At 40.7% G+C, this 57671-nt stretch carries 54 protein-coding genes and 3 pseudogenes (1 of these 57 running past the window's edge); 11 read left to right on the top strand and 46 right to left on the bottom strand.

What is annotated here, in order from left to right:
* From NOL38_RS04930 to NOL38_RS04850, 17 genes and pseudogenes are all read right to left on the bottom strand, one after another.
* On the bottom strand, window positions 1-58 hold the start of the coding sequence (locus NOL38_RS04930; protein ID WP_002935353.1) for a CBS domain-containing protein. It extends 599 nt beyond the left edge of the window; the window shows 58 of its 657 coding nt (coding positions 1-58); it begins with the start codon at window positions 56-58; its stop codon lies off the left edge, out of view.
* Between the two features lie 128 nt (window positions 59-186).
* Window positions 187-552, bottom strand: a complete 366-nt coding sequence (locus NOL38_RS04925) for a VOC family protein (RefSeq protein WP_277941542.1) — start codon at window positions 550-552, stop codon at window positions 187-189.
* Between the two features lie 57 nt (window positions 553-609).
* On the bottom strand, window positions 610-894 hold the full coding sequence (locus tag NOL38_RS04920; RefSeq protein WP_277941541.1) for a LapA family protein: 285 nt from the start codon (window positions 892-894) through the stop codon (window positions 610-612).
* A gap of 400 nt (window positions 895-1294) precedes the next feature.
* On the bottom strand, window positions 1295-2005 hold the full coding sequence (locus tag NOL38_RS04915; RefSeq protein WP_002937288.1) for an ABC transporter ATP-binding protein: 711 nt from the start codon (window positions 2003-2005) through the stop codon (window positions 1295-1297).
* Window positions 2005-2769, bottom strand: coding sequence for an ABC transporter ATP-binding protein (locus NOL38_RS04910; protein ID WP_277941540.1), 765 nt, complete (start codon window positions 2767-2769; stop codon window positions 2005-2007). Before NOL38_RS04910 ends, NOL38_RS04915 begins: the two co-directional genes overlap by 1 nt.
* Complete coding sequence (locus tag NOL38_RS04905) at window positions 2769-3716, bottom strand: branched-chain amino acid ABC transporter permease (protein ID WP_002937293.1); 948 nt, start codon at window positions 3714-3716, stop codon at window positions 2769-2771. The genes NOL38_RS04910 and NOL38_RS04905 overlap by 1 nt, the downstream gene beginning before the upstream one ends.
* 2 nt (window positions 3717-3718) lie before the next feature.
* Complete coding sequence (locus tag NOL38_RS04900; protein WP_277941539.1) at window positions 3719-4606, bottom strand: branched-chain amino acid ABC transporter permease; 888 nt, start codon at window positions 4604-4606, stop codon at window positions 3719-3721.
* 200 nt (window positions 4607-4806) lie between these two features.
* The gene (locus NOL38_RS04895) at window positions 4807-5976 is read right to left on the bottom strand and encodes an ABC transporter substrate-binding protein (RefSeq protein ID WP_277941538.1); all 1170 of its coding nucleotides are present in this window, start codon (window positions 5974-5976) and stop codon (window positions 4807-4809) included.
* Between the two features lie 137 nt (window positions 5977-6113).
* The gene (locus NOL38_RS04890) at window positions 6114-6380 is read right to left on the bottom strand and encodes a DUF2129 domain-containing protein (protein WP_277941537.1); all 267 of its coding nucleotides are present in this window, start codon (window positions 6378-6380) and stop codon (window positions 6114-6116) included.
* Window positions 6381-6506: 126 nt separating this feature from the next.
* Window positions 6507-7106 (bottom strand): annotated as a pseudogene (locus tag NOL38_RS04885) (ATP-dependent Clp protease proteolytic subunit); the annotation flags it as partial.
* Between the two features lie 107 nt (window positions 7107-7213).
* A complete protein-coding gene (gene upp / locus NOL38_RS04880) occupies window positions 7214-7843 on the bottom strand; it encodes a uracil phosphoribosyltransferase (protein ID WP_012027487.1) in 630 nt (209 codons plus the stop codon).
* Between the two features lie 79 nt (window positions 7844-7922).
* On the bottom strand, window positions 7923-9539 hold the full coding sequence (locus tag NOL38_RS04875) for a glycoside hydrolase family 13 protein (protein ID WP_277941536.1): 1617 nt from the start codon (window positions 9537-9539) through the stop codon (window positions 7923-7925).
* Between the two features lie 72 nt (window positions 9540-9611).
* Window positions 9612-11060: a sucrose phosphorylase gene (gene gtfA / locus NOL38_RS04870; protein WP_277941535.1), complete on the bottom strand. Its 1449-nt coding sequence runs from the start codon at window positions 11058-11060 to the stop codon at window positions 9612-9614.
* 69 nt (window positions 11061-11129) lie between these two features.
* Window positions 11130-11960 carry a carbohydrate ABC transporter permease gene (locus tag NOL38_RS04865; protein ID WP_009910491.1) on the bottom strand — a complete coding sequence of 277 codons (831 nt, stop codon included), beginning with the start codon at window positions 11958-11960 and terminating at the stop codon, window positions 11130-11132.
* Window positions 11961-11970: 10 nt separating this feature from the next.
* A complete protein-coding gene (locus tag NOL38_RS04860; protein ID WP_277941534.1) occupies window positions 11971-12843 on the bottom strand; it encodes a carbohydrate ABC transporter permease in 873 nt (290 codons plus the stop codon).
* 134 nt (window positions 12844-12977) lie between these two features.
* Window positions 12978-14216, bottom strand: a pseudogene (locus tag NOL38_RS04855) (extracellular solute-binding protein).
* A 13-nt stretch (window positions 14217-14229) separates the two neighbouring features.
* Window positions 14230-16404 carry an alpha-galactosidase gene (locus tag NOL38_RS04850; protein WP_024410939.1) on the bottom strand — a complete coding sequence of 725 codons (2175 nt, stop codon included), beginning with the start codon at window positions 16402-16404 and terminating at the stop codon, window positions 14230-14232.
* Between the two features lie 104 nt (window positions 16405-16508).
* On the opposite strand from NOL38_RS04850, the gene NOL38_RS04845 reads away from it, so the two are divergent.
* Window positions 16509-17348, top strand: a complete 840-nt coding sequence (locus tag NOL38_RS04845; protein WP_277941533.1) for an AraC family transcriptional regulator — start codon at window positions 16509-16511, stop codon at window positions 17346-17348.
* A 31-nt stretch (window positions 17349-17379) separates the two neighbouring features.
* Here the strand turns inward: NOL38_RS04845 and NOL38_RS04840 are convergent, their stop codons facing one another.
* Both NOL38_RS04840 and NOL38_RS04835 read right to left on the bottom strand, forming a co-directional pair.
* Window positions 17380-18540 (bottom strand): MalY/PatB family protein, encoded by a 1161-nt coding sequence (locus NOL38_RS04840; RefSeq protein ID WP_277941532.1) that lies wholly within the window; start codon window positions 18538-18540, stop codon window positions 17380-17382.
* A gap of 3 nt (window positions 18541-18543) precedes the next feature.
* The gene (locus tag NOL38_RS04835; RefSeq protein ID WP_277941531.1) at window positions 18544-19635 is read right to left on the bottom strand and encodes a cystathionine gamma-synthase; all 1092 of its coding nucleotides are present in this window, start codon (window positions 19633-19635) and stop codon (window positions 18544-18546) included.
* A 476-nt stretch (window positions 19636-20111) separates the two neighbouring features.
* On the opposite strand from NOL38_RS04835, the gene NOL38_RS04830 reads away from it, so the two are divergent.
* From NOL38_RS04830 to NOL38_RS04815, 4 genes are all read left to right on the top strand, one after another.
* Window positions 20112-20366, top strand: a complete 255-nt coding sequence (locus tag NOL38_RS04830) for a hypothetical protein (RefSeq protein WP_277941530.1) — start codon at window positions 20112-20114, stop codon at window positions 20364-20366.
* Window positions 20367-20375: 9 nt separating this feature from the next.
* Window positions 20376-20627, top strand: coding sequence for a hypothetical protein (locus NOL38_RS04825; protein WP_277941529.1), 252 nt, complete (start codon window positions 20376-20378; stop codon window positions 20625-20627).
* A gap of 400 nt (window positions 20628-21027) precedes the next feature.
* On the top strand, window positions 21028-21777 hold the full coding sequence (locus NOL38_RS04820) for a tRNA1(Val) (adenine(37)-N6)-methyltransferase (RefSeq protein WP_024401771.1): 750 nt from the start codon (window positions 21028-21030) through the stop codon (window positions 21775-21777).
* Window positions 21767-22039: a GIY-YIG nuclease family protein gene (locus NOL38_RS04815; protein WP_024401770.1), complete on the top strand. Its 273-nt coding sequence runs from the start codon at window positions 21767-21769 to the stop codon at window positions 22037-22039. Before NOL38_RS04820 ends, NOL38_RS04815 begins: the two co-directional genes overlap by 11 nt.
* A gap of 15 nt (window positions 22040-22054) precedes the next feature.
* On the opposite strand, the gene NOL38_RS04810 is transcribed toward NOL38_RS04815, so the two are convergent.
* The 5 genes from NOL38_RS04810 to NOL38_RS04790 all read right to left on the bottom strand — a co-directional run bounded on the left by NOL38_RS04810 (window position 22055) and on the right by NOL38_RS04790 (window position 26701).
* Window positions 22055-22666: an FMN-dependent NADH-azoreductase gene (locus NOL38_RS04810; RefSeq protein ID WP_024401769.1), complete on the bottom strand. Its 612-nt coding sequence runs from the start codon at window positions 22664-22666 to the stop codon at window positions 22055-22057.
* 122 nt (window positions 22667-22788) lie between these two features.
* Window positions 22789-23196, bottom strand: coding sequence for a GNAT family N-acetyltransferase (locus tag NOL38_RS04805; RefSeq protein ID WP_044673871.1), 408 nt, complete (start codon window positions 23194-23196; stop codon window positions 22789-22791).
* Between the two features lie 129 nt (window positions 23197-23325).
* A complete protein-coding gene (cshA, locus tag NOL38_RS04800) occupies window positions 23326-24885 on the bottom strand; it encodes a degradosome RNA helicase CshA (protein ID WP_277941528.1) in 1560 nt (519 codons plus the stop codon).
* A 761-nt stretch (window positions 24886-25646) separates the two neighbouring features.
* Window positions 25647-26240, bottom strand: a complete 594-nt coding sequence (locus tag NOL38_RS04795) for a YitT family protein (RefSeq protein WP_277941527.1) — start codon at window positions 26238-26240, stop codon at window positions 25647-25649.
* A gap of 77 nt (window positions 26241-26317) precedes the next feature.
* Window positions 26318-26701 carry a PH domain-containing protein gene (locus tag NOL38_RS04790; protein ID WP_002936200.1) on the bottom strand — a complete coding sequence of 128 codons (384 nt, stop codon included), beginning with the start codon at window positions 26699-26701 and terminating at the stop codon, window positions 26318-26320.
* Between the two features lie 226 nt (window positions 26702-26927).
* Between NOL38_RS04790 and NOL38_RS04785 the strand changes: the two genes are divergently transcribed.
* Window positions 26928-27680 (top strand): hypothetical protein, encoded by a 753-nt coding sequence (locus NOL38_RS04785; RefSeq protein ID WP_105154230.1) that lies wholly within the window; start codon window positions 26928-26930, stop codon window positions 27678-27680.
* A gap of 110 nt (window positions 27681-27790) precedes the next feature.
* Here the strand turns inward: NOL38_RS04785 and NOL38_RS04780 are convergent, their stop codons facing one another.
* Window positions 27791-29386, bottom strand: a complete 1596-nt coding sequence (locus NOL38_RS04780; protein WP_277941526.1) for an ATP-binding cassette domain-containing protein — start codon at window positions 29384-29386, stop codon at window positions 27791-27793.
* 458 nt (window positions 29387-29844) lie between these two features.
* Window positions 29845-31389 (bottom strand): peptide chain release factor 3, encoded by a 1545-nt coding sequence (locus tag NOL38_RS04775; protein WP_014637690.1) that lies wholly within the window; start codon window positions 31387-31389, stop codon window positions 29845-29847.
* Window positions 31390-31626: 237 nt separating this feature from the next.
* Between NOL38_RS04775 and NOL38_RS04770 the strand changes: the two genes are divergently transcribed.
* The gene (locus NOL38_RS04770) at window positions 31627-33963 is read left to right on the top strand and encodes a cation-translocating P-type ATPase (RefSeq protein ID WP_277941525.1); all 2337 of its coding nucleotides are present in this window, start codon (window positions 31627-31629) and stop codon (window positions 33961-33963) included.
* 30 nt (window positions 33964-33993) lie between these two features.
* On the opposite strand, the gene NOL38_RS04765 is transcribed toward NOL38_RS04770, so the two are convergent.
* From NOL38_RS04765 to vicR, 12 genes are all read right to left on the bottom strand, one after another.
* Entirely contained in the window at window positions 33994-34692 is a 699-nt protein-coding gene (locus tag NOL38_RS04765) for a YwaF family protein (RefSeq protein ID WP_277941524.1), read from the bottom strand.
* Between the two features lie 90 nt (window positions 34693-34782).
* Window positions 34783-36144, bottom strand: coding sequence for a UDP-N-acetylmuramoyl-tripeptide--D-alanyl-D-alanine ligase (locus NOL38_RS04760; RefSeq protein ID WP_277941523.1), 1362 nt, complete (start codon window positions 36142-36144; stop codon window positions 34783-34785).
* A 199-nt stretch (window positions 36145-36343) separates the two neighbouring features.
* A complete protein-coding gene (locus NOL38_RS04755; RefSeq protein WP_024384899.1) occupies window positions 36344-37012 on the bottom strand; it encodes an ABC transporter ATP-binding protein in 669 nt (222 codons plus the stop codon).
* 9 nt (window positions 37013-37021) lie between these two features.
* A complete protein-coding gene (locus tag NOL38_RS04750) occupies window positions 37022-38098 on the bottom strand; it encodes an ABC transporter permease (RefSeq protein WP_277941522.1) in 1077 nt (358 codons plus the stop codon).
* Between the two features lies 1 nt (window position 38099).
* On the bottom strand, window positions 38100-38480 hold the full coding sequence (locus tag NOL38_RS04745) for an OsmC family protein (protein ID WP_172004882.1): 381 nt from the start codon (window positions 38478-38480) through the stop codon (window positions 38100-38102).
* Window positions 38481-38567: 87 nt separating this feature from the next.
* On the bottom strand, window positions 38568-39614 hold the full coding sequence (locus tag NOL38_RS04740; protein ID WP_099872406.1) for a D-alanine--D-alanine ligase: 1047 nt from the start codon (window positions 39612-39614) through the stop codon (window positions 38568-38570).
* A gap of 82 nt (window positions 39615-39696) precedes the next feature.
* Window positions 39697-40293 carry a recombination mediator RecR gene (gene recR, locus NOL38_RS04735; RefSeq protein ID WP_105110074.1) on the bottom strand — a complete coding sequence of 199 codons (597 nt, stop codon included), beginning with the start codon at window positions 40291-40293 and terminating at the stop codon, window positions 39697-39699.
* Between the two features lie 8 nt (window positions 40294-40301).
* Window positions 40302-42374, bottom strand: a complete 2073-nt coding sequence (gene pbp2b, locus NOL38_RS04730; RefSeq protein ID WP_277941521.1) for a penicillin-binding protein PBP2B — start codon at window positions 42372-42374, stop codon at window positions 40302-40304.
* Between the two features lie 91 nt (window positions 42375-42465).
* The gene (gene vga(F), locus NOL38_RS04725; protein WP_014637680.1) at window positions 42466-43851 is read right to left on the bottom strand and encodes an ABC-F type ribosomal protection protein Vga(F); all 1386 of its coding nucleotides are present in this window, start codon (window positions 43849-43851) and stop codon (window positions 42466-42468) included.
* Between the two features lie 256 nt (window positions 43852-44107).
* On the bottom strand, window positions 44108-44911 hold the full coding sequence (gene walJ / locus NOL38_RS04720) for an exodeoxyribonuclease WalJ (protein WP_044681030.1): 804 nt from the start codon (window positions 44909-44911) through the stop codon (window positions 44108-44110).
* A 6-nt stretch (window positions 44912-44917) separates the two neighbouring features.
* Window positions 44918-46267: a cell wall metabolism sensor histidine kinase VicK gene (gene vicK, locus NOL38_RS04715; protein WP_029180103.1), complete on the bottom strand. Its 1350-nt coding sequence runs from the start codon at window positions 46265-46267 to the stop codon at window positions 44918-44920.
* Complete coding sequence (vicR, locus tag NOL38_RS04710; RefSeq protein WP_002935840.1) at window positions 46260-46964, bottom strand: cell wall metabolism response regulator VicR; 705 nt, start codon at window positions 46962-46964, stop codon at window positions 46260-46262. Before vicR ends, vicK begins: the two co-directional genes overlap by 8 nt.
* Window positions 46965-47157: 193 nt before the next feature.
* On the opposite strand from vicR, the gene NOL38_RS04705 reads away from it, so the two are divergent.
* Genes NOL38_RS04705 through NOL38_RS04690 form a run of 4 tightly spaced genes read left to right on the top strand, consistent with a single transcriptional unit; the run spans window position 47158 to window position 50156 of the window.
* The gene (locus NOL38_RS04705; RefSeq protein WP_002935839.1) at window positions 47158-47919 is read left to right on the top strand and encodes an amino acid ABC transporter ATP-binding protein; all 762 of its coding nucleotides are present in this window, start codon (window positions 47158-47160) and stop codon (window positions 47917-47919) included.
* A 10-nt stretch (window positions 47920-47929) separates the two neighbouring features.
* Window positions 47930-48769, top strand: a complete 840-nt coding sequence (locus NOL38_RS04700; RefSeq protein ID WP_277941520.1) for a transporter substrate-binding domain-containing protein — start codon at window positions 47930-47932, stop codon at window positions 48767-48769.
* Window positions 48770-48783: 14 nt separating this feature from the next.
* A complete protein-coding gene (locus NOL38_RS04695; RefSeq protein WP_004298848.1) occupies window positions 48784-49482 on the top strand; it encodes an amino acid ABC transporter permease in 699 nt (232 codons plus the stop codon).
* A 14-nt stretch (window positions 49483-49496) separates the two neighbouring features.
* A complete protein-coding gene (locus NOL38_RS04690; protein WP_024376687.1) occupies window positions 49497-50156 on the top strand; it encodes an amino acid ABC transporter permease in 660 nt (219 codons plus the stop codon).
* A gap of 45 nt (window positions 50157-50201) precedes the next feature.
* Here the strand turns inward: NOL38_RS04690 and NOL38_RS04685 are convergent, their stop codons facing one another.
* From NOL38_RS04685 to NOL38_RS04650, 8 genes and pseudogenes are all read right to left on the bottom strand, one after another.
* Entirely contained in the window at window positions 50202-51065 is an 864-nt protein-coding gene (locus tag NOL38_RS04685; protein WP_277941519.1) for a hypothetical protein, read from the bottom strand.
* 64 nt (window positions 51066-51129) lie between these two features.
* On the bottom strand, window positions 51130-53079 hold the full coding sequence (thrS, locus tag NOL38_RS04680) for a threonine--tRNA ligase (protein WP_277941518.1): 1950 nt from the start codon (window positions 53077-53079) through the stop codon (window positions 51130-51132).
* A gap of 150 nt (window positions 53080-53229) precedes the next feature.
* Window positions 53230-53589: pseudogene (locus NOL38_RS04675) on the bottom strand (nucleoside triphosphate pyrophosphohydrolase family protein).
* 5 nt (window positions 53590-53594) lie between these two features.
* Window positions 53595-53987 carry a hypothetical protein gene (locus NOL38_RS04670; RefSeq protein ID WP_105256133.1) on the bottom strand — a complete coding sequence of 131 codons (393 nt, stop codon included), beginning with the start codon at window positions 53985-53987 and terminating at the stop codon, window positions 53595-53597.
* A 321-nt stretch (window positions 53988-54308) separates the two neighbouring features.
* On the bottom strand, window positions 54309-54620 hold the full coding sequence (locus NOL38_RS04665) for a hypothetical protein (RefSeq protein WP_238143248.1): 312 nt from the start codon (window positions 54618-54620) through the stop codon (window positions 54309-54311).
* Between the two features lie 14 nt (window positions 54621-54634).
* A complete protein-coding gene (locus tag NOL38_RS04660) occupies window positions 54635-55948 on the bottom strand; it encodes a glycosyltransferase family 4 protein (RefSeq protein WP_277941517.1) in 1314 nt (437 codons plus the stop codon).
* Complete coding sequence (locus tag NOL38_RS04655) at window positions 55949-56947, bottom strand: LTA glycolipid anchor biosynthesis glycosyltransferase, IagA/BgsA family (protein WP_277941516.1); 999 nt, start codon at window positions 56945-56947, stop codon at window positions 55949-55951.
* A gap of 103 nt (window positions 56948-57050) precedes the next feature.
* Window positions 57051-57671: LPXTG cell wall anchor domain-containing protein (locus NOL38_RS04650; protein ID WP_277941515.1), on the bottom strand; the 621-nt coding region annotated here is incomplete at its 5' end.

Here is a 57671-nt window from a genome sequence, read left to right as displayed (position 1 = left end):
TGGTTGTATCTGGCGAAATATAAACAACTTTACGGGTCATAAAATCTTTAACAGACATAGGACTTCCTCCTTTGATAAATCATACTTTATTATACCACAAAACCGAAAACGATTTCAATATTTAATGAAAAGAAATGAAAATCAGCGATAGAAAACCGCTGATTGATACACATATAAATACTTCTATTACCCTTTTACAGCAAAGTAATGACCACTTGGGCTAGCAAAGTTAAAGTTTGGGAAAGGTTCCGCATTGACTGGACTGCAAGTATCCGTCAAACCAGCGATGCGTTCTTGAAGACCTTCGATATCGTCTGTTTCAAATAAGATACTTGGCTTCATATCGATCACTTCTGGTGATACTTGGCGAATAAACTCATTTGCATAAACTGTGATAGTCGTTGTAGCTTCAGGATGAGGCTTCATATCAAAAGTCTCATAGCCCATCATCTCAGCTTCATTTAAAATCATAAAACCAGCTGCAGACCAAAAATCCTTTTCAGCAACAACATCATCCACATAAAACATCAATCCAAATTCTTTGGTAAACATGATTTCTCCTTTTCATTTCAATGTGGTCTATCAATAATTCCACATATTTAACTCAATCTATTTTATCTTATCAGAATGTTCTTCCTTTTGCAGAACTGGGAGCTCTGACAACTCTCTTTTCAAATTCTTAATCTCACTTTTCAGTGACAAATTCTTAGTCAATCCAAGTAAGTATTGAATGAACATACCAATCAATAGCGAGCCAATTATCACCAAAATCAAGGGCATTCTAAATTGTCCAAATAAATAATTGACAACAACTAACTGACGATTTGTCAATGAAAGAACAACCGTCAAAAGTATGATGAGCACTAAACCAATTAGCGATAACTTCTGTTTCATTCCATCTCCTTTTCTACTATGACAGTCTAGCATATGTAGGTATGAATGGCAAGGAAGTCAACTCACCACGATGGAGAATAGAAATATTATACCAAAAAGATTGTCAACCGCAACTTCGAATTTCCCGATTAAAAAAGCCTAACCTAAAAATAACGAAAAACGCCTGCCGGCGTTTCTCATCTCCAACTTAAAACGTGGGGTAACCCACTTATAAAGAAAACCGCTTACCAGCGGTTCTCATTTCCAACCTAAAACAACCCGTCAGGGTGGGGACAAACCAGCAACATAAGTTGCGAGTTTTACTATTTCCAACCTAAAAAGGTCCCCCGGACCTTGATATAAAGAAAAACGCCTGCCGGCGTTTCTCATCTCCAACTTAAAACGTGGGGTAACCCACGTTTTAACCACCCAGATATGCTTTTTTGACTTCTTCTGAGGCGAGGAGTTCTTTTCCTGTTCCTGAGAGGACAACTTTTCCTGTTTCTAGAACATAGCCACGATCTGCAATCGCGAGAGCTTTGTTGGCATTTTGTTCAATCAAGAGAACGGTTGTTCCTTGTTTTTGGATATCTTGGATAATATCAAAAATTTCTTGAATGAAGATTGGAGCCAACCCCATTGATGGCTCATCAAGGAGCAAAAGTTTTGGTTGGCTCATCAATGCACGTCCCATTGCAAGCATTTGTTGCTCACCACCTGAAAGGGTGGCAGCATCTTGGTTCTTACGTTCTTCCAAACGTGGAAAGCGTGCGAAGATTTTTTTCAAGTTGGCTTGATTTTCTTCACGATTGTTGCGAAGGAAGGCACCCATTTCCAAGTTTTCCATAACGGTCAAGCCCGCAAAGACATGTCGACCTTCTGGAACTTGTGACAAACCGTCTGCAACGATTTTACGAGCAGGAACTTTTTGAATCTCATTTCCAAGGAAAGAGATCGTTCCAGCTGATGGACGAACAAGTCCTGAAATAGTACGAAGGATAGAGGTTTTACCAGCACCATTAGCGCCGATAAGTGTTACAACTTCACCTTCATTAACCTCAAAGCTAACATCTTTAACAGCTTCGATAACACCGTAGTTAACGGAAAGATTTTTTACTTCTAACATTGCCATTAAGCTTCACCTCCAAGGTAGGCTTCAATTACACGCTTGTTATTACGAATTTCTTCTGGTGTACCATGGGCAATCAAACGACCGTATTCCAATACATAAATACGTTCCGTTACTTCCATAACCAAGCTCATATCGTGCTCAATCAAGATGATAGTGATACCAAATTCTTCCTTAATTTTACGGATGAGTTGGGTCAATTCTGCCGTTTCCTGTGGGTTCATACCAGCCGCTGGCTCATCTAAGAAAAGAATTTTTGGCTCGGTCGCAAGGGCACGAACGATTTCCAAACGACGTTGTTGACCGTAAGGAAGGTTCTTAGCCAGCGTATCCGCATCGCCATCCAAATCAAAGATTTTCAAGAGCTCAATGGCTTTGTTTTTTAATTCTTCTTCATTTTTGTAGAAAGCAGGAAGGCGAAGGAAACTTGCCAAGACTTCTGCCTTACCATGGTTACCAAGACCAATCAAGACATTCTCCAAAACTGTCATATTTTTAAACAAACGGATGTTTTGGAAGGTACGACCAAGACCAAGGGAGGCAATTTTTGATGGTGCTTTACCGTTCAAAATAGTCCCTGCAAGAGAAATTGTCCCCTCGCTTGGCTCATAAACACCTGTTAAGAGGTTGAAAAGAGTCGTTTTACCAGCACCATTTGGACCGATAAGACCAACCAATTCCCCTTCATGAAGTTCCATGGTCACGTCACCAACGGCAGTCAGGCCACCGAAGTTCTTGGTTAAATCTTTTACTTCAAGTAATGCCATTACTTAACCTCCTTCTTCTTGAGTAGAGCCGCTACGCTGAATTCCTTAGTTCCCAAAAGACCTCCAGGACGGAAAATCATCAAGAGAATAAGAGCTAATGAATAGATAATCATTGAAATATCAGAGTAACTCTTGAGGAATACGTTCAAAATACCAAGTACAATGGCTGCTACAAAGGTACCTGTGATAGAGCCCAAACCACCCAATACAATGATAATCAAAACGTTAACGGAGGTCATAAAGGCAAAGTCTTTCGGAACAATTGTCCCAACGTATCCTGCATGGAGACCACCTGCAATGGCTGCCGTCATTGCACCAAATACAAATGCTGAAACCTTAACAAATGTTGGATTTACACCTACAGATTCTGCCGCAATTTCATCCTCACGAACAGAAATTGTAGCACGTCCCATCGGACTGCGCAAAAAGTTAACTGTCACCAAGGTTGTGATGATTACAAAAATATAAACTAAAGGCCAGCTTGTAAAGAGTGGAATAGACATAATGCCTGCTGCACCATTCGTTACACTACCACCATTGATAATTAAAATACGAATAATCTCTGCAACACCGAGAGTCGCAATTGCAAGGTAGTCACCTTTCAAACGAAGGGTTGGAATACCAACTAAAAGAGCCACTGCACCTGAGATTAACATCCCAACAATCAAAGCGATAGCAAATCCACCATAAGTTGGCATCATTTTCCCAAGAATACCTACTGCATAAGCACCAATAGCCATAAAACCAGCATGACCAAGTGAAAATTGACCTGAGAAACCGACAATCAAGTTTAAACCAACTGCCAAGATAATTTGAATACCGATTTGCTGAACAATCTGGATGTAGTAAAAATTCAGAATCCCTGCTGATACAAGACCTTGAATAAGTCCAAAACCAGCCAATAAGATAGCCAACCAAATCGCATTAACTTTTAAATTTTGCTTCATGGTTACACCTTCTCTTTCACATTTTTACCAAGAATACCACTTGGACGAACAAGGAGGATGATGATCAATACAGCATAAACAATCGCATCACGGAAAGTATCCAAACCGATTACATATGTAAATGTTTCAATAATACCGATAACAAATCCACCAAGTGCTGCACCTGGAATAATACCGATACCGCCCAATACTGCCGCTACAAAGGCTTTCAAACCTGGAGTCATCCCCATCAAAGGCTCAATCTGGTTGTAGTAGAGACCTAGGAGAACACCCGCAGCACCCGCAAGAGCTGACCCAAGAGCAAAAGTAAAGCTGATTGTACGGTTTACATTGATCCCCATAAGCTGAGCTGCATCGCTATCTACAGAGACCGCACGCATGGCTTTCCCCATTTTTGTACGTTTGACAATTAATTGAAGAGCGACCATTAACACAAGCGATACACCAAGAATAATCAACTGGATATTGGTAACAGAAACTGGACCAAGGTTAAAAGTCACAGCCTCGATGGCTTGTGGAAAGGCTTTTACGTCTGCTGTAAAGAATTTAATCATAGTGTATTCCAAGAAGAAGGATACACCGATAGCCGTAATCAAAGCTGCTATACGCGTTGAATTACGCAAAGGACGATAGGCTAAAAACTCTATAACGACACCGAGAATAGCCGTCCCTACCATCGCTAAAATGAGAGCAACAAAGAAACGCATTCCACCATCTGCAATAAAAGTTAAATTATTTAATAGGAAGTACCCCATAAAAGCACCCATCATATACAAATCACCATGGGCGAAGTTAATGAGTTTGATAATTCCGTACACCATGGTATAACCAAGGGCCAAAAGGGCATAAACAGAACCAAGAATCAAACCATTGACAAGTTGTTGAAGCATAGGTTCACCAATCTTTCTAAATATTTTTCGAGCTCAATAGCATTGTTACATTATACAAAATTTTCTGAAAATAAGCAAGTTAGATAGAGAGTTTAATCATTAAAATTACAGAAATTTTAACCAAATTTTATATCCGCATGTATACTATTCTATACATTCTGACAAGTGAAAAAGAGGGAATCCCCTCTTTTCATCCACTATTAGTCAATAGAGATAGTATCTACAGATGATTCTTCTCCGTTTGTTAAACCAACAACATAAACTGATTTAACGACATTGTGCTCTTTGTCAACAGACATTGTACCAGTCACACCTTCAAAGTCTTTCAGAGCTGCAAGGTTATCTTTCACTGCTGCTGAATCAGCTGCACCTTTTGCTGCTTCTGCTGCCATGTAAACTGAGTCGTAAGCTAGAGCTGAGAACATTGATGGCTCTTCATTGTATTCTTTCACATAGGCATCATAGAATGCTTTTGCTTTTTCACTTGCTGATGTTACAAATGCAGAAAGGTAGTAAACATTTGATGCTGCTGATGCAGTTGCCAATTCAGTAAATTGTGGTGAGTCAAAACCATCTGAACCAAGAATTGGTTGATTCAAGCCAAGTCCACGAGCTTGCTTCACAATTGTACCTGTTTCATTGTAGTAACCAGGCATGATGATAGCATCAAATTCCTTATCTTTCAATTTTGTCAAAGCAGCTTGGAAATCTTTATCGCCAGATGCAAATGTGATTTCAGAAACGATTTCTCCTGTGTATGCTTTCTTGAACGCCTCTGCTACACCCTTACCATAATCAGAAGAGTTGTCAAAGTAAAGAACAACTTTCTTAGCTGACAAGTTCTCAGTAGCGTATTTAGCCATAATTTGACCTTGATACCCATCTGTAAAGGTTGTACGGAAGAAGTATTCTTGGACCTCACCTTTATCGTTCACAACCAAGTTTGTTTGAGTTCCTGAAGGAGTAATCATAGGGACACCAGCAGATGTCAATGCTGGAATAGATGCCGCTGAAGCACCTGATGTAGCTGGGCCAATCACAACGTTTGCCCCTTCACTTGCCAAGCTTGTTGCAACAGTAGCTGCCTCTGCTGTTTCAGACTTGTTGTCTTTTGTGATAACTTCGATTTTTTTGCCGTCAATGCCACCCGCAGCATTGATTTCTTTCACGGCAAGGTTGGCACCTTTTTCCTCTGTTTGACCATAAGATGAAACAGCGCCTGACAACTCCAAGTTGTAGCCGATTTTAAATGTATCACCTACAGAAGAACCTGCGGCTGAAGTATTGGTTGTCGAAACATTACCACATGCAGCGAGTAGAGCTGCAGAGGCAAATGTAGCAAGCGCTACTGCAAATTTTCTTGTTTTCATGAAAACTCCTTAAATCTTTCTTAAATTTTGCGATGTATCTAATATACTGAATTATCAGAAAATTGTCAACAAAAAAAGAAAAAAATTTTTAAAAAAGAAAAGTGAGAAAAAACAGGCCAGTTAGCCTGTTCATATCTTTACAGTGTTGTCTCTTCTTCTCGCCACAAATTACCCACAAAATTTTGGTCAATTTCTTTTATGTAAGAAGGAACTACTTTTTTGACAAACTTTTCCTTCTTCAATTTTGCAACTATCTCTTCTTGCTGTTCTTGATTTATATATACAGATACATAACGCAATCGTTTGGAATGGTAAATTATATCACCATATTGACTGAGTTTCCGTGCATCACGATTGTAGTGTAAATAGACAGTTAAGCAGGTACGATTTTTCTTCTCAAACATGTCTTCTCCTCTAAAAATTCTCTTTCTATATTATACCGTTTTCAATGATAAATGAAAAGCTCCAACTACCTGTAAAAGAGTTGGAGCTAATAGGAATAGTCAGTACTATTACATATTTGTCACTGCTTATTTCACTTTCGTATTGTCCATAATTTGGTCAATAAATCCGTAAGCTAATGTTTCTTCTGCTGTCATCCAGTAATCGCGTTCTGCATCCTTGTGGATTTGTTTCACTGTTTTTCCTGAATTGTCAGCCAAGATTTTTTCTAATTTGTTACGGGTTTTAAGCAAGTGTTCTGCTGCAATAGCCATGTCTGTTTGCTGAGTGCCACCACCTGTTCCGCCCATTGGCTGGTGAATCATGTACTCTGCATTTGGCAACATGAAACGTTTGCCCTTGGCACCGCTTGATGCAATGATGGTTCCCATGCTCGCAGCTGTTCCCATAACGATGGTTTGAACATCAGCTTTAATGAAATTCATCGTGTCTACAATGGCAAGACCTGCTGACACCGATCCTCCTGGCGTGTTAACATAGAGGTAAATATCCTTTGTAGGGTCTTGGGCATCAAGGAAAAGCAATTGTGCAATGATAGAGTTTGCCATGTTGTCCTCAACTGGTCCTGTCAACATGATAATGCGGTCTTTTAAAAGGCGTGAGTAAATATCATAAGAACGCTCACCACGGCTAGTTTGTTCAATAACTACTGGAATCATAAAATTACTCCTTTTCGAGGTTTTCTGTACCCATTATATATGAATAGTCAAAATTGGTCAAATAAAAAACACGATTTAAGGAAATGAAAAAGAAACCAGCAGAGCTGATTTCTTAATTATTTTGTACCAAACAAGCGGTCACCTGCATCTCCCAAACCTGGTACGATGTAGCCTTTTTCATTGAGTTTTTCATCCAAAGCTGCTGTGTAAATATCAATATCTGGATGTGCATCTTGAAGAGCTTTTACACCTTCTGGAGCTGAAACAAGAGCAACAAATTTGATATTTGAAGCACCACGTTTTTTCAATGAATCAACTGCAAGAATAGCTGATCCACCTGTAGCAAGCATTGGGTCAACTACAAAAATATGACGTTGATCAATATCTTCTGGTAATTTCACAAGATACTCAACGGGTTGAAGGGTTTCTTCATCGCGGTACATACCGATGTGACCAACTTTAGCTGCTGGGACCAAGCTTAGCAAACCATCAACCATACCAACACCTGCACGAAGAATTGGTACGATAGCTAATTTTTTACCTGCAATTTGTTTCTGAACTGTTTTAGTGATTGGCGTTTCAATCTCCACATCTTCAAGTGGCAAGTCACGCAAAACTTCGTAACCCATCAGCATCGCGATTTCATTAACCAACTCACGAAAATCCTTTGTTGAAGTAGATGTACGACGAAGGATAGACAACTTATGCTGAATGAGTGGGTGTGAAATGACTTGGAATTTCCCCATGATGATAAAACCTCTCTTTTTTGTTTTTTCTATTTTACCAAAAAAATTGAAAAAATGCTTGAGAATATGGCAAATTTATTTATTTTTTGAAAACGATAGCTTCGTAAGGTCGCAACATCCCTTTATTAATCGCCTCTTTGTTTTCATAATTGTTCATGAAAATAGAATATTCTTCCACAGCTATAGTATAAGCCTGCTCCTGGCTTGAAAAGTTTACTAATATGATGAAATCGTCCTGTTCATCATATTTACGGTAGGCCATTACCGAGCTATTTCCTGTCTCCATCACTTCATATTTTCCTTCAGACATACAAGGATACTCTTTCCGAAGAGCAATTAATTTCTGATAGGTATAGAAAAGCGATTGTTTGTCTGCAAGTGCTTTTTCAACGTTGATGTCTTTGACAGTATCTCCCAAAGCCAGCCAGGCTTGACCTGTACTGAAGCCTGCTCCTTCTGCCTCTGTCCATTGCATTGGACGACGAGCATTATCTCGACCTTTGGCATTTATAGAAGTAATCAATTCCTCCTTGGTGAAGCCATTTTCAATCCGTTCCGCATACATGCGACGTGTTTCGATATCGTCCGCTTGGCTAATATCTGTAATCGGTGTATTAATCATACCAATTTCCTCACCTTGGTAGATATAAGGTGTCCCTGACATAAAATGAAGATAAATAGCTAACATTTTACCACTTAGTTCACGAAATGCAGGTCTATCATCACCGAAGCGAGAAATGGCACGAGGTAAATCGTGGTTATTCCAGAAAAGCGAGTTCCAGCCTTTACCAACTAGTTCAGTTTGCCATTTGGAGAGAACCTTATGCAAACGGGCTGGGTCAAGCGGTGCCAAATCCCACTTTTCTTCCCCTTCCTGCTGATCAAGTCCGACATGTTCAAATTGGAAAATCATCGAAAATTCTTTTCTGTCAGGATGTGAATATAACTGAGCATTTTCTGGATTGGCACTCCAGGTTTCCCCAACAGTCACTAAGTCGTATGCACCAAAGGTTTTCTCATTTAATTCCTGAATAAGAGGATGGAGAGTCGGTCCATCGGCTGTAATTAATTTTTCCGGTTCTTTTCCAATCAAATCAATTACATCTAGCCTGAAACCGCCGACACCTTTTTCAATCCAAAAATTAATCATGTCACAGATTTCTTGTTTCAGAGCAGGATTTTTCCAGTTCAAATCCGGTTGCTTAACAGAGAATTGATGAAGGTAGTATTTGTTCAGATGTGGAACGTATTCCCAAGCAGAGCCTGAGAAGGTCGAGCGTAATTCATTCGGCTCATCAGCCCAAACATAATAATCATAATAGGGATTATCTGGTCCTTTGAGGGCTTCTTGAAACCAGAAATGTTCATCCGAGGTATGATTGAGCACTAAATCCATGATTATTTTGATATTGCGCTTATGGCCTTCTGCAATCAATTCTTCCATATCTTCCATGGTCCCAAATTCTGGAGCAATTCCTTGGTAATCACTGATGTCGTAACCATTGTCATCCATGGGGGACTGATAAACAGGACTGAGCCAAATAGCATCAATTCCAAGCTCATGGAGATAATCTAATCGGCTGATAATCCCTCGAATATCCCCTACTCCATCTCCATTTGAATCTTGAAAACTACGAGGATAAATTTGGTAAATAACGGACTTCTTCCACCAATCTGTCTTTTGTATTCCTGACATTTGATCGATCCTTTCTGCACAATCTTATTTAGGCAAGAAAAAGGGTAGTCCCCCTATTTCTATATAATCACATTATAACTCAATTATGGTCATTTTACACTCTTCTATTTCAACAATTTCAAAGGATTTTTCTTTTAGATTTGCTGTTAGACGGGCAGACACCCCTGCATCTTGATTATTCCAGAAAATTTCCATACTTGTTTCATCCAACATCTTAACAGAGAACTCTCCGTCGAAAGCTGGACTTGTATTGCGGAATTTAAGGAGTTTGAACAAGGATTGTACAACTGGCCGTTGCACTTCCTGCTCAATTTCTTCCAAATCATAGTAATGGCGATTGATATTGCGGCCTTCCTTGCTTGATTCCAAAAGCTCAATATCATTTTCGCCTGCTAGTAAACCAACGTAGTAAATCTGTGGAATACCTGGTGCAAAACATTGAAGAACACGCGCCAACAGATAAGCTTGATCGTTATTGCCAAGGGCAGAATAATAAGTACAGTTAATCTGATAAATATCCAAATTATTATAGGCTTCTGTACTATAAATTTTCTTGACATTTGCACCTTGTGCATACAAGGCTTCACGCGTTTCCTCTGTCTCCTCATCCGTCAGCAAATCCTTAACGTCTACAACACCGATTCCATCATGTGTATCTAGGGTTGTAAATTGCTTGCGAGGGCAAATCTCCATCCAGTGAACCAGGCGATTGACATGACCAGAATACAAAGCGTGGAGAACCAGCATTGGCAAGGCAAAGTCATAAACATAATAATCTTGTTCCGCAATTTTTTGCTGAATTGTATAATGTTCATGGATTTCAGGCAAGATTTCCACATCTTTTGGTGCCAATAACTGACGTGGAAAATGGAGCATTTCCCAAATATCAGGCTCCACAAAGAAACAGTTAGTTCCTATTTTTTTATTGGCATAAGCAAAGGCATCCAAACGAATGATCGAAGCACCATGCTCAGCCAACTGTTCCAAATTTTCTTGGATAAAACGACGGGTTGTCTCCGTTGTCACATCTAAGTCAATCTGCTGTTCATCAAAAGTACACCACACCTTCTCTTCACTACCATCAGCAAATTTGGCAATTCGATAAGGTGCGCGAGGTTTACGCTTATAGATCAAATCAACATCTTCTTGCGTTGGCTCACCATTTGGCCAAAAGTTTTTATAACGAATAAACAAATCCGCATAAGCTGATTCATCTTTCTTTTCAAGAAAATCAAGGAAATACGGTGACTTGGCTGAAATATGATTGATCATAAAATCGAACATCAGATAGTAGTCCTTACTCAATACTTCAATATCTGACCAATCTCCAAATGCAGGGTCCACCTTTGTATAATCCATTGGTGCAAACCCACGATCCCCAGATGATGGGAAAAACGGCAGAATATGGATACCTCCCACAACATCCTTTAATGGTCCCTCAAGAACTTTTTTCAAATCCTTGAGATTCTTACCCAAACTGTCTGAGTAAGTAATCAACATAGCTTGGTTTTTAATTTTCATCGACATTCTCCTTTGTAAGCCTTTTCTTTTTCATTTTTTAGAAAAGGTTGAACAAGTCAACCTTTGTAATTATTTGACAGAACCACTTGTCATACCTGAAATAATATGTTTTTGGAAGACAAGGTATACCAATAAGATTGGGATAATCCCCACAACATAGGATGCAAATGATGGGCCATAGTCACTAAAATACATACCTTGGTAATTGTATTGGAAAAGAGGTAAAGTCCACATGCTTTGATCACGGTTCAATACTAGCAAAGGCAATAGGAAATCGTTCCAGACCCAGAGGGCATTGATAATCAAAACGGTTGCATGCATAGGTTTCATGAGTGGGAAAATGATTTTCCAGTACATAGTAAATTTATCACAGCCATCAATAGCTGCCGCCTCATCCATTTCTTCAGGAACAATGGTCTTAATATAGCCGACATAGAGGAAGAGGGCCTGAGGAACTGCATAGGTCAAATATAGAATAATCAAACCGACAATATTGTTCAAACCAAGACTTGACATTAATTTGGTCATTGGGAGCATAATCACTTGGAAAGGTACAAAAATCCCAATAATCAAGAAAAAGTAGATAAAGTTAAACACTGTCTGGCGTTTCATTTGACGGGCTACGGCGAAAGCTGCCATTGGAATAACAAGTAGAATCAAGCCAACAGCTACAATTGTAATCAAAGCAGAATTGCCAAAATATTGTACAATCCCATCATTAAACAAGCGTTCGTAGTTATTTAAGGTGAAATTTTCAGGAAGACCAAAGAAGTTGCTCGTGATTTCCTTGGTTGGTTTGAATGAGCTGATAATGGTCACGAGTAGCGGAATAAACATGAAGAGAATACCGCTGAAGAGCACGAGATAAACCCACCAATTTTTCTGTTTTTGAGTATTCATGTCTGTCCTCCTAAATTTCAAATTTCTTCGAAATTCTCATCTGAATTAATGAGATGACAATAATGAAGATGAAGAGTACTACAGCCAAAGCATTGGCATAAGAGAATTTGTTGTCTACAAAGGCATAGTTGTAAACGAGTAAACCCAAGGATTCTGTTTTGCCATCTGGGCCACCACTTGTCAGGGCAAAGATAAGGTCGAATGCTGTCAAACCTGACTTCATTGCCAAGATGAAAACCATACTGATAGATGGTAATAAGAATGGAAGTTCAATATTGAAGAATTGTTGAGAGCGTGTTGCACCATCAATTGCAGCTGCTTCTTTCACATCTTCTGGAATACTTTGTAACCCAGACAAGAAGATGATGACTGGCATCGCCAATCCCTGCCAGAGAGCCACAAAAAGTACAGCTGGAATAACAGTATTTTCTTGTACCAATAAGTTTTCCATCAACCAACCGATATGAAGGATTTCTCCAATCTGTGTAAAACCATAGTTGAACAATTGAACAAAAATCAATCCTAAAGTGACGGTGGATAGCACTGCTGGGAAGAAATACCAAGTTCTAAAGAAACCAACAGCTTTAATCTTACGATTGAGGAGACTAGCCAACCAAATCCCTATAACAATTTCTCCGATGACCAAACCAATGGTGAAGATAATGGTAAAAGTCATGGAAGTGTAAAAATCAGGATTTTTTAAAATATCTAAGTAATTCTGAATACCGATTAGTTTGAAATCAGATGTCAATCCATTCCAATCCGTCAAGCTATAATAGATACCTGTAAATAGAGGATAGAAGAAAAAGATTAACTGTAAGCCAATTGGTATGGCAACAAATAGATAGGGCCAATATTTAGCAATAAATCCTTTTTGATTCATCATGGTACTCCTTTTTGATAAAGTTATAGTTGCTTAGTCTCAGTTCAAGGAATCCCATAGGGTTACTAAAACTGACACTAGGCAACTATAAGGAGGCTAGGCTACAACTAGCCTCTGCTTATAGTTTTCCTGGATTATTTTTTCATTGGGTCAAAGAATGCATTCAGTTTTTTCACTAATTCTGCTGAGTTTGGATTTTTAACCATTTCAACAGTGATGTTCCAGAACTCCTCTTCTGATTCCCATTCAGATTGCAACCAAACTACATGTTTGTCAGTGAAGGCATATTGTGTCACTCCAGCAGTTTCTTCAAACTTGCCTTCTGTTTCTACGCCTTCTACAGAAGTTGGTGAACCATCTACATCATAGTATTTCTGGATAACTTCTGGACGAGAAAGGTATTCTAGGAATTTTTTAGACTCTTCTGGGTGCTCTGTATCTGCTGAAATAGATAGAGCAAGGTCAGCCGCACCGATGGTATAGTCGCCACCTTCTTTATCACCAGGGAATGTAAACATACCATATTCAAATTCTGGTTCTTGTTGGTTTACAGCTGTAGCTGCCCAAGTACCTTGTGGAAGCATGAGAGCATCTCCTGCTGCAAAGGCTGCCACCGCATCTGCATAAAGCGCACCTGTTGCACCTTTTTGACCATTATCTGTCAACAGTTGCAAGCGTTCTAAGACAGCTTTTGTTGTCGCATCATCTTGAATCGCTCCCTTTGCACTACGAATCAGAATATCTTCTGCACCATCAAATCCACCCGCAACAGTTACCCAAGCTAACTGATGGTAGCCGTTCAATGACCAAGCATCGTTCAATGAAAGGGCAAATGGTGCTGCACTGCCATCAGCCTTGATTTTGTCTACCAAAGCTACAAATTCTGTATAGGTAGTTGGAACTTCGAGCCCCAATTCTTTGAACTTATCCTTATTATAGTAAATACCATAGGCATTTGCTGTCAAAGGAAGGGTGTAATTTTTTTCATTAACAAGATATGGCGTTACAGCACCATCTTTTAGATGACTGAGACCTGCATCATCTCCAATTTCTAGGAAACGACCATCCGCTGCGTATGCTTTGAAGTCCGCATTTTGTGGTTAAATGTTAATCACATCTGGCGCTTCATTGTTGGCCATACGGGTTTTCAGAACAGTTCCTGCATCTGGTACATTTGAAAATTTAACATCAATCGTAGGATTTTCTTTTTCAAATTCATCAATAATTTCCTGAAGAGTAGCCTGCATTTCAGGTTTTTGTGAGAAATATTCAATCTCAACCTTATCACTACCACCACTTGCGTTCCCACAAGCTACCAAGAAACTGGCAAAGGCACAAACTGATGCACATTTTAAAAATGTTTTCATTTTCATATATAAAATCCTCCTAGATTTTGTTAAAAATATATTGTACACTAAAATAATCTTTTTGAACATGTGGCATTGTAAGACCAATGTTCATCAGTTCATCCCCATAGAATGTTTCTCCCAATTGAGGGCATTCATACAAGGCATCTGGGTCTAGCCCCTTCAACCGAACATGAAGCAAAGGCGCTTCTGGCTTGGCAAGAATTTTTACAAATGTAAAGACCGTTTGATTCTTATCTTGACTAACATAATTGGCAGCCCAGGTATTGCTCGTCTTTTTCAGACGGTATAGCTGACCGAATTGTATAGTTTCACGAATGGAGTGATAGGTTTCGATTTGCTGACTGATTTCATCCAATTCCTTTTCCGAAAGTTTCGTTAAATCCAGCTCGTAACCAAATGCTCCTCCCATCATAGCCACATTGCCTCGTGTAGCAAGAGGTGTGATCCGACCAACCTGATGGTTTGGAACTGCAGAAACGTGTGCACCAATTGAGGAAGGGGGATAAATCAAACTAGTACCTTCTTGAATAGATAAGCGCTCAATCGCATCTGTATCATCACTTGCCCAAGCTTGTGGCATGTAATACATGATTCCCAAATCATTACGACCTCCACCGCCTGCACAGGATTCGAAAAGAATATCTGGGAACCGCTTGGTAAGGTGGTCTAATACGCGGTAAAGACCTAGCATGTAACGATGGTGGAACTCAAAGCGCTGGTCATTTGCTAAACCTTCAGGGATATTGGTGATATTACGGTTCATATCCCATTTTACATAAGAAATATTGGCTGATTCTAATATGGAAGAGACGCTATCAATGATGTAGTCACAGACTTCCTGCTTGGTCAAATCCAAAACTAATTGTTCTCGGCTGTAGATTGGTAAGCGTCCTTCTGTGCGAATTGCCCAATCAGGATGCTCACGATAAAGATCGCTATCAATAGAAATCATCTCTGGTTCAAACCACAGTCCAAATTTCATGCCAAGCTCATTTATTCGCTCTGCTAAACCATTCAAACCATTTGGCAACTTATCCAAATTGACTTTCCAATCGCCCAATGAACTTTCATCATTGTTTCGTTTACCAAACCAACCATCATCCAGAACAAACAATTCAATACCAGCTCGACTTGCAACCTGAGCTAACTGTAAAATCTTTTCTTCTGTAAATTCAAAATAGGTCGCTTCCCAGTTGTTGATTAAAATGGGTCTTGGTTTGTTTACAAACGATGATCGAATGAGGTGTTTTGTGATAAAGTGATGACTATTTTGTGTCATGCCAGTAAATCCTTTATCAGTATATGATAAGAGAACTTCTGGAGTTTGAAACCGGTCATCCTTATCCAATTGCCATGAGAAATAGTGACTTTCCAATCCTAGTCCCAATCGACTGGTTTCCATGGCTGTCGTTTCGACAAATGCTGTAAAGTTGCCGCTATAGACAAGGTGGGCCGCATAAACATCGCCCTTGTCCTCACTTGCATCGGGTGAGGCTAGTGCTAAGAAGGGTGTTCTTGAGTGACTTGAAGCACCTCGAATGCTACCAATCGAATACTGACCTTTTGTCAATGGGGTCTGTGTCCACTCTTTTTCATAAGCATAACGTCCTGCCAAGCTGTGAACAATGAAATCTTGATGTGGAAAATCAAGCGTTGCAGACAAGACCTTCTCTAGTTTGCATGGATATTTGCCAGTTTGAATTGTAGCTGACCGTGCGAGATAGGAAGCTTCTTCAAAAACAGAATACTGAAGTGTTACGGTAATATCTGTCAACTGATCATAAAGATCAATTTCAAGACTCTCTACCTCTTCTTGATTTCCAAAACTTGCTGGTAATCCCCTCAGTTCTTTTTTCCCCTTGTATAATCGATACTCTTTGTATTTTAGGTCAAGAGTGACTCCAAATTCGTTCCGAACATCTAATGCTGAGGTTCTAAAATCTCCCAGACCATTGCTGGAATATTCGAGTGGGAGGACATCCAATGAGTATGTCCTATCCCCAGTCATTGGACTCGGAGAAAACGATCGATCTAAATATGTTATTTTGTTTCCATCGCTAAATTTTTCGATTTTTTTCCCAAAATAACGATGAACCAGATCGCCTGTTTCCAACACTTGGATGATATAAGAGAATTCTCTTGTTTTCAGGTGGAAAATCTGTTTTTCATTATAAATCTCAATCACATTCATCTCTCCTATCTCTTCTTTATGCTCTTATTTTATAAAATGAAAACGCTTTATTTAATAGTCTTTTGTATTTAAAACATGTTATAATGTTTCCTAGGAGGATTGAAATGAATATTCTGAATATCTATAACGAGCTTGATAGTCACAACTTTGACCTAAATGTAGACCATTACGGTGCCGAACAATGTGACAAGGGCTATTCCTTCGGTCCTACTATCCGTGATAATTTTGTCCTGCATTTTATTACAAAAGGAAGAGGAAAAATTCTTGTTGACGGAAAAACAAGCTATCTTGCTGCAGGCGATTTGTTTATTCTTCCAAAGGATGTTTCCATTTTCTATCAAGCTGATGATATAGACCCGTGGACCTATATATGGGTTGGTTTTAGTGGTTCACGAGCAAAAGACCTACTTAATCAAAGTCAACTGCTAGAAAACTACTACCTCCACTCCAATCTAGAGTCACCAATTCTAGGCTACATGCATCAGATTAACCATGTTCAGATGCATCCCATCCCCTCTATCACAGAATTGGTCTTAATTGGCTACCTCAACCAACTCTTAGCAGCACTCATCGAGGAATTTCCCAGTGAAACATTAATTAAGCCTGAAACACAAACCAAGCACTATGTTCAGCAAGCCATCAAGATGATCCATAACCACTATGCCCATCCAATTAAAGTTGCTGAAATAGCAGATTTTCTAGCTTTAAGCCGAAGTTATCTCTATAAAATTTTTAAGCAGGAAACTGGCTATTCTATCAAAGATTATATTTTACAAGTAAAAATGAATCGTGCTTGTCAACTATTAGAAGATGCTTCTCGGAGTATCACTGAAATTGCCTATTCTGTCGGATACCAAGACCCTCTCACCTTCAGCGCGGCCTTCAAAAATTATTTCCATATGAGCCCGACAGAATTTAGAAAAACACAAAAAAATAAGGATTAGGTGATTTTACTCACACCTAGTCCTTATTTCTTTATCCAAAAACCTTACCAAGTCGCTGACAGGCTTCTTCAATCATGTTGAATGGTGCTGCTACATTCAGACGTGCATGATACTTACCTTCCTTACCAAAGGTCAAACCATCATTCAAAATCAACTTTGCTTTACAATGAAGAATATCAAAGAGCTCCGTATGCTCTAACTCATAAGCAGAAAAATCAAGCCAGATGAGGTAGGTTCCCTGGGGCTTCATGACCTTGATCCTTGTATGGGTTGTCAAATACTCCTCAACAAAGTCTATATTTCTCTCCAAAATAACCTTCAACTCCTTCAACCACTCATCTCCATAAGTGAAAGCAGCTTCTGTGGTTAACAAGCCAATCGTTGGAATCTCGTGCTGATTATTTATCAATTGACGCTTAGCGAAAGTCTTGCGAATGCTTGGATTTTCAATGATTGCAAAGCTATTTTTTGTACCAGCGATATTGAAGGTCTTGGTCGCAGATGATAAGATGATTGAAAACTCTTTAAAACTTTCATCCACTGTGTTAAAGGAATAATGCTTGTGACCATACAAGGTCAAATCTTGATGTATTTCATCTGAGACAAGGATAACACCATGTTTCTGACAAAGACGTCCAATGGCCAACACTTCCTCTCTTGTCCAAACTCTACCACCTGGGTTGTGGGGATTACAGAAAATATAGAGTTTCACTTGATTCTCTACAATGTCCTTTTCAAGCTGGTCAAAATCAATCCTAAAAACACCATCCACATCAACTAGTGAATTGGTGACTAGCTGACGATTGTTTAATTTTACAGTCCGCGCAAAGGGTGGATAGACAGGTGTATTAATTAGGACTGCATCCCCTTCTTCTGTCAAAGCTTGAATAGCCACAGATAAGGCAGGAACAACTCCTTCGATGAGTAGAATAGACTCTCTTTCAATCTTATAGCCATGCTGTCTATCTTCCCAGTCAATAATAGACTGATAGAGGCTGTCACTAGCATAAGGATAACCAAAAACATGATGATCTGCGTAGTCACGGATAACTTGGCGAATTTCTGGTAGAGGCTCAAAGTCCATATCTGCTATCCACAAAGGTAAGAGTTCTTTATCCGTCTCTACTTTTCTCCATTTTTCCGCATGCTGGGATAGACGATTCGGACTATCTATAAAATTATACTGTGTCATATCTTATCCCTCCAAGGCTGTTTTTAAATCTACAATCAAGTCTTCAGCATCCTCTATACCAATAGACAGACGAAGCAAATCATCTGTCAAACCGTAAGAATGACGGGTTTCAGCTGGAATGTCTGCGTGGGTCTGAGTGGCTGGGTAGGTAATCAAGCTTTCCACTCCTCCCAAACTTTCAGCAAAGGTAAAGACTTTCAGGGTGTTGAGAATATAGGGAATCCGACTTTCATCTACCACCTTAACCGAAATCATCCCACCTTTTCCTGTGTAGTAAACTTGCTTGACTGCTGGACTCTTCTCCAAATAGGCAACAATTTTCTGAGCATTTTGTGTCGCCCGCTCCATTCGAAGCGAGAGGGTTTTGAGTCCACGCATGAGTAAGTAAGAATCCAGTGGAGATAGGGTTGGACCCGATGTATTTTGGTCATAAAAGAGCTTATCATATAGGGCTTGATCATTGGTCATCAAAGCGCCAGCTAGTACATCATTATGCCCAGATAGGTACTTGGTCGCTGAATGTAGGACAACATCCGCTCCTAGTAAGAGAGGATTTTGGTAGATAGGGCTGTAAAAAGTGTTATCGACAATCACCTTAGCACCTTTGGCATGGGCGATAGCCGAAACCTTAGCGATGTCAAACTCCACCATGAGTGGGTTAGTCGGTGTCTCCAGATAAACATAGTCTGTCTCTTCGGTGATGGCTGCAATCAGCTCCTCCTCGGTGTTTGCATAGGTAAATTGAAATCTACCGATACTCTCTTGCTCATTGAACCAGCGGAAGGAACCACCGTACAAATCACGCGCCGCTACTACTTGACTCCCTACAGGAAAACCATTAAAAAGTAAGACCAGAGCAGCCATTCCCGAGCTCGTTGCTAGGGCATAGTCGGCCTTTTCAATAGCTGCCAAAGTCGTCTCTAGACTGGCACGTGTCGGATTTTTTGTTCTCGTGTAGTCATAACCTGTCGATTGACCAAACTCAGGGTGTTGATAGGTCGTCGAAAGGTGGATAGGGGAAATCAATGCACCTGTTCTCTCATCGCTATTGATGCCCGTATGCGCTAAAATCGTATCAATCTTATAATCTGTCATAACATCTACTCCAATCTAACTTACAATATAGTCTAGCATGAAATAGGAGATTTGGTGTGAAAAATATCCAAAAATACTTATAGAAAAATAGCAAGCTTTGTTATAGTTTTTCTTTATAACAACATCTCCCCCTTACATATACTTGCTGGATTATCCATTATTAATTTGATATAATGACAGAGAGGTGGTTATTATGAAAATCAGATTCAACAAATACTTCTACCGTTTCAGTAATTTTTATTCTATGGTGTTTTGGATTTGTTTTCTGCTACCAACTGCCAATGATAGCTTTGATCAGTGGCCACTCTGGTATACAAGCCTAATTCTAATAATCATTCCTATTCATATTTTCAGAGCTTTTTTCCTAAAAGAAGAAAAGGAGCTCACTCGCATAGGTTATATCTTCTATATCGGATTGATTGTATTGATTATTTTCCTGCGTTTTATTTTAGGTAAATAGCTGAAAGGAGACAAGAATGTTTAAACAATTCAATAAAACATTTTATCGGACCTGGGAATTTTACTTGTCTCTTGCCTGTATCCTACAAGTGATTTATGCTGCTGTAAATGGACCATTTGGGTTTATCCATTTTCTCAAGCTTGGGCTTGGGCTTTATGCTGGTTACCTTGCCTTCTTCAAACCTCGTAGCTGGATTAAAAAAACATGGCAAATTTATCTGACGATTAGTTTTATTGTCGCTTGGACAAGCATTTACTTCTTTGTACTGTGAGGATTTTCAATGTTTAAGGAATTTAATAAAGAATATTATCGGAGTTTGAACTTTTATTTAATGATATTGTTGTTATTAGGTAGCATAGGAGAATGGCTAGACAAAGGGCCTACCCTCTGGCTTGTGCTCTTGCTTTTTGCTTTCGTCAGTACAGCCCGCAGTGCCTTTTGGTCTAAAGAATGGACCTTAAAAGCAAATTGGCAAATCTATCTCTGCATCGCATTCTTGCTTGTCGGGGCTTGGGTAGAATTTTTTGTTTAAGAGTTGGGAGTAGGAAAGAACTCGACTAAGTCCAAAAGAGTTCGTCAACAAGTCCTTATTTCCAGTTGTTGAGCTGAAACAGTCTATTCCCAGACTGTTTCACTCCCACCCCCGCATAGCTCCAACAGTCAGAGTAGTGACTGTTGGAGGTTGGAGATAGAGCGAACAAGGTTCGTTACAAAAAGGTTTAGTGAACCTTTTGAGGTTGGAAATAGAGCGAACTTTGTTCGCAACAGTCGTAATGGTCAGATTTGGAGTGTAAAAAACGAACAAATCTGCCAATCAACCACTGCGCTGAGATGTTGACACGAACACTGAGAAGTGGGCTAGGGCTTTTTGCCCAGCCTCTTTTCATTCAAAATATACAGTGATTTTCATTCAAAGATGGTATAATATACCTATGCAAAAAAATGATTTACTAGACGGAGAGCGAATTGACCAGCTCTTCTCAACTGATGTTCAGATTATTCAAAATCGGGAGGTTTTTAGCTACTCGATTGACAGTGTCCTGCTCTCGCGTTTTCCAAAAATGCCTGCTCAGAAGGGACTGATTGTCGATCTCTGTAGTGGAAATGGGGCCGTGGGTCTCTTTGCCTCCACTCGCACCAAGGCTCAGATTATTCAGGTCGAGTTGCAGGAACGCTTGGCGGATATGAACCGCCGCTCCATTGCCCTCAACGGTCTGGAGGAGCAGGTTTCGGTTATCAATGACGACTTGGCGAATCTGCCCCAATATGACCTACGGTCCAAGGTTGATTTGATACTCTGCAATCCTCCCTACTTCAAGGTGGATAAAGAGTCAAACCTCAATGAAAGCGAGCATTATCTTTTAGCCAGACACGAGATTGCAACCAACCTAGACAGCATTTGTCAGGTGGCACAACAGGTACTCAAATCCAATGGTCGCTTGGCCATGGTTCACAGACCCGATCGATTTTTAGATATTTTGGACACACTAAGAACCTACAAACTTGCTCCCAAACGCATCCAGTTTGTCTATCCCAAGGCCAGTAAGGAAGCAAATATGTTGCTGATTGAGGCTATCAAGGACGGCTCGGTAGATGGTCTACACATCCTGCCACCTTTGGTTGTCCACGAGGAAAATGGCGACTATACTCCGGCTATTCATGAGATTTATTATGGAAAATAAGGCCTACTTGTATGTTTTGGAATGTGCCGACGGGAGTCTTTATACTGGTTATACGACGGATGTGGAGAAGCGGCTTGCTACCCATAATCGTGGGAAAGGGGCCAAGTACACCCGCGCACGCTTACCTGTCAGCTTGGTCTACCAAGAAGCCTTTACCAGCAAACAGGAAGCTATGTCTGCCGAGGCTTTGTTTAAGAAACGCAGTCGGCAGAGTAAATTAGATTATATCGCAGAAATGACAAAAAAACCTCGTACAAAATAGTACGAGGCTTTTTATTTAAAATACTTCCAAAATTGTATCAATTTTCCCCATAGCTTCTTCAAAAATAGCCTGAGCCTGGCTTGGATCGGCCGATTGTCCTTCGATAAAGACCTGATGAATATCTTCAAAGCCTAAAAATTCAAAGATAGACTTGATGTACTGGGCAGCTGGATCCTGACCTGCATAAACACCACCATTTGACTGGATGTGCAGGAGCTTTTTATCCTTGACCAAACCGATAGAGCCTTCTGGACCATACTTAAAGGTCAGGCCTGCTACATTGATGGTATTGACCCAAGATACCAACTGACTTGGCACATTGAGATTCCAAAGGGGATTGACCACGACAATCTTATCTGCTGCAAGAAATTGTTGGGTCAAGGCATTGTAACGGTCCAATCGCTCTGCTTGCTCAGGGCTGATAGCTTCGCCTTTTTTAGCTGCTCCCATAGATTCTAACAAAGGCTTATCCAAAGCTGGAATCTGGTCTTCAAAAACATCTACTATTTCAATCCGATCTTCTGGGTGCAAACTGGCGTACCGAGTTTGAAACTCTTCCAAAGCTCGCAAGGCGTAGGACTTTTGTGCGTCGAGGGGGTGAGCCTTTACAATTAATACAGTTGCCATTGTTCATCTCCTTTGTTACTAATTATTGATAATTATATTCTACTCTTTTTGATTTGAAATTCAAATCATTTGCTCGAAGCAAAAGGCTGGTCTCCCAGCCTCTGCTTTTTTAGATTGTTTTATTATTTTAAATAGGTGTAAGCGACACAGTCCAGGCTATCAACGGCTGTAAAGCCAATTGCCTCATAGAAAGACCGTGTTTTCTCAGTATTGTCCGTCAAGAGATGGAGTTGATAAATACCTGGAAAATGGGCAATGGCCCTCTCCAAAAGAGTGCGACCAATTCCCTGACGCTGATAGGTTGGCAGAACCAAGATGTCCTGAATAAAAACGATTGAATGCCCGTCACCAACTGCCCGCAAGAGACCCACTAGACGGTCACCATCAAAGGCAGCAAGAACGAGCAGACTATGTTCCAAGGCCTTCTGTAACATGGTAGGCCGGTCAGTATATCCTGTCCAACCCACAGAAGCATAGAGGTCAAGGACAGCTTGAAAGTCGAGTTGAGGATTTTGTTTGTAAGTAATCATGATGTTCTCCTTTGTATTTTTTTTAGAATACAAAGGTTCTATCCATTGTCAAAATGCCCATGGTCTTTCCTCCTGTTTTGCTACTTCTAGTATAACAAAAAACGCTCCAATTATGAAGCGGTTTCAACTTTATCTCTCCCCTTTATTGCGAATCACAAAGCCTGTTTTCTTTTCACTTGATGTGCGTTGGTGTGGTTTTTTGTTGTCTTGACGGCGGTTATCGCGCTTGAACTTGTCATCGCGACGGTTGCGGTCGTTACGATCACCACGGCGTCCTCCGCGGTCTCGGTTGCGGTCACCGTCACGACGGCCACCACGGCCACCCTTGCTCTTAGCTTGACCAGGTGCAAACTTGAATGGCAATGGTTTTTCACGTGCGATTTCCACTTCTGGCAAGCTATCTGGATCTTGTACGGTCAGACTGAGTACGTAGAGTGCAAGCTCTTCTGGTGTAAATTCAGCTGCCAATTTGACTGCGTCTTTTTTAAATTTATCAAAGTTTCCACGAATGGTATCGTCTGCAAAGTCACGTTCAATCTTCTTCAAAGCAACTTTTTTCTTGGCTTCAAAGGCCTCTTCAGCTGTCGCTGGCTTGAGCCCCTTCATACGTTTCTTGGTCAAATCTTCGATGATTGCCAAGTAGCCCATCTCGTTTGGCGAAACAAAGGTAATAGACTGACCTGATTGACCCGCACGACCTGTACGACCGATACGGTGCACATAGCTTTCTGGGTCCTGTGGAATATCGTAGTTATAGACATGCGTTACACCTGAAATATCCAATCCACGCGCCGCAACGTCCGTCGCAACAAGGACATCAATCTGGTCGTTTTTAAAGTCACGAATAACACGTAGACGTTTGTTCTGGTCCAAATCTCCGTGGATACCTTCTGCACGGAAGCCACGCAGTTTCAAACCCCGAGTCAATTCATCGACACGGCGCTTAGTACGACCGAAAACAATAGACAATTCAGGCTGGTCAACGTCCATAAGGCGTGTCATGGTGTCAAATTTTTCATGTTCTTTGACACGGACATAGTATTGGTCAACGTTCACATTGGTCAATTCCTTAGCCGCAATCTTAACATGCTCAGGCTCTTTCATGAACTTGACACCGATACGCTTGATTGGCTCTGGCATAGTTGCAGAAAACAGAAGGGTTTGACGGCTTTCTGGTACACGTTCGATGATTGCTTCAATATCGTCCAAGAAGCCCATGTTGAGCATTTCATCAGCCTCATCAAGAATGAGGGTTTCAACACCGTCAAGCTTGAGGGCCTTGCGTTTGATCAAGTCCAGTAAGCGTCCTGGTGTACCAACAACGATGTGGGCACCTGAGCGAAGGGCCTTGATTTGTTTTTCAATGCTTGATCCACCGTAAACAGAGCGGACTTTCACACCCTTTTCACGACCAAATTTGAAAAGCTCTTCCTGACTCTGCACCGCCAACTCACGCGTTGGAGCAATAATCAAGGCTTGAATTGCTTGATTGTTTGTATTAATCTTGTTGAGAGTTGGCAGACCAAAGGCTGCAGTTTTCCCTGTACCCGTTTGTGCTTGACCAATCACATCTTTTCCTTCCAGAGCAAGCGGAATGGTTTGCTCCTGGATAGGTGACGGCGTTTCAAAACCTGCCTTCTCAACGGCAAGCAAAATATCTTCTGATAATTGTAGATCTGTAAATTTCAATTATGATACCAAGTGCGTTAAGAAAACAAGGTGAAAATAGGAGACTGACGCAGTGGAAAAGAATAACAGCACTATTCTTATTATAGGTCAACATCTCAGAGCAGTGGTTGATTGGCTTTAACAGTCTGGGAGACTGTTAAAGGTTGGAGATAAGATTTGCGAAGCAAATCTCAGCAATTCGTATTACATACTCCAAATCTGACCGAATCAACTGTGCGGGGGTGGGAAGACGAACTCCATCGCTTTCTAGTTCTGTCCCACTCCCTATCTTTTTCACGAAGTTTTTAGCACGGGTTCGAATGCTCTTCCCGAACTAGTTTCCTAACGCATTTCCTTTCTTTTACAAGGCAGTGCGAAGCTACCTTATCTAACTTTTTTTGTAACAAGATATCAGGGTCGAACCACTGATATTGGATTTGCAACTTACCAAGTATAACACAATCTAACAATAATAGTTAATATTTACCTTTAAAAAGTCAATAATACGTTTTCATGAGGAGTCCATCATTTTTATAGATATTTGAATTAGCTTTGATACATCGATACTTTCGGTTTGCCCTACTCTAGTACCAGCTCCTTGTCTGAAAGTTATACTCTTCGAAAATCAAAATCAGACGTTGTTGACTTGATTTGATAAACTTCAGTTCTATCTGCATCTGCGTCGCCTAGTCTGTTTTTGATTTTCATTGAGTATTAATTCATTCGACTATAAGAAAAGAGAAAACTAGTTATACATGCACAACTGGGTTTCTCTTGTATTTTTATTTATGATTATTCTTTTTCAATACTTGCAAGAACCAGTCCAAACTTTTACTGATAATGACAACCATTACCAATGTCCAAAATGTTTTTACAAGCCCAATTTTAAAAGCCAAAGGAGTTACCACAAATACATCAAAAATGAGAATAACGGTGGAAATCTTCCATTTGAAATATTTATTACACAACAATGCAATAATATCACTTCCTGCCGTGGACCCGTTTCCATAAATGACTAGAGCCATTGATAAACCTGTTACCAATCCCGCCAAGAGAGCAGAGGGAATCAGGGGCAACCATTTTATTTGCAGAAAAGTCGTATAATGCATGGTTAAGGACATAGTAGCAACCGCTAAGAAAGTATAGAAAACCGTTAACTTACTCAAAAAGCGATAGGCTAATACAATCAAAATCCCATTCAAAACAAAACTGGACAGACTTGTTTCAATCCCTGTCGTATAAAACAAAAGTAGGGTAACACCAGTAATCCCACCTTCGCCAAATTCATGTGGAATGATGAGCATATTCAAAACAAGGGCATATAGGATTGCCCCAAAACATATCAATAAGCAGTCTCTCCATTTTATCTGCATCATATCCTCTCCTCACAAACAGTCCACCTTAGTATATCAAAAAAAGCAGAAAGCGGATATCCACTTTCTGTACTTTTTTCCTATTTTCCTAAGACAGCTGAAGCCAGTGCTTTTTGAATAGCAATGACACTCTTATCGCTCTTAAACTGAAGAATTTCAGCAGGTTCAACAGCCGATGAAATCCATATTTTCAGCTCGGCATCTAAGTCAAAATGACCAGAGGTTTCTACCGTAAAGCGTGAAATCGAGCGGTAAGGAATCGATTTATAAGATACCTTTTTCCCAGTCATTCCTTGCTTATCGACCAAAATCAATCGATATTCTGTAAAAACAATCAAATCACGAACCAGACTAAACGCCATCTCAACCTGTTCATTATCCAGTAGAACATGCTCCAATTCCTGTTCAATCTTATCATTATCCATTTGCGAGGCATTACCTAGTAAACCTGAAAATAGTCCCATAATATGACTCCTTTGGTATTTTTCTATAGTATAACATAAAATAATGAAAATAGGCTACTTTGTCCTTGTCAATCATACATCACAACACTTCCGTTCTCCTTCTTTATCTACTTCTGTAAGGCGAGGAGGCTCGACACTTCTTCCCTCACTCTCTACACTAATATAGCCATTGACAGAGCAAACAAACTATAGTATATTGAAAAAGGGGGAACAGAAGGAGAATATTATGGAAAACACAGCTACTCAAGCTTTCGAAGAACTCGTTGCGGAACAGAAAAAGAAACGTAATCGCGTCCTTAGAATTATTATCACACTCTTTACCGCTATTATCGTATTTTTTGCCTGTCTTGCATTATTCAAATATAATAGTGGCAACATTAGCGGTACGTGGCGCAATTCCCAAGCTGAACAAGATATTGTCGAAACCAGTATCAAGGAATTGCAAAATCAACTTCCAGGTATCGATAAAACGTGGATTGATGCAACTTATACGATGACAGTCGTAGATAAGAAAGCTGTCTTTACCGCTACAACAAGTTTTGATATTCCTAAAATCGCAAAATTAACCTTGGATCAAGCTTACAAGGTAATGTTAGAGGAAGCACAAAAAGAAGCAAGTTCTCTAGGAATTTCCGTAGAAGAATACTTAACAACCGCTCTCGGAGCAGACTATGAAAAGCACTTGAAATCATTTCTACCTACACAAGCTGAGGCGGAAAAAGAATTTCATAAGTACCAAGACGAGTATGCTAAAGAACTAGGTGCCACATACAATCAAGAAACTGGTACTATCTCAGCTACCTTTTTCGAGGGAGAAGTCGATCGGCTCTTCCATACCGTGACCATTACAAAAATTAATGACGCAGCCATCAACCAGCTAACTACATATGATATTGCTGTAAAAGATATTATTTCCTATTCTCGCAAGGGAAATACCACCATTATTAACGGAAATGAAGAATTTACTCTAGAAAAATAACAAAACAAGGACGAGTTGTACAAAGCTCGTCCTTTTATGATTTTCATATCAAGATGTAGCCTATATACTCAGAAGCTTGTAATGCTTGATTGCTTTAAGGACTTTAAACATCATAACTCAATCTTCTCATCAAAAACGGATAAGAATGATTCACTTTGTGAATGAGTAACCACTATCAACAATTTCTCTTTAATATTAGAAAGAGTCTCTGCAATAAAAGCCTCATTCTCACTATCTAACCCCGTTGTTGGTTCATCAAATAGTAAGACCTCCGCATCTCTATAAAGGGCCCGCGCCAAATCAAATCTCCGCTCTTCACCACCCGATAGTTGTTTAGAGGAGGATAAAGGCGTATCGAATCCAGCCTCCTGTCTCTCAAACCAGTCCAGCAACCCTACTTGTTCTAAACATTTCAGGGCTTTAGCCTCATCCAAAGTTTCAAACAGTGTCAAGTTATCTCCTATAGTTGTTGCAAAAATAGCTGTTTTTTGTGGTAGATAATACATCTTATCAAAATAGGAAGCCTGAGCCACTTCTGAAAGATTAATCTGATTTATGAAAATCGCCCCCTCATCTGGTGATTGAACACCTAGCAAGAGTCTCAGCAATGTCGTCTTCCCACTACCACTTTTACCAACGATAGCATATTTTTTATCAGCAAGAAATTGATAAGAAAAGTTGTCAAATATAGGGTGTTGTTGATTATGGGAACTAACCCTATCTAAAGTTAAAGTCCTTATAGGTTCTGTCAACTCTTGTTGGACTTTGTCTTCATGTGGTTGTCCTTTCAGAATATTCGTCAATTCTTCCACGACCGTTCGACTAGCAAGATACTCTGTAATCAGTCCTGACATGGTTTGAATGGGACCAGCAACCGTTCCCATTAGTGTGGTCATAGCAATCAAGTCTGAAATTTTCAGCATCCCTTGGAAAACAAAGATACCTCCAATAATCCATGAACCAGAATAGACAATACTACTCAAACCGTAAGATACTGCATAGGTTTGAGATTGCTTTTTGGAAAATAGGATGGCTCTTTTAGCGTATTCTTGACTAGAAGTCTCTAGGTTCTTTTCAAAGACTAGCGTAATATTACTAATACGTATGAAAGAAAATGCTTGTACAAACTCACTAAATCGTTTTAAATAGACATTTTTCTCTTCTTGACTTTCTTTAGTCGTATGAGCCAAAATTTTATTATTTATCAACGGTGCTAAGAAAGGGATAAAACAAAGCACCAACATGATAATAGTCATTGTTCCTTGCAAGTAAAGTGCTCCAATTAAGGAGAAAGTAAATACAAGGACACTCGTTACCATTGATAAACCTGGTATTAAAAAGCCATTTTCTAATACATCTAAATGATTCACTAAAACACTTACCCTATCTGAGCTTGCTTTTTCTTCAAATTGAGCAATATCCTCTACTGCATAGGTTGCAACCAACTCATTTCTTGTCAATTCCATGATACGATTGACCAATTTAAACTTGAGATAGCGTGGTAAATAATCAAAATAAATATCACAAATGAAGAATCCAACTGCTATAAGAGAACTTATCAAAAATACCTGCTGATTTCCAGACAAAGCCGACTCAGAAACCCGAGCATAGACGAAACCTGTCGCTGCTAAAATCAGAGCATAAACAACTGAAACCAAGCTATAGATAAAAAATTCTGAACGACACTTTTTTAGGTAATGGAACATTGCTATCGGCACCTCCGATTGATTCGAGTATTTGCTTTTAATACAATTATATTAAAATATTGTTTTTTTTGCAAAAAATCCCCCATAGAAGCGAGGTAAAAGAAAAGGATCGGATTAACCGAGCCTTATTCCTCTATTATTTCGAGTAGATAGTGATTTTCAAAGCTGATTACTGACTTTACGCAAAGAAACTCAAGAATAAAACTAGGCAAGGAGCTGAAGATTGAACTAGAGGTTCATCGAAGCAACTTAACGAAGTTTTAGCTTGATTTTCAAAGCTGAACAGCTGTAAGCTGATACCATCAGCTCCCATCTCCCACCTTTCACCTCGCTTGACATCTCTAGGCTCAGGCTGAAACAGTTCCCCGAACTGTTTCACTCCACCCAGACTTTATTCAACGGTAAACTGACTGCCGTCAGTTCCCATCTCCCGATAGCAAACATCTCCCAGATGTTTGCTACATCTTCTCTTCCAACTCCACATCCGGATATTTGTCCGCGAACCAGCGGAGGGCGAAGTCGTTTTCAAAAAGGAAAACTGGTTGGTCAAAGCGGTCTTTGGCTAGGATGTTGCGGCTTGATGACATGCGTTCATCCAGGTCTTCTGGCTTGATCCAGCGGACTGTCTTTTTACCCATTGGAGTCATGACTACTTCGGCATTGTACTCGCCTTCCATGCGGTGTTTGAAAACTTCAAACTGGAGCTGACCAACTGCCCCCAGCATATACTCGCCCGTCTGGTAGTTCTTGTAGAGCTGGATTGCACCTTCTTGCACCAGCTGCTCGATTCCCTTGTGGAAGGATTTTTGTTTCATGACATTTTTAGCAGAAACTTTCATGAAAATTTCAGGGGTAAAAGTCGGCAGCGGTTCGAATTCAAACTTGTTCTTACCTACGGTCAAGGTATCTCCTACCTGATAGGTCCCTGTATCGTAAACCCCGATAATGTCACCCGCTACTGCATTTTCCACATTCTCACGGGACTCTGCCATGAACTGGGTCACGTTGGACAACTTAGCCCCCTTGCCTGTACGAGGCAGGTTGACCGCCATACCGCGTTCAAATTCGCCCGAAACCACACGGACAAAGGCAATGCGGTCGCGGTGACGAGGATCCATGTTAGCTTGAATTTTGAAAACAAAGCCTGAAAAGTCTTTGTTGAGTGGATCAATGACATCACCAGTTGTCGTTTTGTGTCCATGTGGTTCTGGAGCAAACTCCAAGAAGGTATCTAGGAAGGTCTGCACACCAAAGTTGGTCAGGGCTGAACCGAAGAAAACAGGAGTCAAATCACCGTCCAAAATCGCCTGTTCTGAAAATTCATTCCCAGCTTCCGCCAGAAGTTCAATATCATCCAGAACTTGTGCATAAAAGGGGTTAGAACCAAAGAGCTTGTCACCCTCGTCCAAGTTGGCAAACCGCTCGTCACCTCGGTAGAGTTCCAAGCGTTTGTTATGGAGGTCATAGAGACCCTCGAAGGATTTCCCCATACCAATCGGCCAGTTCATTGGATAGCTGGCGATGCCCAAGACTTCTTCCAACTCCTGCAACAAATCAAGTGGCTCACGACCGTCACGGTCCAACTTGTTGATAAAAGTGAAAACAGGAATGTTGCGGTGCTTAACAACCTCAAAGAGCTTTTTGGTCTGGGCCTCGATACCCTTGGCAGAGTCCACCACCATGACAGCCGCATCCACCGCCATCAAGGTCCGATAAGTGTCTTCTGAGAAGTCCTCGTGCCCTGGTGTATCTAGGATATTGACCCGCTTGCCTGCATAGTCAAACTGCATGACAGATGAGGTAACAGAGATACCACGTTGTTTCTCAATATCCATCCAGTCAGATTTGGCAAAGTTACCAGTCTTTTTCCCCTTGACCGTACCTGCTTCACGAATCTCACCCCCAAAGTAGAGCAACTGCTCGGTAATCGTGGTCTTACCCGCGTCCGGGTGAGAGATGATCGCAAAGGTGCGGCGTTTCTTGATTTCTTCTTGTAGTGACATAATGTTTCCTTTTCATTTTTTTGTATTTTGATTCATAGCAGAGCTGAGCTCTTATCCTATTCGATTTACATTGGATTCATCCTTATTCTTTACTAGACAACTCTCTTATTATATCGGAAATAAGGGAATTTTTCAAACTATTGAAGAATAGGTCTACAGACCTATACTGTTGTATTATAAATATGTTACAATAAGTATGAGATGTATTCTATATACTAGAAAAAGAAAGATAAAATAATGAACAAACAAATAAAAGGTTTATCAACCAAGGAAGTACAAAAACGTATTCAAAACCAGCAAACCAATCATTTTAAGACAAAGACCAGTGCCAGTAATTGGGAAATCTTCAGACGAAATGTGTTTACATCTTTTAACGCACTCAATTTTGCCATTTTCTTAGCCTTACTAGCTGTTCAGGCATGGTCCAACCTTTTCTTCTTCGGAGTTATTGTCCTCAACGCTGTTTCAGGAATGCTGACAGAATGGCGAGCACGACGAATGATTGACAAACTCAACCTGATGAACAAGGATTTTATCCGAGTTGTTCGTGACAGTGAGACAATCTCTATTGCACCAGAAGATATTGTCTTAGATGATGTTCTCTTGCTGTCTGCTGGCGAACAAGTTCCTAGTGATGCTATTGTTTTAAAAGGTATAGCCGAGGCAAACGAGGCCATGTTAACCGGTGAAAGCGACTTGATTGTGAAAAATACTGGGGCTGAATTATTGTCTGGTAGCTATCTAGTTAGCGGACAGATTTATGCAAAAGTCATCCATGTTGGCGCAGAAAACTATGCCAATAAGCTCATGCTTGAGGCGAAAACTCACAAACCTATCGTCTCGCGTATTCTTTACAATATGGATAAAATTGCTAAATTTACAGGAAAAATTATCATCCCATTCGGACTTGCTCTTTTTCTAGAAGCCTTTCTCATCAAACTTCTTCCCTTAAAAGACTCAGTTATTACCAGCTCTACTGCCCTACTAGGTATGTTACCAAAGGGAATTGCTCTGCTGACCATCACTTCTCTCTTAACTGCCGTTATCAAACTGGGAATGAAAAATGTCCTCGTACAAGAAATGTATTCCGTCGAAACACTTGCCCGAGTTGATATTCTTTGTTTGGATAAGACCGGAACGATTACTCAGGGAAAAATGACCGTCGAAAACCTGCTCCCCTTAACCAACCATTATTCACTTGACACTATCCAACAGTTACTCGCTACCTATATCCAGACAAGTGAGGATACTAATTCAACAGCTCAGGCCATTCGAAAAGAATATGGTGATTTAGAGCACCACTATAAAGCTAGTCACATCATTCCATTTTCTAGCGATAGAAAATGGGGAGCAATGACAATAGAAAACATTGGTCACATTTTTCTAGGGGCACCAGAAATGTTACTAACACAAAATCCTCCTTCTGTTTCTGAGGCACAGGCTCGTGGTTCCCGTGTCCTGATTCTTGCGCTTAGCCAACAGTCCCTTCCTTCTTCTCAAAATCAGCTACCTGAGAATATTGAACCTCTAGCTCTATTAGAAATTGCCGACCCAATCCGAGAAGACGCCGCAGAAACACTGGCCTATCTTCGCTCGCAAGAAGTGACACTAAAAATAATCTCTGGTGACAATCCTGTGACGGTCTCACACATTGCCAGGGAAGCTGGATTTGCTGACTACGATAGCTATATCGATTGTTCCAAAGTTGACGACGAAGAACTAATTGCCAGAGCTGAAACAACCGCCATTTTCGGTCGCGTATCCCCACATCAGAAAAAATTGCTCATCCAAACCCTCAAAGCACAGGGACATACTACTGCAATGACCGGTGATGGGGTCAATGATATTCTTGCACTACGCGAAGCTGATTGTTCCATTGTTATGGCAGAAGGTGATCCCGCTACCAGACAAATCGCCAATCTAGTCCTCCTAGATTCTGAATTTCGCGATATTCCTGAGATTCTCTTTGAGGGACGACGCGTTGTTAATAACATCTCCCACATTGCTCCCATCTTTCTTATCAAAACAATCTACTCTTTCTTACTTGGCCTTATCTGTATCGCTAGTATTGCCCTAGGTAAAGCAGAATATTTGTTAGTTTTCCCATTTATTCAAGTACAAATGACCCTCATTGGTCAATTTGTCGAAGGTTTTCCTCCTTTTATCCTAACTTTTGAACGAAATATCCGCCCTGTAGAAAAACATTTTCTCAGAAAATCTCTTCTCTTAGCCCTACCAAATGCTCTCATGGTTGTTCTCAGTGTCCTTATTTTCCATTTAATGCAAGTATTTGGATACTTAAACTTGCATGACATGCAAACCCTCTCTTATTATGTTCTTGGTTCAACAGGTCTACTGGCTGTCATTCGTGCCTGTTTGCCACTGACAAAAGCTCGACTGGCTCTTATTATTTATTCCGTTTTCGGTTTCTTCATCAGCTCCCATTTCCTACATGGTCTGATTGAAATCCACCCCCTAAACAGTCACACATTGCCAATCTATTCTGGATTAATGCTCATTTTTATCCCTGTCTTTTTCTGGATTAGCTACAAACAAGGCGCATTTAAAAACTAAAAATAAGACTTGAAAAACTAATTTCAAGTCTTATTTTTTCAATATATGCGAATTCATTTGTTTGCTTTCTTTTTTCAAATAGGCAATTAACATAGCTTGTATACTCAAAATAGAGAAGCAGAGTAGGCAAGTTACCAAGAAGAAATTCAAAGGAAGATTATTAGTATTCACTAAAGGTGCCTGTCTCAAAAATCCATAATTTCCGCCAGTTAAAAAAGCTACTCCTAGAATCAGCATATTCATAATAAGCGTATATTTCACTACCTCTTTTCCCTTCAACATCTCCCCTTCTAAATCAGATAACAGGTACAACATACAATTAACCGTCAAGGCGTAGTGACCAATAACAAAAGTAAAGAAGGTCAGATGTGGAAATGCAAATGGGTCAAATACTGGATGAATAAAGGCCGCAAGCGATCCAAAAAGACCCAGATAGGCAAAATAACGTTTCAAAGGTCCGGGCTTCGCCCAAAGAATAAAGAGCATGGCCAAGCGACAATGATAAAAAGGAAGACTCTCTGAAAGAGGAGAATCAGCTACGATATACCAAGTATAAAGGGAGACAATCTGTATAAATTGAAGCCACCAAAAAACAATATGAAACCATCTTTTTTGATAACAACAAAAACAAAGATGGAGCATGAAAAACCAAATAATCATGAGAAACAGATGTTCCAATACGTTCAGGTTCGGTGCTTCAGAAATCTGATTGCTGAAAAAATCACTCATCTTATTAAAATCCTCTCTTTCCCCAAAAGTTAGTATATCAACTTTTCGATGTTTTGACAAGACTTGCTAAAAAAGAGAGGTCTCGCCTCTCTACTTTTCTATTGCTTCCACCACTTTCCCAAGATTCATGGAATTAGAGCCTTTAAAGAGGATTTGGTCCTCTTTTCCTAGACTTTCCCTAACCTGTTTAACCAGATCTTCAAATTGGTCCTGCTCTGCATTTTTCCTAAAGAAATAGACTTTTCCAATCGGGAACATCTGACTAGCCAACTGGGCCAGACCTTCAATATCCTGACCGTAGAAAATGACGGTGTCTAGCACATCAGGCGACAGGCTCAAAATCATCTGATTGTGGAGGTCAACGGACTGGCTCCCCAGTTCTTTCATGTCTGCCAAAACGGCTATTTTCTTGCCGCCGTCGTTTGCGGGAATGCTAGAGAAGGTTTCCAAAATCAAACGCATAGCGGTTGGGTTGGCATTGTAGACATCGCTGAGAATATCTGCTCCGTTTGCTGCCTTCTTCCACTCCGTACGGTTGCGGGTCAAGTTCAGACCAGCTAGGGCTGACTTGATTGCTTCATCTGGCACACCCAAGGTCTTACCTACGTAGCTTGCTACCATAGCATTGGTGGCATTGTACTTGCCCGTTACTGGAAGGAAAATGTCGCCGTCCATAAAGTTGACGGTGAAGGTCAGGCTATCTTTTGACTCGACAAGACTAGTCACCTGCAAATCAGCCTGCTCACCGAAACGAATGAGGTCTACATGGCTCGGCAAGAGCTTATCCGCAATCGGATCTGCTGGGAGCAGCAATTTACTTCCCGCTGCCATGCCGTCCGCAATCTGTAATTTTCCTTTGGCAATCTCTGCTCGTGAGCCGAAAAATTCCAGATGGGCTTCGCCAAATAGAGTAATAACCGATAGACTTGGTTTGGCAATTTCAGATAGGAGATGAATGTCGCCCAAGTGGTCTTGGCCCATTTCCAAGACCAGTTTTTCTGTATCATCAGGCATGTGGAGGACGGTGTATGGCAGACCGATTTCGTTGTTGTAGTTGCCTTGTGTCTTGTAAGTCTTGTAAGTCGTCGCCAGAACATCGTGAATCATGTCCTTGGTGGTCGTTTTACCATTTGATCCTGTCACAGCAATGACTTCTACCCCTGTTTTCTCTAGGTAGTAGGCCGCTAATTGTTGAAGCGCAGCCAAGCAGTCCTCTACTCGAATGTGCGGAACATCAAGGCTGATTTCAGACAGGGTTACTGCGCAGCCATTTTCAAAAGCAACAGGAATAAAGTCATGACCGTCACGCGCTCCCTTGAGGGGAACAAAAAGATCCCCTTCTGTAATCAGGCGACTGTCGAACTCCACCTTGTTAAGGGCTCTATCGGGATAAAGACTAATATTATTTTTTGCGCCCAAGACCTGAGCGACTTCGTGTAGGGTTAATTTCATTGTTTTCTCCAGTAAACTAAAGGCTAGGTTCACCCCCACACCGCTTCTCAAAATTTGCGTCAACATCTCAGCGCAGTGGTTGATTGGTAGATTTGTTCGTGTTTTACACTCCAAATCTACCTAATCAACTGTGCGGGGGCGGGAAGACGAACTCTTTTTTGACAAGTCGAGTTCTTTCCCGCTCCCATTATACCATTTTTTATCGAACTTGAGTGAGGACACCATCTTTCATCTCATATACCTTGTCGCATTTTTCAATCATGCGCTGGTCATGCGTTACCATGATGATGGATTTGTTCCGTTCTTTGGCTTCCTTAGCTAATAACTCAACCACTTCAAAAGCGCGATTACTGTCTAGACTGGCTGTTGGTTCATCAGCTAGAATCAAAGCTGGATCGTTATAAAGTGCACGGGCAATAGCTACACGCTGACGTTCTCCGCCTGACAAATCCTTAGGGAACTTGTTTTTGAGATGGTTCACACCCAATTCAGATAGGAGTTCGTTTCGCTTGCTCGGATCAGCTTTCTTATTGACCTTATCAACCAAGGTTAATTGTTTTTCGACTGTTAAAAATGGAATCAAATTGGAAGCCTGCAAGACAAAACCAATGTCCTTATAGCGCAATTTGGCACGTTTTTTCTCAGGTAAATCAGAATAGTCCGATTGATTGATTAAAACACGACCAGTTGTCGGTGTTTGTAAACCACCTGCCAAGGTCAAAAAAGTTGATTTACCAGACCCGGACGGTCCGATGATAGCAACAAATTCGCCTTCTTCAATACTAAAATTAGTCGGTTTAAGAGCCGTAATGGTTTGACTGCCATCTTGGAAGGTCTTACTAATATTTTCAAAAATAAGTGTTTTCATAAGAACCTCCTAAGATATATTTCGTAATGGATCTACCTTAAAGATAGAACGTACAGAGAAACTAGCCCCTAATAGGGCAAATACAACAAGAGCTAGACCGATTGCAATATAGAAGGTCCAGTTATTCTCAAATGGAACAGCGCTTGGCAAGACAAGGGATGACAAATAAGTCCCAGCCAATCCAAGGACTGTTCCCAAACCAGCCAGTAGGAAGGTTTGCGCCAATACAGAACCTGAAATATAGCCATTTGAAAGACCTTGAATTTTCATCAAGCCAAAAATCGGAGATTTCTGTGTTGTCAAAACAAAGATAAAAATACCAATAACAATGGCTGAGATGACAATCAAGAATCCTATCATAAAGCCAAAGGTCATATTTTGTGCCTTATATCCTGGCAGATTTTCAATAAAGTCTGCAATAGCAACTTTTTCCAGCTCATCTGGTACAGAAGCGACATCTCCACGAACGACAATGGCACTAGCAAGATTACTCGTTGCAGCTTGTTGTTTATCAGCCTGCATCAATTCTGCAAATGCCGTAAAGTCCATATAGACAACAGGCGCCACTCCAAAGTAGGCATTATCTGTATACCCAACAATAGTCACTTTTTCATCAGAACCTGACAGATAGATTTGATCACCTAGCCCAAAACCTTCTACCTCTGACAAGGTTTTGTCTACAAGGACTTCTCCCGTTTTTTCATACAAACGACCTTCTACAATATTTGGGACGATAAAACTATCAGACTCAACGGCAAAGATGTTTACCTTTTCTTTTTCGTCTGAGGTGGCATTCTCGTCCACATAGGCAACTCCAGCTTGTTGGCGAATCAAGGCTTTATCACCAGCGTCCACCTGGTCAAGCAAGGCTGTATCAATTTTGGATGCTGTAATCAGGCGATTGCTTTCTGAATTAAGCAAGACGTAGTCCGCTTTCCACTTGTCAACAGCTGTTCTATTTTCCTGCATGAGACCATAAGCCAAACCCGTCAAGAAAAAGACCAGGTAGGAAATCAGGATTAATAATCCTAAAATCAAGCCATAACGCAGCTTGTTCTGCCGCATTTCTTCAATTGCTAAAAACATCTTACTCCACACTTTCTAAGACATAAAAACTTGTCTCAAACTGCAAGTCTTCCCTCAAAAGAGCTTTGACTTTACATTTCTTTTCCACATAGGCAAGAATCTCTTTCTGCTTCTGCGCTGAAACCGACTCACCAATTCCAATCAACACCTCAAAACGCTGATTGTCCAAGCGACTCTCCACCTGAACAGGCATGGTTTTATTGCTTTCTTGACTGGCATAGTAGCCCTGCACACACATGGTGATACAGGCAGCTAAGCCAATATTAACTAGACTAACCGGAGTCTCCCCCTTCTCCGTCACCCCAAAGGTACGAACCGGTTCGCCATAACCTTGAGAAAGAGCCTGAAACAGACCTTCCCCTTTTACTGTCGTTTGATACATAAACACCTCCAGAACTTGTTCCATTTTATTCCTTTTTGCAAACCTTTGCAAGAAAAAAGATTGGAATGATTCCAATCTTGATAATAATTAAATGAGGTGACTTTCGCGTTTTTCAAACATTTCTTTGGCCAAACGAACAAGCTCTTCAATCAAGTCTGGATAAGCTAGGCCCATATTATCCCAAAGGAGTGGATACATAGACCACTGGGTAAATCCTGGCATGGTATTGAGCTCATTCAGGAAGATGTCGCCGTCTTCTGTCAGGAAGAAATCACAGCGAGAAAGTCCACAGCCACCGATAGCACGGAAGGCCTTAGCTGCATTATCACGCATGGTGTCCATGATAGCCTCATCAATCTTAGCTGGGATTTCCATAGTAATCTTGTTGTCGATGTATTTGGCATCGTAGTCATAAAAAGCAACGTCTTTGACTACTTCGCCAGGAAGGGTGGTTTTCACGTCAGCATTTCCCAAAAGACCGACCTCAATCTCACGCGCATTAACCCCCTGCTCAACGAGGACACGGCTATCATACTTGAAGGCCAGATCAAGCGCCTTACGCAAGCCAGCTAAATCCTCAGCTTTTGAGATACCAACACTCGATCCCATATTAGCTGGTTTTACAAAGACCGGATAAGTCAATTTTCCTTCAATCTCTGCAATCTTATCGTCAATATTTTCACCTTCGATAACTGCCACATAAGGTACTTGGGAGATTCCTGCTGATTCAAGTACGCGCTTGGTAGTGATTTTGTCCATAGCAACGCTTGAAGACAAGATATTAGTGCCAACATAAGGCATACGAAGCACTTCCAAGAAGCCTTGAATAGATCCGTCTTCTCCCATTGGGCCATGAAGAACAGGGAAAACGACTGCCTTTTCTTCATAAATATCGCTCGGACGGATTTTTTGCTCTTCAACAATTGTCGCGTTTGTCATGAGTTTTTCATCGGCAGACGGTGTTTGAGAAAACTCTTGCGTCTTAATAAAGTCACCTGTCTGGCTAATGAAATAGGTTTTGACAAAAAATTTATCATAATTGATGGCACGCATGACGCTTTCAGCTGATAATACTGATACTTCTCGCTCTGCTGATCGGCCACCGTATAGTAAAATCAAGGTTTCTTTTGACATATCTTTTCCTTTTCTAATTCAAAATTACTATGGTTAGTATAGCATAAATTTTCAAATTGTCATCTGAATTTGGTTTTCAAGTCTATAGTTCTGTTCTGTTCTCAATGGCACGAAGGAGGGTGACTTCATCTGCGTATTCGATGTCGCTTCCGACCGCAAGACCTCGTGCCAAGCGAGTAACCTTAATTCCCGCTGGCTTTAGGACACGTGAGATGTACATGGATGTAGCCTCCCCATCTGCTGTCGCATTGGTCGCTACAATGACTTCTGTCACTTCATTTTCCATTAGACGAGTTAACAAGGTCTTTAAGTTAATATCGTCTGGTCCAATGCCATTCATTGGGGAAATCAAGCCGTGCAAGACATGGTAGAGACCGTGATATTCTTGAATATTTTCCAAGGCTGTCACATCTCGACTATCCTCGACTATTAAAATAGTGGTCTGATCACGACTAGTGTCTTGACAAATACCACAAGGATCCTGGTCTGTCAAATTGCCACAAACCGAACAATAGGTCAAATCCCTCTTGGCAGCCAAGAGATTTTTTGCAAATTCATTGACCACGTCATCTTCCATACCAATGGTATAGAAGGCCAGGCGCGTAGCTGTCTTAATACCGATTCCTGGTAATTTGGAGTAACTGTCAATCAACTTGGCAATGGGTGTAGGATATAGCATAATTCTCCTTAGTTCATTGGATAAAGTGAATTGTATAAATTAATGATTTCTGTTGTAATTGCTTTTGTTGTTGTAGAATTTTCGTTAGTCAAGTTTGGAAGTACGACTGCAACTGCGATTTGTGGATTATCACTAGGTGCATAGGCAACAACGTTGGTATTTTCTGTAGTTACTACTTCACCTGAAGGAGTTGTAGTATAAGTTTCGGCAGTACCAGTCTTGGCACTGATGGTCACGGCCGCACCACGACCGATAGCACTACCTGTATTAAATCGTCCTCCACCATTTACAAGTTGATAAAATCCTTGACGAAGGAGAGCCATTTCATCAGCTGAAATATTGACTTGATTCATCTCTTTACCAGAAACTGTTTCAATCAAATCTCCCAATCCACCTTGGGGATTATTTCCATAGATACCTTCTACAAGATGAGGAGAAATCCTTTTTCCATTATTTGCTACTGTCGCTACATATTGAGCCATCTGCATCGGTGTATAGTTATCAAACTGTCCAAATGCATTCATAATAAAGTTTGCGGTGGAATATTCTTCTGGTAAGAAACCTGTTGATTCAAGTGGTAAGTCAATTCCTGTTGGAGCACCTAATCCATATTCCGCAAAAGTAGAACGAAGCTTAGTCATGGCATTTGTCAATGTATCGCCATCATTCAAATACATGTTAGCTGAGTAGGTCTGACCAAGTAGTCCCAAAGCAATCTTAACCATGTAGACGTTAGAAGAATATTCCAGAGCCTCTGTCGCATCAATATTAAAACTACCATAGGCCCACCAAGATGTAATTGGTGCTGAACCTGCAAAATAAATCGGTTCATCTAATAATACCTGATTTCCTGAGATAATGCCATTCTCCCAACCAGATGAAATAGTTGCACCCTTGACAATAGAACCTGGTGTAAAGACGCTTGTGATGGTGCCAAGAGCATCTTCAGTAATCGTAGTCGTCCCTTTTTCATGGCTGTAGCCAGACATAGCGAGTACTGCACCTGTACTTGGCTCCAGAGCTACGGCATAAACACCTTCTGAATAAAGAGCACTTCCTGTAGACAGTTCGCTTTCAAAATATTTTTTCAAAATTGCATTGACCCCATCTTGAAAGGCTAAATCAATCGTCAGTTTAATATTATTTCCCTGCTGACCTTCTTGGATTGTCTCAATGCTTTCAACATTTCCGTTTCTATCCAGGTTAATTTCTTTCTTTTCACGCTGCCCCTGCAATACTTCTTCGTATTGTTTTTCCAGATAGGCAGTTCCAACCCTATCATTTGATGAATACCCTTTGGATAGATAGTATTCAGCATCTTCAGCAGGTAAACCGGCCTGTTCACTTGTCACTGTACCAATAATAGAGCTGAGAGAAGTTGGTAAAATCGTCCGTTGCCAGTTGTTAGTTGTTGAAATGCCTGGAAGTTGACTTTCATTGGCTACGATATGAGCAACCTGTTCAGCAGTTAGAGTATCTGTTACCAAATTAACAGTAGAGAAGTAAGTAGCTCCATTCATCTGCTTAAATAGCTCAATCGCCTTGCTATCTTGCTCAGAATATTGCAATGCTTCAGCAGGGATACTATCAACCGCATTAGAATAAATTGTCGATTCACTCAGGTAGTTGCCATCAGAATCGTATTTTTTATCTTCTGGCAAGGCCTCGACTACCTGACGATAAACTTCTTCATCTGCCAAATAATAATCAGCCTTGTCACGTTGAGTAATTGTTACGTCCGACACATTGACCCACTGCAAGAGTTTGTTAGCTACTTCTTTCATTTCCTGTGCAGACATCTTGTTGGAACGTGTGAAGGAGACAACCTGCTGAATCTCGTTTTCAACCAAAGGTTTTCCTTGCGCATCGTAAATCTGCCCACGGATAGAGCCATTGCTAATGATTTTCTGACTGGCAGTAGACAGCTTATTACTATAAAAATCATGATTGATAATCTGCATATCTGCCAGACGCAATATCAAAACTAGGAAAAGGAAAATCACGATAGAAAATAAAATATTTAAACGAAGGGAAATAAAATTCCCATCGTGTTCCAAAGGCTTGTTCTTTCTTTTTTTCACTTCAAAGACCTCATTCTAGAAATATCCTTCTTATTATACCACAGGCAAAAAATATTTTTTAGACAGAGCCTCCTTTTCAGAAAATATTTTCTTATGATTTCTTCACGAGACAAGCTTGCACTATCTCCCATTGACTGTGAACAGATGTTTCCACAAACTGTTGATCATGGGAAACCAAGAGGACACTTCCTTCATATTCCTTCAAGAATGTTTCCAAAGCTTCAATAGCTGCCATATCTAGAAAATTTGTCGGTTCATCTAATATCAAAAGATTTGCATCCGCCAACAATACCTTAGCTAAGGAGAGACGAACACGCTCACCACCAGACAGATTTGCTACCTTCTGCTGAGCCTTATCGTAAGAAAGTCCTAACATACCTAATAAATTGAGAATCGTCATCTTATCTTGAAGAGAGGTACAACTAACATTTTCAAAAGCAGTCTTTTCTTCATCAAGGTTTATCAAATCCTGTGCAAAATAAGCAATTTTTAACTTAGGATTATAATAGCCTGCCAATTCTTTCCTTAATAATTTTCGGACAAAACTGGTCTTTCCAGAACCATTCGCCCCCACTAAGGCTAACTTCTCTCCAAACGTCATCCCTATCTGAGGGAAATCAAATAGATACACTTCATCCACAAAAACTTGACCTGCTTGCAAAAGAAATAGTCTGTGTAAATCAGTATCTAAGGCCCCTTTTGATTCCATTTTAATATGAGCCTCCCTTCTGGGCTGACTAACCTTTTCCAACCTCTCAATCCTTTTCTCTAACTGTTTAGCAGACTTAGCCATTGACTTGGATTGACTATCATAGGAACCCATCATAGCACTGACTTTCCACTCAGACGATGAAACACCTTTCTTTCTCTTCCCCATCTTCTGAGCCTTGACCTGACGCTCTTTTTGGGCTTTTTTTAGTTGAGCGACTTTTTTCTGATAGGCTTCATAGGCCTCCTGCTGCCCTTCTCGCCTAGCCCGGCGACTTTCTACAAACGCCTCATAATTCCCTGTATAGACCTGAATACTTCCTTCTTCTAAATGCCAAATATGACTGGCTATTTGATTGAGAAAATGCCGATCATGACTAACAACTAGTAGACTACCTCGATAGCGTTTGATTTGTTTGATTAGCTTTTCCTGGTGTTCTTGGTCTAGATTAGCTGTCGGCTCATCCAGGATTAACAACTGCGGTCTTTGGGCAAAAGCCTCTTGAATAGACTTCCAAACCTGTTCCCCACCTGAAAGCGAGCTCCTTTCCTGTAACTGGGGTACATAGGCCCAGTCTGCTTTTACCTCAATTTGACCGACAAAATCCCTATCCAGTCCTAGTAAGATTTTCAAAAAAGTAGACTTGCCAACACCATTATTTCCAACCAAACCAACCTTTTGACCAGCTTGAAGGCTCAACTGCTGGATTGTAAACAAACTACGTCCCGCAAATTCCTTCTCTAATTGAATACATTTTATCATTTCCATATAGACCTCTTTTCTTCACAAAAAGGGCTTCTATTCTTCAAAAAATGACACAAGAAAAAAGCCATGCAAAACATGACCTTTCCCTATGGAAAAAGTCACACGAATAGTAAGCCCTTATGAGCAGTCTTATCCCTTATATTATCGGTTAATGTAACCTCATACAAGTTTTAAGAACGATTAATAAGTAGCTTAATTATTCATGTAACTTCACCTCACGTATTTTATATATTTATTCTAAACAAGTTAAATGAATTTGTCAAATCTTGGTCAAGGCAGTCGCTGTATCTGGCGATGTATCATAGACTTGGAAATCTACTCCAACTCCTAAATCAGCCTGCGCCAACTGATTAACCATGGTCATGTGAGCCAATTCCTTGATATTGTTTTCCTTTGACAAATGACCTAGGTAAATCTTTTTGGTCCGATTTCCAAGCGAGCGAATCATGGCATCAGCTCCATCTTCGTTACAAAGATGGCCCTTATCGGATAGAATCCGTTGCTTCAAATTCCATGAATAAGAACCCGAGCGCAAAATTTCAATATCATGGTTCGATTCAATCAAATAAGCATCGGCATTTTCTACAATTCCAACCATGCGGTCACTGACATAGCCTGTATCCGTCAATATAACAAAGGATTTGTCATCCTTCATAAAACGGTAAAATTGCGGACATGCAGCATCGTGACTAACTCCAAAGGACTCAATGTCTAGGTCGCCAAAAGTCTTCATAGCACCCAATTCGAAGATATGTTTTTGAGCCACATCAATCTTGCCCAATTTGCTCTCCATAGCCTGCCAGGTCAATTCATTGGCATAAATGTCCATCCCATACTTACGTGCTAAAACACCGATACCATGGATGTGATCACTATGTTCATGCGTTACCAGGATAGCATCAATATCCTCAGGCTTTCGGTCAATTTCCGCCAAAAGACTGGTAATCTTTTTCCCTGATAAGCCAGCATCCACTAAGATTTTCTTTTTATCTGTTTCTAGGTAAAAACAATTCCCGCTGGACCCCGAAGCTAAAATACTATAATTAAAACCTTTTCCGATCATATTCTCCTATTCTTCCTCATCTGAATCATCCCACTCATCTAGTGCGATGTCCTTGCTGTACGGCAAGACAATTGTAAACGTTGAGCCATGACCATATTCGCTTTTAGCCCAGATAAAACCCTTATGCTGTTTTACGATTTCTTTTGCAATAGCTAAACCAAGACCTGTACCACCTTGGGCACGAGATCGTGCCTTGTCTACACGATAAAATCGGTCAAAAATTCTAGGTAAATCTGCTTTCGGAATCCCCAGACCTTCGTCTGATACGGATACAATCAACTGGCTATCTGTGGTCTTCATGCTGAAGGTAATTGTCCCGCCATCTGGCGAATATTTAATGGCATTATTTAAGATATTATCTAAAACCTGAGTCATCTTATCTGTATCAATCTCAACCCAAATAGGACTGATTTGATAGTCACGAACAATCGTATAGACCTTATCAGAATCAGTATTTTTCATTTGGTCAAAACGGTTAAGAATAAAGGTCACAAAAGCAGTAAAGTTTATCAGTTCAACATCTATCTGACCAACTTGATTATCAATACGCGATAAGCTTAGGAGGTCTGTAATCATCCGCATCATGCGGTTGGTCTCATCTAAGGATACCTTGACAAAACTCGGTGCAACAGACTCCGTCAGCGCTCCCTCATCCAGAGCCTCTAGATAGGATTTAACGGAAGTCAATGGCGTACGCAATTCATGACTCACATTTGACACAAACAGCCTACGTTCCCGCTCTTCCTTGGCCTGCTCGGTCATATCATGCAAGACGACAACCAAGCCAGAAATCAGACCACTCTCACTACGAATCGTGGCAAAATTAGCGCGTAAAGTCAAAAATTCTTCGTTTTCATTGGTGTGATCAATCACAATCTCAGGTGTCTGAGCCAACAAATCTCTCAATGTATAACGGTCTGATAAATCTAAAACCTCGAGCAGGTGATACTGCTCCTGCTTTGGGTTAGATAACCCCAACTGTTTCTGGGCCATATCGTTAATCATGATGATCCGTCCGATACGGTCTGTAGCAATAACACCGTCACTCATATAGGACAGGATGGAAGTCAGACGCGTCTTTTCTTGTTCTAAATTATCGTGAGTTAAGCGGATAACCTCGGACAAATCATTGAGGGAATTAGCCATATCTGTGATTTCAGGACTTCCCCTCATGTCTAGCACATCTGCATAATTCCCCTCAATTAAGGCATTGACTTTTTGATTGAGTTGTTTAATTTGCTTATTATCCCGATAGTTTTCAATCAAAAGGACCGTTAGAGCAATTAGAAAGCCAATCAAAATGACAACAAACCAAAATTCTGCCGTGGTCATTAAATAACGTAATTGATTAATCATTTCCTTTTATAAAATATCCCACTCCGCGACGAGTAAGAATGTATTCTGGTCTGCTTGGTGCATCTTCAATTTTCTCACGCAGACGACGAATCGTTACATCCACCGTGCGGACATCACCAAAGTAATCATAACCCCAAACTGTTTCCAATAGATGTTCTCGAGTCATAACCTGACCTAAGTGTTTGGCCAGATGGTGGAGCAATTCAAACTCACGATGGGTCAGCTCTAGCTCTTTGCCATGCTTCTTAGCGACAAACGCATCAGGCAGAATGACCAAATCGCCAATCACCAACTCTGGAGTTCCTGTTGACTCAATATTTGTCTGCGTCTCTGCCAATTCACTACGACGAAGAAGAGCCTTAACACGCGCCTGCAATTCGCGATTAGAGAAAGGTTTGGTCACATAATCATCCGCCCCTATTTCAAGCCCGATAACCTTATCAAATTCGCTATCTTTAGCAGATAACATCAAGATTGGAACATTGCTGGTCTTACGAATCGTTCGAGCAACCTCTAGTCCGTCCAATTCTGGCAGCATCAAGTCCAAAATGACAATGTCAGGAAACTCAGCCTCAAACACTTCCAAGGCTTCACGTCCATCGAAAGCTGTCACAACTTCATACCCCTCACGAGTCATATTAAACTTAATAATATCTGAGATTGGTTTTTCATCATCTACAATTAATATTTTTTTCATTAGTATCTTACCTTTGTTTTATTTCTTCTATTATATCAGACTTACCTAAAAAATTCATATTTCAAAACCACCTGACACAGATATGTCACATTTTATAACATATAATACATTAAATTGTCAGAATTTACTTGACATTGTATATAGGCAATGCTAAGATGGGAATACCTAAAAAACACTATGCAAGGAGAATTTTATGGCTTTAGTAGAATTTAAAGATGTCAACAAATACTATGGCGACTACCACGCCCTACGCAATATCAACTTGGAATTCGAACCTGGACAGGTTGTCGTTCTCCTTGGACCTTCCGGATCCGGAAAATCTACTCTCATTCGCACGATTAACGGTTTAGAAGCAATTGATGAAGGAACGCTCATCGTCAATGGACATGATATTTCCTCTACTTCTATCAAAGAGCTCGTATCACTCCGCAAAGAAGTTGGCATGGTTTTCCAGCATTTTAACCTTTACCCACACAAAACTGTGTTAGAAAATGTTACTTTGGCACCTATTAAGGTTTTGGGAATCGATAAAGCTACGGCTGAAAAAACCGCTCAAAAATATCTTGAGTTTGTTAACCTCTGGGATCGGAAGGATTCCTACCCTGCTATGCTATCCGGAGGCCAAAAACAACGTGTCGCCATCGCTCGCGGCTTAGCTATGAAACCTGAGCTCCTACTCTTCGATGAACCAACATCTGCCTTGGACCCAGAAACTATCGGCGATGTACTTGCAGTTATGCAAAAATTGGCACGTGACGGGATGAACATGATTGTCGTAACACACGAAATGGGCTTTGCCCGTGAAGTAGCTGATCGCATCATCTTCATGGCTGAGGGAGAAGTTTTAGTTGATACAACAGATGTGAATGGCTTCTTTGACAATCCGACAGAGCCTCGTGCCCAACAATTCCTCAGCAAGATTATCAACCACGAATCTGACAAAGTAAAACTCTAGGAGGAAGTCTATGGATAAGAAAAAAATCAACATTTTCTTTGCAATTAGATTATTGGTCTTTGGACTTATTCTTCTCGTTTTCGCAAAACAACCAGTAGCTCAAACAGAAACACCCGCAGCCATCACCAACAGTGATCAAGTTCAAGCTATCATCGATAGAGGCGTGCTCCGCGTCGGAGTGAAACAGGACGTCCCAAACTTTGGCTACAAGAACCCTGATACTGGTAAATTTGAGGGAATGGAGATTGATATTGCTCGAAAAATTGCAGATGAATTAGGTGTAGATATCGAATTTACTCCCGTTACAGCGCAAACCCGAGGACCACTTCTTGATAACGGTCAAGTAGATATGGTCATCGCAACTTTTACCATCACTGAGGAACGTAAACTCCTCTACAATTTCACAACTCCTTACTACACAGATGCCGTTGGCTTCTTGGTCAATAAGGATAGTGGAATTAAGACTTTCACAGATTTGGATGGTAAAACAATTGGCGTTGCCCAGGGTTCCATTACACGTACCCTCATCTCTGAACTAGCAGACAAATATGGTATCTCTGTCAATTTTGCAGAGCTTGGTTCTTATCCAGAACTCTCTGTCTCGCTACGTGCTCACCGTACAGACGCATTTTCAGTAGACCAATCTATCCTTTCTGGGTATATCAGCTCTAAATCTGAACTCATGGACTTTAGCTTCTCAGCTTCTGACTATGGAATTGTTACTAAATTATCTAACAAAGACCTTAACGACTACTTAAATAGTCTCGTAAAAAAATGGACTGCCGATGGTAGCCTACAAAGCATCTATGATGCCAATGGTCTCAAACCAGTAACAGAAACTGACGAATAGAAAGGTGAAACAATATGACAGTTTTAACAACTAGTCCTTACGCTTGGGAGAATTGGGTCAGTTATTTCAAGGATTTTCCAACCTTTTTCCAAGGTTTTCTCTTTACCTTAGCCATTTCTGTCGGTGCCTTTATCATGGCCATGTTTTTAGGAATTGTCTTTGGTAGTCTCTCTTCAAGTAAAAATAAAGTGTTAAAAATCATCGCACGTGTCTATGTTGAATACTATCAGAACACGCCGCTTTTGGTTCAGTTCATGATTGTTTATTATGGACTTCCACTGATTTCAAACTATGTTCTCATGCCGTCCATCTACTGGACAGCTGTTATCTGCGTCGGACTCTATCACGGTGCCTATATCGCAGAGGTCATTCGTGCAGGGATTGAGGCTGTGCCTACTGGGCAAACTGAAGCCGCACTCTCACAAGGATTTACTCAAGCTGAAACCATGCGAATCATCATTTTACCACAGGCCATTCCGACCATTCTTCCACCTTTGACCAACCAAGTAGTAAACTTGATTAAGAATACGGCTACTGTTGCCATCATTTCTGGAGCTGATATTATGTTTATGACAAAATCTTGGTCTGCCATGAATGCCAACTACATCCCAGCCTTTGCTGGGGCCGCTTTCCTTTACTTCATCATGTGCTTCCCTGTTGCAAGCTGGGGCCGCCGCATTGAAGAAAAGAATAAGTCTGCCTTTTCACACTAAAAGGAGGTTGAACGATGAATTATGTTTTAGAATTACTCAAGCCTTCAACCTTCCAACTCTTGTGGAACGGCTTGAAACTCACTCTCTATATTTCCAGTATTTCCGTGGTCTTGTCTGTCCTGTTTGGTATGATTTTGGCCATTATGCGAAATGGAAAAAATCCACTCTTCAAGTGGATTGCGACCATCTATATCGAATTTGTGCGAAATGTACCAAACCTACTTTGGATTTTCACCGTTTTCTTGGTCTTCCAAATGAAGTCAACGCCTGCTGGTATTACTGCTTTTACTATTTTTACCACGGCAGCCATGGCCGAGATTATCCGTGGTGGTCTAAACGCCATCGGACCGGGCCAGACCGAAGCTGGCTTGTCACAGGGTTTTACCCCAGTACAAATCATGGTCTATATCATCATGCCACAGGCCATTCGCAAGATGCTGCCAGCCATCATCTCGCAGATTGTAACGGTCATCAAGGACACTAGTTTCCTCTACTCCGTTATCGCCCTGCAAGAACTCTTCGGTTCGAGTCAAATCCTCATGGGACGCTACTTTGAGGCGGAGCAAGTTTTTGCTCTCTATCTCATGGTTGCTCTCATCTACTTTGTCATCAATTTCGCCATTTCAAGTCTGTCACGTTATGTAGCTAAGTCTTGGGCGAGCAGTATAGAATAAAATTTCTCCCAGCCAGTTGGTTGGGAGTTTTTGTGTTTGTTACAACTATTTTAAGAATGAATGATGATGATCTTTTACCTTGATTGTTACGAAAAAACTTGTCGACTGCACTCCAGGTCTACGAAAACCAATTCTATAGGTTCCGTCTTCTACATTCGAATAGTCAAATGTTTCGACTTTCTGTTTTAAATCAGCTAGTAATTTATCTTCCTCTACTAAGTCGTTTTCTAAACCAAGGTCCTTCTTATTAAAAAATTCAACTTCGATTACCGCCATTTCTTCCTCCATGAGCCAGTCTAAATTAATATCATAAAAACCTGCAAAAGCCCGACCATTATAGCGATTTTCCTCTACCTTTTCATAAAACTTTATCAGTTTTTCATCCTGAGTTTCAAGCCTACCATCCACTTCAAACAAAGTGAAATCTTTTTCTTCCATCAACTTAAATATCTGCTGTGCCTGATTCAGTAAATATTTACCTCTCGGCTGATACCACATAGCTTGGTCAACGATACCATCAAATTGATACAACATTCCGCTTGGACTATCATCAAAATAGACCGTCATATTTAGTAGTCCGTTTAATGCCTCCTGTCCTTCAATTCGGTTATTGACCAAAGTATCAGAGGATTGAAGTGTAATTGACTGACCATCTATAGCCTCAGTATAATCATACTCTAAAACATCCCATGGGTTACCAATGGCAATAGGACGAAATTTTGTCAACTCCACCTTACCAGTGAAACCATATGACTCCATACCCTGTTCAAGCATCATCTGATACGATATCAATTCCTCTCGACTAGCCACCCTGGGACTAAATAAGAGATACAAACCAACTATTATGATAATAAAGAAACCAACAATTCCTAACATCAGACCTACAATAACTTTTATTACTCTTTTCATTATTACCATCACTTTCCTTGACTATTATACCAAAAAAGAAGCCCTTTCGGACTTCTTACTTTATTTATTCAGCTTCAGCTGGACGTGACTTGCGGGCAATATCTGCTAGGATATGATCCACAAATTCTGTGACTGACTGAGTTTGTGTTGTCTTGCTTCCGTAACGACGAACGTTGACAGCATTATCTTCCATTTCCTTGTCACCGACGATGAGCTGGTATGGAATCTTGCTGGTCTGACTCTGACGGATCTTGTATTGCATCTTCTCGTTCCGCTCATCCACGTGTACGCGAACGCCACGGTCTTGCAATTCTTTGGCAACCTTCCAAGCGTAGTCCAAATGAGCTTCCACAGAGATCGGAATCATAGTCACTTGGGTTGGAGCCAACCAAGTTGGGAAGGCACCCTTGTAGGTTTCAATCAAGATAGCGGTAAAGCGTTCCATGGTTGAGATAACACCACGGTGAATCATAACTGGGCGGTGTTCTTCACCATCAGCACCAATATAGGTCAAACCAAAACGTTCTGGCAAGAGGAAGTCCAACTGAATGGTTGATAGAGTCTCCTCATTACCTAAGGCAGTTCTCACCTGGATATCTAATTTTGGACCGTAGAAGGCAGCTTCACCCTCAGCCTCAAAGTAGTCTACGCCCATTTCATCCATGGCACCTTTCAACATGCGTTGGGCATTTTCCCACATCTCATCGTTGTCATAGTACTTCTCTTTGTCCTCTGGATCACGATAAGACAGGCGGAAACGGTAGTCGTTTAGGTTGAAATCTGCGTACACATCGATAATCAACTGAAGTGCTTTTTTGAACTCTTCTTGGATTTGCTCAGGTGTGACAAAGATATGACCGTCGTTGAGGGTCATCTCACGTACCCGTTGCAAACCAGTAAGAGCACCAGACTTCTCATAGCGGTGCATCATACCAAGCTCAGCGATACGTACTGGCAATTCACGGTAAGAACGCACATGATTTTTGTAAACTTGAATGTGGTGCGGACAGTTCATCGGACGAAGAACAAACTCTTCACCGTCACCCATGTCCATAGTTGGGAACATATCTTCTGAATAATGCTCCCAGTGACCTGAAGTCTTATAGAGTTCAACAGAAGCCAACGGTGGTGTATAAACGTGCTGGTAACCTGAAGCCAACTCTTTATCTGTGATGTAACGCTCCAAGGTACGACGGATGGTCGCTCCATTTGGCAACCAGAATGGCAAGCCTTGACCAACCTCTTGGCTGATCATGAAGAGATCCAATTCCTTACCAAGTTTACGGTGATCACGTTCTTTAGCTTCCTCACGCATTTGAAGGTAAGCCTTGAGATCTTTCTTGTCAAACCAAGCTGTACCATAAACCCGTTGCATCATTGGATTTTCACTCTTACCACGCCAGTAAGCACCAGCTACATTGAGCAGTTCAAAAATCTGGATACGTCCTGTTGACGGAACGTGTGGGCCACGGCAGAGGTCAACGTATTCGCCTTGGGTATAGATGGTCAAACCACCCTCGTCATCAGAGTGCTCGTGAATCAATTCCAACTTGTAAGGATCGTTTTTGAAGATTTCGAGAGCTTCTTCCTTGGTCACCTCACGGCGTTCTGAAGGGAAGTTTTCCTTGACAATCTTCATCATTTCTTCCTGAATGCGTGGCAGGTCTTCATTTGAAATCTGACCAGCAGCATTGTCCGTGTCATAGTAGAAACCGTCCTGAATAGCTGGACCAACGCCCAACTTGATATCTGGGAAAAGACGACGAGCCGCCTGGGCAAAGAGATGGGCTGCTGAGTGACGCAAGATGTCCAAGGCATCCTCATGGTCAGGTGTTACGATTTCAAGCGTGCCATCCTCTTCAATGGCACGAGTGGTGTCAATCAATTTACCATTGAACTTACCAGCAAGCGCCTTTTTCGCCAAAGACTTGCTGATGCTCTCAGCAATTTCAAAAGTAGTCACGCCAGCCTGATACTCACGAACAGCACCATCTGGGAAAGTAATTTTAATCATAATATAAGATATAAGGGGCGTTAAGCGGACACAGACAAAATAGGAAACAGAACGACGACGCAAGCGTCTAGTTCTTGTTTATCTTTTTGGCCCAGTCCGTAGCCCGTATTCAGTTCAACCAAATACGGAGACCCTAGTCCTTTCTATTTTTTATTTTTTAATCCCCAATAACTCTTCTTTTTGAGCTAAAAAGGTTTCCATTTCTTTTTGAATATCAATATCCAGGCGGTCAGCCAGTTCAATCAACCACCAGATATTTTCAGCCATTTTATGCTCCAAGGTATAAGGTGTTTCATCATAGTAACGCCCCTGCTTGGTCATAATCAGACGGTTCATGTTGCCAATATCATTGGTCAACAAGTCTTTATTTTAAGTTGTTGAGCTGAAACAGTCTATCCCCAGACTGTTTCACTCATCAATGGACCACTCTTTTTCGTGGTGCTTGACCTCCAACTCTCTGTAAGCCTTGCGAACGGTTAGGCAACGTTTCAATACATCATCTAGTAACATATTTACTACTTACTAAATCGAAAATAGGGGTAAGCAGTTGAACTCAGTAGAGCCTGAAACTCCTTCGCATGCCATTTGGCACCCAGCATGACTGTGTTCACATGCAGTTTATGGTTTCCTTCGTCTGCCGTTTCAAAAGAAAACTGATAACCAAACAGTAATTTTTTCTTCAATTCTGCTGACAAAATTTCCGACGCAGGATAAATTCTACCAATTCCTGCAATTTTCCCCATAGCTGTGATGTCTAACACGACCAGATTCTCAAGCGTGAAAACCAGTATAAAGTAAGCATTACTTGTTCCTCCGGTACGTATCGTAGCCCAGATTGCATGCGTATGGTCATCATAAAGGTCATTCTTCCTAAGAAAGTCATGTACCTCTTCCAACTTTAAAAACATGGTCACCTCCTCCAAAAGAAAATACGACGCCCTCGCAAAAGGACGTCGCAACGTGGTTCCACCTTCATTCGCAGTCACGCTAAAAAGCCTGACTACCTCAGATTGGCGATAAGGGAACCACCCTTTTATGTTTGCATAAAATCATACCGAGTAGTGTCAATCCTATCCTCTATGTGCTTGCACCCACCGCACACTCTCTCAAAGATTTCCTAGAATTGATAAGTCTCTAAAAGCTATTATAACAGGATTTCCTGATTTTTCAAGGATTTTTCCTCATTTTCTTTCTTATAGAAAATAGCAGAGCTCCTACCCCATTTCCAATCAGAGCACATAAGGTGTAAACAATCTGATAGTGAATAATCCATTCCTTAAAGAAAAGATGGTTACAGGATAAAGCAGTAAAACCAAGGCAAGAAGGCTTGGAGAAAAACCGTGAAAAAATCCATAAAGAAGACCTGTTAGGAATAGTACAATGGGAGTATAGAGCAATATATTCCCGACCACCAGTTCCTTAGAAAGCATGGTGTCACTAATCAGATGAAAGGCAATCAGATAAATACCTGCATACATGGATAGTATAATAAGGGCTACTATAGTCAGACTCTTCCAACTCTCTTTCCGAAGCTTTTCCATTTGAAACCTCCAAATTATTCAAAGAAATTCCGGATTAATTTTACTTGTTCGACTGATTTTTTCAATATTTTTGCTGTCGTGTCTGTTGATTTAACTACTACTTTTTGCGGTAGGTAAATAGCCTCTTTTATAAATGCTTCCGCTACGCTATCTTGATTAGTATGTTCTTTTCTAAAATCATACGAAATCTTCAAATCTAGATAATATTCAAAAACCTTACGTCCAAAATTCGTAGAAGAAATCTCATAGAGCTTCTTATCAAGTACATACGGATTCATTGGTGGCGTAGCAACAATCGCCTCAACTACGGCATCTGCCAACTCCTGTTCTCGAATGAAGAGAGTCCCAAACATCTTATCTGTTATAACATTTTTTAAGTAGGGATTGCTATGTGCCAAAATAGGAGTTCCAGAAGCTAAGCTTTCTAAGAAAGTTAGTCCCTGTGTTTCACTGGTCGAAGCAGAAATAAAGAAATCCGCAGCTTTATAATAAAGTGCTGTATCACTTGGTGCAATCATTCCCGTCAACTGGACGTGTTCATCTAGATTAAGCTCCGCTATCATTGCCTGAAGATCATCTGTATAAGGTCCACCTCCGACAATGACCAACTTCACCTTTGGATTTTCCAGCAAAATTTTGGGCATTGCCTGAACGATTGCTTGGATATTCTTCTCGTGAGAAATCCTAGACAGACTTAACAACATCGTTTCATCACTAGCAATTCCTAGCTGTTCCCGCAACTCATCTGTTTCATCCTTGCCAATTTCTGGTCTATCAAACTTTGCCAAGTCAATTCCTGTCGGAATTACTCGTTTAGAAATCGGAACATTGTAACTCATTAAAAGATCTTCAACAATCTCACTAGGACAAATTACCCCATCCAAATCTTTTAAAAATGCCCGTACTAAATATTTAACCATCCCGGGACGAATAATCCTACCCTTGGCAATATAGTGTACGTAGTCTTCATACTGGGTGTGATAAGTATGTACCACCGGAATATCTAGTTCCTTGGCAATCATTTTCCCCAAAATCCCCAAAGAAAATTCGGTATGAGTATGAATAATATCTAGTTTATAGCGACTTGCAATTTTTAAGGCATCTGTAAAACCTGCATAAGCCACTCGACGATCTTTAAAGGCAAAAAAAGGTACGCTAGGAATTCGGATAATGTCCCAATCTTCGTAGCGATTCACATCCTCATCTGTCGTCGTAAAAATAAATACCGTATGTCCCAATTTCTCCAACTCTGTCTTAAGAGTCCGAATCGAAGTCGCGACTCCTGAAACCTGTGGAAAATATGTATCCGTAAACAATCCAATCCGCATTTACATCTCCAATACTTGTCGATAGGCATCCACCAATTGGTGGGAAACATTGTCAATCGAGCGACTAACCGCAACCTGGTAGCCCGCCTCACGTTTATCAACCTGCTTGTCTAAGATTTTCTGAATAGAATCGACAAAATCATCCACTGTATGTCCCAATTCGGCAACATTTTCGTCAATCCAACCATCGTAAACTGGAATGTCTCTTAGAACAACATGCTGATGACTAGCAAGAGCTTCCAGAACAACAATCCCTTCTGTTTCCTCATACGATGGGAAGAAAAAGGCATCCGCTCCGCTCATTGCACCTTGAAAAACAGCACCTTTAAAATAACCTGGAAACTCGACATTCGCTGGATGATCTCCCTCAACAATTTTTCTAATATATGACGGAATCAGCCACTTATTGATTGAACCGAGCCAAATAAAGCGGACATGCGGCATCTTTTCGGCTACCTTGACAAAGTCTTCAATTCCTTTACGTCGGAAGTAAAGTCCTGCACAGACAACAACTGGCTGACCTTCTTCAATTTTAAAATGCTCTCGAAAGATTGCTTCCTTACGTTCATCCTTCTTATATTTATCTAAATCAATACCATTCGAAACGGCTATAATTGGCGTTGTCACACCGTAAGACTGGATGAGTTTTTTTGAATACTCTGAAGGAGTGATGACAAAGTCTGCCTTTTGGTACATGCTTGCTAGATATTTCCCAACAAAAGGAGCTAGGATATTCGAACCGATAAAGGAATTTTGAAAATCTTCCTTCGTGGAATGTCCATGCATGATTACCTTTTTTCCACTCCGTTTGGCTGCATGTAGCAGTAACCAGGAGCGCGGGCCATAGGTATTGATATGAATGACATCGTAATCTCCCAACAGGTCTGTCGTATAAGGAATGCCTGCCATATCTAGCGCTTCCATCTGGTGTTGAAGCGCCCGGCCAATTCCTGATTTTTCTAAAACAGTTTTACCTTCTAAATACAATAGTACTTTCATAATACCATTATAGCCCTTTTTTACATTTTTTCATATTTTAAACTGTATTCTATCAAAAAAATTAGCCAGTCGAAACTAGCTAATTTTTCTTATTTTCAGAGAATTAATCCTCTTCTTCCCCCTTATTCTGTCTGCGTCTCTTATACAAACCGCCAAGAAGGAGACCTGCTCCAAGGATTCCTGCCCAAGCTGATGATTGTTCACCAGTATTTGGCAACGCACCTTGTCTACGCGGAGCTTGAGAGTGACGAGACGGGGTTGATTCTGACTCTGAGATTGATTCAGAGACGGATTCTCTGATTGATTCTGATACTGACTCAGAGATTGATTCAAATACCGATTCTGAAATTGATTCTAAAACGGATTCTGAAATCGATTCGCTTACTGACTCGGAGATAGACTCTGATACAGATTCAGAAATTGATTCAGAGACTGACTCGCTTACTGATTCTGATACAGACTCAGAGATTGACTCAGAAACTGATTCGCTGATTGACTCTGATACTGATTCAGATACAGACTCAGAGACGGATTCGCTAATTGATTCTGATACAGATTCAGACACTGACTCGCTAATTGATTCTGATACTGATTCAGACACTGACTCGCTTACTGATTCTGATACTGACTCAGAAATTGATTCTGATACCGATTCAGATACTGACTCAGAGATAGACTCTGATACTGATTCAGAAATTGATTCAGATACAGATTCTGAAATTGA

Origin of the sequence: Streptococcus suis, from assembly GCF_029616525.1 — a bacterium.
In the GTDB taxonomy this organism is placed as follows: domain Bacteria; phylum Bacillota; class Bacilli; order Lactobacillales; family Streptococcaceae; genus Streptococcus; species Streptococcus suis_AF.
Note: the sequence above shows the minus strand (reverse complement) of the source record. Positions and strands in the feature narration are given on the sequence as shown.

What these genes read in the sequence shown, in the direction of transcription:
- NOL38_RS04925 (WP_277941542.1), bottom strand. Translation starts at nt 552, where the DNA reads ATGTTTACCAAAGAATTTGGATTGATGTTTTATGTGGATGATGTTGTT.
- NOL38_RS04920 (WP_277941541.1), bottom strand. Translation starts at nt 894, where the DNA reads ATGAAACAGAAGTTATCGCTAATTGGTTTAGTGCTCATCATACTTTTG.
- NOL38_RS04915 (WP_002937288.1), bottom strand. Translation starts at nt 2,005, where the DNA reads ATGGCAATGTTAGAAGTAAAAAATCTTTCCGTTAACTACGGTGTTATC.
- NOL38_RS04910 (WP_277941540.1), bottom strand. Translation starts at nt 2,769, where the DNA reads ATGGCATTACTTGAAGTAAAAGATTTAACCAAGAACTTCGGTGGCCTG.
- NOL38_RS04905 (WP_002937293.1), bottom strand. Translation starts at nt 3,716, where the DNA reads ATGAAGCAAAATTTAAAAGTTAATGCGATTTGGTTGGCTATCTTATTG.
- NOL38_RS04900 (WP_277941539.1), bottom strand. Translation starts at nt 4,606, where the DNA reads ATGCTTCAACAACTTGTCAATGGTTTGATTCTTGGTTCTGTTTATGCC.
- NOL38_RS04895 (WP_277941538.1), bottom strand. Translation starts at nt 5,976, where the DNA reads ATGAAAACAAGAAAATTTGCAGTAGCGCTTGCTACATTTGCCTCTGCA.
- NOL38_RS04890 (WP_277941537.1), bottom strand. Translation starts at nt 6,380, where the DNA reads ATGTTTGAGAAGAAAAATCGTACCTGCTTAACTGTCTATTTACACTAC.
- upp (WP_012027487.1), bottom strand. Translation starts at nt 7,843, where the DNA reads ATGGGGAAATTCCAAGTCATTTCACACCCACTCATTCAGCATAAGTTG.
- NOL38_RS04875 (WP_277941536.1), bottom strand. Translation starts at nt 9,539, where the DNA reads ATGTCAGGAATACAAAAGACAGATTGGTGGAAGAAGTCCGTTATTTAC.
- gtfA (WP_277941535.1), bottom strand. Translation starts at nt 11,060, where the DNA reads ATGAAAATTAAAAACCAAGCTATGTTGATTACTTACTCAGACAGTTTG.
- NOL38_RS04865 (WP_009910491.1), bottom strand. Translation starts at nt 11,960, where the DNA reads ATGAATACTCAAAAACAGAAAAATTGGTGGGTTTATCTCGTGCTCTTC.
- NOL38_RS04860 (WP_277941534.1), bottom strand. Translation starts at nt 12,843, where the DNA reads ATGAATCAAAAAGGATTTATTGCTAAATATTGGCCCTATCTATTTGTT.
- NOL38_RS04850 (WP_024410939.1), bottom strand. Translation starts at nt 16,404, where the DNA reads ATGAATGTGATTGAGATTTATAATGAAAAACAGATTTTCCACCTGAAA.
- NOL38_RS04845 (WP_277941533.1), top strand. Translation starts at nt 16,509, where the DNA reads ATGAATATTCTGAATATCTATAACGAGCTTGATAGTCACAACTTTGAC.
- NOL38_RS04840 (WP_277941532.1), bottom strand. Translation starts at nt 18,540, where the DNA reads ATGACACAGTATAATTTTATAGATAGTCCGAATCGTCTATCCCAGCAT.
- NOL38_RS04835 (WP_277941531.1), bottom strand. Translation starts at nt 19,635, where the DNA reads ATGACAGATTATAAGATTGATACGATTTTAGCGCATACGGGCATCAAT.
- NOL38_RS04830 (WP_277941530.1), top strand. Translation starts at nt 20,112, where the DNA reads ATGTTTAAACAATTCAATAAAACATTTTATCGGACCTGGGAATTTTAC.
- NOL38_RS04825 (WP_277941529.1), top strand. Translation starts at nt 20,376, where the DNA reads ATGTTTAAGGAATTTAATAAAGAATATTATCGGAGTTTGAACTTTTAT.
- NOL38_RS04820 (WP_024401771.1), top strand. Translation starts at nt 21,028, where the DNA reads ATGCAAAAAAATGATTTACTAGACGGAGAGCGAATTGACCAGCTCTTC.
- NOL38_RS04815 (WP_024401770.1), top strand. Translation starts at nt 21,767, where the DNA reads ATGGAAAATAAGGCCTACTTGTATGTTTTGGAATGTGCCGACGGGAGT.
- NOL38_RS04810 (WP_024401769.1), bottom strand. Translation starts at nt 22,666, where the DNA reads ATGGCAACTGTATTAATTGTAAAGGCTCACCCCCTCGACGCACAAAAG.
- NOL38_RS04805 (WP_044673871.1), bottom strand. Translation starts at nt 23,196, where the DNA reads ATGATTACTTACAAACAAAATCCTCAACTCGACTTTCAAGCTGTCCTT.
- NOL38_RS04795 (WP_277941527.1), bottom strand. Translation starts at nt 26,240, where the DNA reads ATGATGCAGATAAAATGGAGAGACTGCTTATTGATATGTTTTGGGGCA.
- NOL38_RS04790 (WP_002936200.1), bottom strand. Translation starts at nt 26,701, where the DNA reads ATGGGACTATTTTCAGGTTTACTAGGTAATGCCTCGCAAATGGATAAT.
- NOL38_RS04785 (WP_105154230.1), top strand. Translation starts at nt 26,928, where the DNA reads ATGGAAAACACAGCTACTCAAGCTTTCGAAGAACTCGTTGCGGAACAG.
- NOL38_RS04780 (WP_277941526.1), bottom strand. Translation starts at nt 29,386, where the DNA reads ATGTTCCATTACCTAAAAAAGTGTCGTTCAGAATTTTTTATCTATAGC.
- NOL38_RS04775 (WP_014637690.1), bottom strand. Translation starts at nt 31,389, where the DNA reads ATGTCACTACAAGAAGAAATCAAGAAACGCCGCACCTTTGCGATCATC.
- NOL38_RS04770 (WP_277941525.1), top strand. Translation starts at nt 31,627, where the DNA reads ATGAACAAACAAATAAAAGGTTTATCAACCAAGGAAGTACAAAAACGT.
- NOL38_RS04765 (WP_277941524.1), bottom strand. Translation starts at nt 34,692, where the DNA reads ATGAGTGATTTTTTCAGCAATCAGATTTCTGAAGCACCGAACCTGAAC.
- NOL38_RS04760 (WP_277941523.1), bottom strand. Translation starts at nt 36,144, where the DNA reads ATGAAATTAACCCTACACGAAGTCGCTCAGGTCTTGGGCGCAAAAAAT.
- NOL38_RS04755 (WP_024384899.1), bottom strand. Translation starts at nt 37,012, where the DNA reads ATGAAAACACTTATTTTTGAAAATATTAGTAAGACCTTCCAAGATGGC.
- NOL38_RS04750 (WP_277941522.1), bottom strand. Translation starts at nt 38,098, where the DNA reads ATGTTTTTAGCAATTGAAGAAATGCGGCAGAACAAGCTGCGTTATGGC.
- NOL38_RS04745 (WP_172004882.1), bottom strand. Translation starts at nt 38,480, where the DNA reads ATGTATCAAACGACAGTAAAAGGGGAAGGTCTGTTTCAGGCTCTTTCT.
- NOL38_RS04740 (WP_099872406.1), bottom strand. Translation starts at nt 39,614, where the DNA reads ATGTCAAAAGAAACCTTGATTTTACTATACGGTGGCCGATCAGCAGAG.
- recR (WP_105110074.1), bottom strand. Translation starts at nt 40,293, where the DNA reads ATGCTATATCCTACACCCATTGCCAAGTTGATTGACAGTTACTCCAAA.
- walJ (WP_044681030.1), bottom strand. Translation starts at nt 44,911, where the DNA reads ATGATCGGAAAAGGTTTTAATTATAGTATTTTAGCTTCGGGGTCCAGC.
- vicK (WP_029180103.1), bottom strand. Translation starts at nt 46,267, where the DNA reads ATGATTAATCAATTACGTTATTTAATGACCACGGCAGAATTTTGGTTT.
- vicR (WP_002935840.1), bottom strand. Translation starts at nt 46,964, where the DNA reads ATGAAAAAAATATTAATTGTAGATGATGAAAAACCAATCTCAGATATT.
- NOL38_RS04705 (WP_002935839.1), top strand. Translation starts at nt 47,158, where the DNA reads ATGGCTTTAGTAGAATTTAAAGATGTCAACAAATACTATGGCGACTAC.
- NOL38_RS04700 (WP_277941520.1), top strand. Translation starts at nt 47,930, where the DNA reads ATGGATAAGAAAAAAATCAACATTTTCTTTGCAATTAGATTATTGGTC.
- NOL38_RS04695 (WP_004298848.1), top strand. Translation starts at nt 48,784, where the DNA reads ATGACAGTTTTAACAACTAGTCCTTACGCTTGGGAGAATTGGGTCAGT.
- NOL38_RS04690 (WP_024376687.1), top strand. Translation starts at nt 49,497, where the DNA reads ATGAATTATGTTTTAGAATTACTCAAGCCTTCAACCTTCCAACTCTTG.
- NOL38_RS04685 (WP_277941519.1), bottom strand. Translation starts at nt 51,065, where the DNA reads ATGAAAAGAGTAATAAAAGTTATTGTAGGTCTGATGTTAGGAATTGTT.
- thrS (WP_277941518.1), bottom strand. Translation starts at nt 53,079, where the DNA reads ATGATTAAAATTACTTTCCCAGATGGTGCTGTTCGTGAGTATCAGGCT.
- NOL38_RS04670 (WP_105256133.1), bottom strand. Translation starts at nt 53,987, where the DNA reads ATGTTTTTAAAGTTGGAAGAGGTACATGACTTTCTTAGGAAGAATGAC.
- NOL38_RS04665 (WP_238143248.1), bottom strand. Translation starts at nt 54,620, where the DNA reads ATGGAAAAGCTTCGGAAAGAGAGTTGGAAGAGTCTGACTATAGTAGCC.
- NOL38_RS04660 (WP_277941517.1), bottom strand. Translation starts at nt 55,948, where the DNA reads ATGCGGATTGGATTGTTTACGGATACATATTTTCCACAGGTTTCAGGA.
- NOL38_RS04655 (WP_277941516.1), bottom strand. Translation starts at nt 56,947, where the DNA reads ATGAAAGTACTATTGTATTTAGAAGGTAAAACTGTTTTAGAAAAATCA.